This is a genomic window from Chromobacterium sp. ASV23 (assembly GCF_016428945.1).
Taxonomy (GTDB): Bacteria; Pseudomonadota; Gammaproteobacteria; order Burkholderiales; family Chromobacteriaceae; genus Chromobacterium; species Chromobacterium sinusclupearum.
This window is the reverse complement of the sequence record NZ_JAELTR010000030.1, coordinates 1-51210: the sequence shown is the minus strand read 5'-3', so window position 1 is coordinate 51210 and position 51210 is coordinate 1. Positions and strand designations below refer to the sequence as shown.

Annotated in this window: 43 protein-coding genes; 15 read left to right on the top strand and 28 right to left on the bottom strand. The window is 63.3% G+C overall.

What is annotated here, in order from left to right; all coding sequences use genetic code 11:
- The 4 genes from JHD59_RS13295 to JHD59_RS13280 all read right to left on the bottom strand — a co-directional run.
- The coding region (locus JHD59_RS13295) for an ATP-binding cassette domain-containing protein (RefSeq protein ID WP_199154589.1) at nucleotides 1–469 on the bottom strand (469 nt) is incomplete at its 3' end.
- Nucleotides 462–1700 carry a lipoprotein-releasing ABC transporter permease subunit gene (locus JHD59_RS13290; protein WP_199154588.1) on the bottom strand — a complete coding sequence of 413 codons (1239 nt, stop codon included), beginning with the start codon at nucleotides 1698–1700 and terminating at the stop codon, nucleotides 462–464. The genes JHD59_RS13290 and JHD59_RS13295, both read right to left, overlap by 8 nt.
- Before the next feature lie 2 nt (nucleotides 1701–1702).
- The gene (locus tag JHD59_RS13285; RefSeq protein WP_043626106.1) at nucleotides 1703–1933 is read right to left on the bottom strand and encodes a hypothetical protein; all 231 of its coding nucleotides are present in this window, start codon (nucleotides 1931–1933) and stop codon (nucleotides 1703–1705) included.
- A 58-nt stretch (nucleotides 1934–1991) separates the two neighbouring features.
- Nucleotides 1992–2720, bottom strand: a complete 729-nt coding sequence (locus JHD59_RS13280) for a C40 family peptidase (protein WP_103320380.1) — start codon at nucleotides 2718–2720, stop codon at nucleotides 1992–1994.
- A gap of 84 nt (nucleotides 2721–2804) precedes the next feature.
- On the opposite strand from JHD59_RS13280, the gene JHD59_RS13275 reads away from it, so the two are divergent.
- Both JHD59_RS13275 and JHD59_RS13270 read left to right on the top strand, forming a co-directional pair.
- Entirely contained in the window at nucleotides 2805–4463 is a 1659-nt protein-coding gene (locus JHD59_RS13275) for an ABC1 kinase family protein (protein WP_368671585.1), read from the top strand.
- A gap of 108 nt (nucleotides 4464–4571) precedes the next feature.
- The gene (locus tag JHD59_RS13270; protein ID WP_199154587.1) at nucleotides 4572–5543 is read left to right on the top strand and encodes a hypothetical protein; all 972 of its coding nucleotides are present in this window, start codon (nucleotides 4572–4574) and stop codon (nucleotides 5541–5543) included.
- Here the strand turns inward: JHD59_RS13270 and JHD59_RS13265 are convergent.
- Complete coding sequence (locus tag JHD59_RS13265; protein WP_199154586.1) at nucleotides 5534–6325, bottom strand: transporter substrate-binding domain-containing protein; 792 nt, start codon at nucleotides 6323–6325, stop codon at nucleotides 5534–5536. The genes JHD59_RS13270 and JHD59_RS13265 overlap by 10 nt on opposite strands.
- Nucleotides 6326–6488: 163 nt before the next feature.
- Between JHD59_RS13265 and JHD59_RS13260 the strand changes: the two genes are divergently transcribed.
- On the top strand, nucleotides 6489–6839 hold the full coding sequence (locus JHD59_RS13260; protein ID WP_071110474.1) for a DUF2325 domain-containing protein: 351 nt from the start codon (nucleotides 6489–6491) through the stop codon (nucleotides 6837–6839).
- 123 nt (nucleotides 6840–6962) lie between these two features.
- Here JHD59_RS13260 and JHD59_RS13255 read toward each other — a convergent pair whose 3' ends face one another.
- Nucleotides 6963–8585: a methyl-accepting chemotaxis protein gene (locus JHD59_RS13255; RefSeq protein ID WP_199154585.1), complete on the bottom strand. Its 1623-nt coding sequence runs from the start codon at nucleotides 8583–8585 to the stop codon at nucleotides 6963–6965.
- 133 nt (nucleotides 8586–8718) lie between these two features.
- Between JHD59_RS13255 and JHD59_RS13250 the strand changes: the two genes are divergently transcribed.
- The 4 genes from JHD59_RS13250 to JHD59_RS13235 all read left to right on the top strand — a co-directional run bounded on the left by JHD59_RS13250 (nucleotide 8719) and on the right by JHD59_RS13235 (nucleotide 11840).
- The gene (locus JHD59_RS13250; protein WP_199154584.1) at nucleotides 8719–10044 is read left to right on the top strand and encodes a DUF2254 domain-containing protein; all 1326 of its coding nucleotides are present in this window, start codon (nucleotides 8719–8721) and stop codon (nucleotides 10042–10044) included.
- A gap of 75 nt (nucleotides 10045–10119) precedes the next feature.
- Nucleotides 10120–10692: a GNAT family N-acetyltransferase gene (locus tag JHD59_RS13245; protein WP_199154583.1), complete on the top strand. Its 573-nt coding sequence runs from the start codon at nucleotides 10120–10122 to the stop codon at nucleotides 10690–10692.
- Between the two features lie 145 nt (nucleotides 10693–10837).
- Nucleotides 10838–11035: a hypothetical protein gene (locus tag JHD59_RS13240; RefSeq protein WP_103320364.1), complete on the top strand. Its 198-nt coding sequence runs from the start codon at nucleotides 10838–10840 to the stop codon at nucleotides 11033–11035.
- 124 nt (nucleotides 11036–11159) lie between these two features.
- The gene (locus JHD59_RS13235; RefSeq protein ID WP_199154582.1) at nucleotides 11160–11840 is read left to right on the top strand and encodes a DUF3313 domain-containing protein; all 681 of its coding nucleotides are present in this window, start codon (nucleotides 11160–11162) and stop codon (nucleotides 11838–11840) included.
- A 3-nt stretch (nucleotides 11841–11843) separates the two neighbouring features.
- Here JHD59_RS13235 and JHD59_RS22810 read toward each other — a convergent pair whose 3' ends face one another.
- Both JHD59_RS22810 and hflX read right to left on the bottom strand, forming a co-directional pair.
- Complete coding sequence (locus JHD59_RS22810; RefSeq protein WP_233164112.1) at nucleotides 11844–12815, bottom strand: GNAT family N-acetyltransferase; 972 nt, start codon at nucleotides 12813–12815, stop codon at nucleotides 11844–11846.
- Nucleotides 12816–12991: 176 nt separating this feature from the next.
- On the bottom strand, nucleotides 12992–14380 hold the full coding sequence (hflX, locus tag JHD59_RS13225; protein ID WP_199154581.1) for a GTPase HflX: 1389 nt from the start codon (nucleotides 14378–14380) through the stop codon (nucleotides 12992–12994).
- A gap of 160 nt (nucleotides 14381–14540) precedes the next feature.
- On the opposite strand from hflX, the gene JHD59_RS13220 reads away from it, so the two are divergent.
- Entirely contained in the window at nucleotides 14541–15827 is a 1287-nt protein-coding gene (locus JHD59_RS13220; RefSeq protein WP_199154580.1) for a DEAD/DEAH box helicase, read from the top strand.
- Between the two features lie 55 nt (nucleotides 15828–15882).
- On the opposite strand, the gene JHD59_RS13215 is transcribed toward JHD59_RS13220, so the two are convergent.
- The 12 genes from JHD59_RS13215 to JHD59_RS13160 form a co-directional block, all read right to left on the bottom strand.
- Nucleotides 15883–17085 (bottom strand): acetyl-CoA C-acyltransferase, encoded by a 1203-nt coding sequence (locus tag JHD59_RS13215; RefSeq protein WP_103320359.1) that lies wholly within the window; start codon nucleotides 17083–17085, stop codon nucleotides 15883–15885.
- 193 nt (nucleotides 17086–17278) lie between these two features.
- Nucleotides 17279–19654, bottom strand: coding sequence for a 3-hydroxyacyl-CoA dehydrogenase/enoyl-CoA hydratase family protein (locus JHD59_RS13210; RefSeq protein ID WP_199154579.1), 2376 nt, complete (start codon nucleotides 19652–19654; stop codon nucleotides 17279–17281).
- A 446-nt stretch (nucleotides 19655–20100) separates the two neighbouring features.
- Nucleotides 20101–21594, bottom strand: coding sequence for an OmpP1/FadL family transporter (locus tag JHD59_RS13205; protein ID WP_199154578.1), 1494 nt, complete (start codon nucleotides 21592–21594; stop codon nucleotides 20101–20103).
- 185 nt (nucleotides 21595–21779) lie between these two features.
- Nucleotides 21780–22157: an acyl-CoA thioesterase gene (locus tag JHD59_RS13200; RefSeq protein ID WP_071110464.1), complete on the bottom strand. Its 378-nt coding sequence runs from the start codon at nucleotides 22155–22157 to the stop codon at nucleotides 21780–21782.
- Between the two features lie 120 nt (nucleotides 22158–22277).
- Complete coding sequence (locus JHD59_RS13195) at nucleotides 22278–24731, bottom strand: acyl-CoA dehydrogenase (protein WP_199154577.1); 2454 nt, start codon at nucleotides 24729–24731, stop codon at nucleotides 22278–22280.
- A 75-nt stretch (nucleotides 24732–24806) separates the two neighbouring features.
- Nucleotides 24807–25448: a TetR/AcrR family transcriptional regulator gene (locus tag JHD59_RS13190; protein WP_043626145.1), complete on the bottom strand. Its 642-nt coding sequence runs from the start codon at nucleotides 25446–25448 to the stop codon at nucleotides 24807–24809.
- 197 nt (nucleotides 25449–25645) lie between these two features.
- Complete coding sequence (locus JHD59_RS13185; protein WP_199154576.1) at nucleotides 25646–26827, bottom strand: O-succinylhomoserine sulfhydrylase; 1182 nt, start codon at nucleotides 26825–26827, stop codon at nucleotides 25646–25648.
- Between the two features lie 125 nt (nucleotides 26828–26952).
- The gene (locus tag JHD59_RS13180; RefSeq protein WP_103320352.1) at nucleotides 26953–27324 is read right to left on the bottom strand and encodes a DUF488 domain-containing protein; all 372 of its coding nucleotides are present in this window, start codon (nucleotides 27322–27324) and stop codon (nucleotides 26953–26955) included.
- A gap of 119 nt (nucleotides 27325–27443) precedes the next feature.
- Nucleotides 27444–28577, bottom strand: coding sequence for an L-threonine dehydrogenase (yiaY, locus tag JHD59_RS13175; protein WP_103320350.1), 1134 nt, complete (start codon nucleotides 28575–28577; stop codon nucleotides 27444–27446).
- Nucleotides 28578–28695: 118 nt separating this feature from the next.
- Nucleotides 28696–29397 (bottom strand): MarC family protein, encoded by a 702-nt coding sequence (locus JHD59_RS13170; protein ID WP_199154575.1) that lies wholly within the window; start codon nucleotides 29395–29397, stop codon nucleotides 28696–28698.
- A 105-nt stretch (nucleotides 29398–29502) separates the two neighbouring features.
- Entirely contained in the window at nucleotides 29503–31029 is a 1527-nt protein-coding gene (locus JHD59_RS13165; protein WP_103320348.1) for an amino acid permease, read from the bottom strand.
- A 249-nt stretch (nucleotides 31030–31278) separates the two neighbouring features.
- Nucleotides 31279–33219, bottom strand: a complete 1941-nt coding sequence (locus tag JHD59_RS13160; RefSeq protein WP_233164110.1) for a potassium transporter Kup — start codon at nucleotides 33217–33219, stop codon at nucleotides 31279–31281.
- A 400-nt stretch (nucleotides 33220–33619) separates the two neighbouring features.
- Here JHD59_RS13160 and JHD59_RS13155 point away from each other — a divergent pair, with 400 nt between their 5' ends.
- From JHD59_RS13155 to JHD59_RS13140, 4 genes are read left to right on the top strand one after another with little or no spacing between them, the layout of a single operon-like run.
- Nucleotides 33620–34870 carry an MdtA/MuxA family multidrug efflux RND transporter periplasmic adaptor subunit gene (locus JHD59_RS13155; RefSeq protein ID WP_199154574.1) on the top strand — a complete coding sequence of 417 codons (1251 nt, stop codon included), beginning with the start codon at nucleotides 33620–33622 and terminating at the stop codon, nucleotides 34868–34870.
- Nucleotides 34871–34885: 15 nt separating this feature from the next.
- A complete protein-coding gene (locus tag JHD59_RS13150) occupies nucleotides 34886–37987 on the top strand; it encodes an MdtB/MuxB family multidrug efflux RND transporter permease subunit (protein ID WP_199154573.1) in 3102 nt (1033 codons plus the stop codon).
- Nucleotides 37984–41088: a multidrug efflux RND transporter permease subunit gene (locus JHD59_RS13145; RefSeq protein WP_199154572.1), complete on the top strand. Its 3105-nt coding sequence runs from the start codon at nucleotides 37984–37986 to the stop codon at nucleotides 41086–41088. The genes JHD59_RS13150 and JHD59_RS13145 overlap by 4 nt, the downstream gene beginning before the upstream one ends.
- A 5-nt stretch (nucleotides 41089–41093) precedes the next feature.
- Nucleotides 41094–42485 carry an efflux transporter outer membrane subunit gene (locus JHD59_RS13140; RefSeq protein WP_199154571.1) on the top strand — a complete coding sequence of 464 codons (1392 nt, stop codon included), beginning with the start codon at nucleotides 41094–41096 and terminating at the stop codon, nucleotides 42483–42485.
- Nucleotides 42486–42552: 67 nt separating this feature from the next.
- Here the strand turns inward: JHD59_RS13140 and JHD59_RS13135 are convergent, their stop codons facing one another.
- The gene (locus JHD59_RS13135) at nucleotides 42553–43563 is read right to left on the bottom strand and encodes a glycosyl hydrolase family 18 protein (RefSeq protein ID WP_233164108.1); all 1011 of its coding nucleotides are present in this window, start codon (nucleotides 43561–43563) and stop codon (nucleotides 42553–42555) included.
- 134 nt (nucleotides 43564–43697) lie between these two features.
- Nucleotides 43698–44402 carry a glutathione S-transferase N-terminal domain-containing protein gene (locus tag JHD59_RS13130; RefSeq protein WP_199154570.1) on the bottom strand — a complete coding sequence of 235 codons (705 nt, stop codon included), beginning with the start codon at nucleotides 44400–44402 and terminating at the stop codon, nucleotides 43698–43700.
- Nucleotides 44403–44574: 172 nt separating this feature from the next.
- On the opposite strand from JHD59_RS13130, the gene kdsA reads away from it, so the two are divergent.
- Nucleotides 44575–45420 (top strand): 3-deoxy-8-phosphooctulonate synthase, encoded by an 846-nt coding sequence (kdsA, locus tag JHD59_RS13125; RefSeq protein WP_199154590.1) that lies wholly within the window; start codon nucleotides 44575–44577, stop codon nucleotides 45418–45420.
- Between the two features lie 102 nt (nucleotides 45421–45522).
- On the opposite strand, the gene JHD59_RS13120 is transcribed toward kdsA, so the two are convergent.
- From JHD59_RS13120 to JHD59_RS13095, 6 genes are all read right to left on the bottom strand, one after another.
- Complete coding sequence (locus JHD59_RS13120) at nucleotides 45523–46146, bottom strand: PolC-type DNA polymerase III (protein ID WP_199154569.1); 624 nt, start codon at nucleotides 46144–46146, stop codon at nucleotides 45523–45525.
- A complete protein-coding gene (locus tag JHD59_RS13115; protein WP_103321470.1) occupies nucleotides 46143–46346 on the bottom strand; it encodes a hypothetical protein in 204 nt (67 codons plus the stop codon). Before JHD59_RS13115 ends, JHD59_RS13120 begins: the two co-directional genes overlap by 4 nt.
- 78 nt (nucleotides 46347–46424) lie before the next feature.
- Nucleotides 46425–46832 carry an alternative ribosome rescue aminoacyl-tRNA hydrolase ArfB gene (arfB, locus tag JHD59_RS13110; protein ID WP_199154568.1) on the bottom strand — a complete coding sequence of 136 codons (408 nt, stop codon included), beginning with the start codon at nucleotides 46830–46832 and terminating at the stop codon, nucleotides 46425–46427.
- Between the two features lie 93 nt (nucleotides 46833–46925).
- The gene (locus tag JHD59_RS13105; RefSeq protein ID WP_199154567.1) at nucleotides 46926–48452 is read right to left on the bottom strand and encodes a thioredoxin family protein; all 1527 of its coding nucleotides are present in this window, start codon (nucleotides 48450–48452) and stop codon (nucleotides 46926–46928) included.
- Nucleotides 48453–48562: 110 nt separating this feature from the next.
- Nucleotides 48563–48763 carry a hypothetical protein gene (locus JHD59_RS13100; protein ID WP_199154566.1) on the bottom strand — a complete coding sequence of 67 codons (201 nt, stop codon included), beginning with the start codon at nucleotides 48761–48763 and terminating at the stop codon, nucleotides 48563–48565.
- A gap of 61 nt (nucleotides 48764–48824) precedes the next feature.
- Nucleotides 48825–49241: an OsmC family protein gene (locus JHD59_RS13095; protein WP_199154565.1), complete on the bottom strand. Its 417-nt coding sequence runs from the start codon at nucleotides 49239–49241 to the stop codon at nucleotides 48825–48827.
- Between the two features lie 115 nt (nucleotides 49242–49356).
- Between JHD59_RS13095 and tsaD the strand changes: the two genes are divergently transcribed.
- Nucleotides 49357–50382 carry a tRNA (adenosine(37)-N6)-threonylcarbamoyltransferase complex transferase subunit TsaD gene (tsaD, locus tag JHD59_RS13090; protein WP_199154564.1) on the top strand — a complete coding sequence of 342 codons (1026 nt, stop codon included), beginning with the start codon at nucleotides 49357–49359 and terminating at the stop codon, nucleotides 50380–50382.
- Nucleotides 50383–50523: 141 nt separating this feature from the next.
- Nucleotides 50524–51210, top strand: a 687-nt coding sequence (locus tag JHD59_RS13085; RefSeq protein ID WP_199154563.1) for an ABC-F family ATP-binding cassette domain-containing protein, incomplete at its 3' end; no start/stop codon positions are given.

Below are 51210 nucleotides of genomic sequence, written 5' to 3'. Positions count from 1 at the left end.
GGGCGATGGCGGCCCGCTGCCGCTCGCCGCCCGACAGCTCGCCCGGCTTGTGCTCCAGCCGCTTGCCCAGCCCCACCCGCTCCAGCATCTGGGCGGCGCGGCGCGCAGCTTCCGTCTTGTGCATACGACGGATCAACAGCGGCATCATCACGTTTTCCAGCGCGGAAAATTCCGGCAGCAGGTGATGGAATTGATAGACGAAGCCCAGCGACTCATTGCGCAGCCGGCCGCGCTCGTCCTCGGTCAGCTGGGCCAGGTTCTTGCCCAGCACCTCCACCGTGCCGTGGCTGGGCGTATCCAATCCGCCCAGCAGATGCAGCAGCGTGCTCTTGCCGGAGCCGGAAGCGCCGACGATGGCCAGATGCTCGCCCTTGGCCACGTCCAGATCGATGCCGGACAGCACATCCAGCGCCAGCTTGCCTTCCTGGTAGCGTTTCCCCAGCTGGCGGCAGCTCAATACTTTACTCATAGCGCAGCGCCTCCGCCGGTTGGGTGCGCGCCGCGCGCCAGCTGGGGTACAGCGTGGCGAACAGCGCCAGCAGCAAGGAAATGATGGTGATGGTCGAGACATCGCTCCACTGCACGTCGGACGGCAGGTAGTCGATCATGTAGACGTCGCTGGACAGTATCTTGGCGCCGATGATGCGTTCGATCACCGGCACGATCACATCCAGATTCAGCGCGATGACCACGCCGCTGACCGCGCCCGCCAGCGTGCCCAGCACGCCGGCCACCGCACCCTGGATCATGAAAATCTTCATGATGCTGCCCGGCGACGCCCCCAGCGTGCGCAGGATGGCGATGTCGGCCTGCTTGTCGGTCACCACCATCACCAGCGTGGAGACCAGGTTGAAGGCCGCCACCGCGACGATCAGCGTCAGGATGATGGTCATCATCCGCTTCTCGATCTGCACCGCGCGGAAGTAATTGGCATTGGTATCGGTCCAGTCCGTCACCATCAGCTGCGGCAACTGCGGGCGCAGGCTTTCCTTCAATTGCGGCGCCAAGAGCGGGTCGTCCAGCTTCAGCCGCACGCCGCTGACCGTATCGCCCATGCGTTCCAGCACTTGGGCGTCGCGCAGATTGACCATGGCCAGCGAGGAATCGAACTCGAACATGTCCACCTTGAAAAGGCCCACTACGGTGAACTGCTTGGAGCGCGGAATCATGCCGGCCGGCGTGATATTGCCCTGCGGCGTCATCAGCGTGACCTTGTCGCCGACGCCCACGCCCAGCTGGCGCGCCAGCTCCACGCCCAGCGCCATGCCGAAGCTGCCCGGCTGCAGATTGTCCAGCTTGCCGGCCACCATGTGGCGGCCCACATCCACCACCTGGTTTTCCAGCTTGGGTTCGACGCCGCGCACCAGGCCGCCGCGCACATTGCCGTAGGCGACGAACAGGCCCTGGCTGCTGACAAAAGGCGCCGCCGCCACGACATGCGGCTGCTTGACCAGCATGTCGCGCGCGCCCTGCCAGTTGGGCAGCCGGCCATCATAGCCGCTCACTTCCAAATGCGAGGCCACGCTGAGGATGCGGCCGCGGATTTCCTTCTGGAACCCGTTCATCACCGACAGCACAATGATCAGCGCTGCCACCCCGAGGGCGATGCCGACGATGGAAATCAGCGAAATGAAGGAAATAAACCCGTTGCGGCGCTTGGCGCGCAGATAGCGCAGCCCGATAAAGGCTTCAAATGGCATTGTCAGGCGTCTCGCTCGGAACGGTAGGGGTTGTCCAGGCTCTGCATCATCGCCACCAGGAAGTCGCGCACCTGCCGCTCGTCGCACCCCATCAGCACGGCATCCTCGAAAGCGTCCTGCGCCAGCTGGGCGATCTCTTCCAGATTCTCGCGCATCACTTTCAGCTTCTCGACGCAGGCCACCACATTGCCTTCCGGGTCCTTCCAGACCGGTATTTCAATCTTCAAAGTCATTTTCGTTCCTGAAAACAAGATGCCCGCAAGCTGCGGGCATCAGGCTAGACCCTTGGGTTCAGCGCTTGTGCTTCTTCTTGGCGGCATGCGAGGCCTTGGCCGCCTTTTTGCCGCGCGCCGGCTCGGCCGCCTTGCACTTCTTGCCCTTGCGGCATTTGACTTGCGACTCGGCTTTCTTGGCGCCGCCTTTCACGCTGACGTCATCAGACGTATCGGCCGCCTGGTAGGCGGTGCTACGATTGACCCTGCGCGCTCCATTGTAACGCGCGCTCCAGTAACTCTGTGACAGATTGGCCACTTCAATGTTCTTGCCGGTGCGCGGCGCATGGATGAATTTGTTATTGCCCATGTAAATGCCGACATGGGAATAATTGAAGCCTCGGGTGTTGAAGAACACCAGATCCCCTGGCACCAGTTCGCCGCGGCCGACGGACTTGCCCACCTTGGCCATTTCGGCGGCGGTGCGCGGCAGGTTGACGCGCAGCGACTTCTGGAACACGTAACGGATAAAGCCGCTGCAGTCCAGGCCGTCATCCGGCGTGTTGCCGCCGAAGCGGTAGGCCACGCCCAGGAGACTCATCGCTTGCAAAAGCAGATCACCCACCGCATCCTCTTGCGGAGCGGCGTACTTGGAGATGGGATCGTCCGGTTTGTCGGCCGCCGAGCTGTCGGCTGCCGTTTTGCCATCGACCGGGGGCTTGTCCGGCGCGGCCTTGTCTGGCGCAGCCTGGGCGAAAACCATAAAGCCCGCCAGCGCCAGCGCTGATAAGCGGAGTTGCAATTTCATAGGCCGCACTCTATCGGACGGGACCGGTAGTGTAAAGCCAAGCGGAACGGCGAAAAGCACATGATTCGGGAAACCTTGATTGCAATGCGGGACTTACCGCGACTAAGAGAAATCAGCGGAATTTTGATCCGTCATGGCCTGGGAGAGTTCGCGCAGCGGCTGAAACTGCCCCGCGCCATGGAAAAAGCCGGCGAGTGGCTGAATCTGGGCCTGCCGGACGGCGAATCCGGCCAGCCGACGGCGGTGCGGGTGCGGCTGGCCTTTGAGGAGCTTGGCCCCACCTTCATCAAGCTGGGCCAGATCCTGTCCACCCGCGTCGACGTGTTCCCGCCGGACTGGATAGACGAATTCGAGAAACTGCAAAACCGCGTGCCGCCCTTGCCGCCGGCAGCCGTAGAGCGCCTGGTGCGTGACGCGCTGGGAGACTCGCCCGAGGCGCTGTTCGCCGAATTCGACATGCGGCCGATCGGTTCCGCCTCCATCGCCCAGGTGCACCGCGCCAGGCTGCATGACGGCAGCGAGGTGGCGGTCAAGCTGCGCCGCCCCGGCATCGCGGAAAAAGTGGAGGCCGACCTGCGCATCCTGGCCCACCTGGCCCACCTGCTGGAACTGGAATTTCCGGAACTGCGCCGCTACCAGCCGTCCGGCATCGTCGCCCAGTTCTCGCGCTCTCTGCGGCGCGAGCTGGACCTCGCCATTGAAGCGCGCAATATGGAGCGCTTCGGCAAGGACTTCGCCGACGACCCATGGGTGGAAGTGCCGCGGGTGCACTGGCAATACACCAATGCCGCGGTCAATGTGCAAAGCTACGTCGACGGCATCCCCGCCAGCGACCTGACTCGCTTGGAAAGCAGCGGCCTGGACGCGGTGCTGCTGGCGCAACGCGGCGCCGACGCGGTGCTGAAGATGATTCTGGTCAACGGCTTCTTCCATGCCGACCCCCACCCCGGCAATGTGTTCTTCCTGGCCGACCACCGCATCGCTTTCATCGATTTCGGCATGGTGGGCCGCATCAGCCATGTGCGGCGCGACGAAATCGTCGATCTATTGTCCGCAGTGGCCGAACACAACGAGCACGGCATCATCGACGTGCTGATCGAGTGGACCGGCAACACGCCGGTGGACATGCAAAAATTCGCCGATGAAGTCAGCGAATTCATGTTCCAGTACGAGCACGTGCCGCTGAAGGGCCTGAACATCAGCCAGCTGATCGGCGACATCATGACGCTGATCCGCAATCACGGCATCGTGCTGCCGCCGGACATGGCCATGTTGTTCAAAGCGCTGATCACGCTGGAAGGGCTGGGCCGGCAATTGAACCCGGATTTCCAGCTGGTGGCCCACATCACCCCCTTCGTCAAGGAGCTGATCGTCGCGCGCTACCACCCGGCGGCGCTGCTGAAGCGCGGCCGGCAGTCCTTGTCCGAGGGGCTGGAAATGATCACCGGCCTGCCGCGCGACCTGGTGCGGGTGGGCCGAGACATGCGTCACGGCAAGTTCCGCGTCAACCTGGACCTGCAGCGGCTGGACAGCTTCGGCAAGCAGCTGGACCGCAGCAGCAACCGGCTGACCATGGGCATCGTCACCGGCTGCCTGATCATAGGCTCGTCCATCGTGATGACGGTGAACGCCGGGCCCAAGCTGTTCGGCCTGCCGTTCTTCGGCTTCTTCGGCTTCATGCTGGCGCTGCTCAACAGCGTGTGGCTGGTCTGGTCGATCTGGCGCTCCGGCAAGGATTTATAAGCTCGTCAACACCGACTGAGACGGCAGGCAATACGCAATCGCCACAGCATTAAGTTGCGCCGAGCGGCATCGATACAGGGGCATTCCCGCCTTGATCGGACTCGCGCCATGCGTATTGCCTCCGTAGATGCCAAGCTCGGCAGCAGCTTCACGCAAACCCAATCGCTGGACATCCGGCAAAGCGTGACCGTGACGCAGCAAACTGCGCAGCCTGCCCCGCAGGATAACGTCCAGCTGAGCAGCCAGGGCGTGCAGAGCCTCATGGCTTTGGCGCTGCAAAACGACATCAGCGGCTTGCTCAGCCTGATCAAGGCGATTGTCGAAAAAGCGTTCGGCATCCACATTTGGCTCTGGGACAACAAGTCGCAGCCCGCTACCGGCCAAGCGCCGAGCGCGCCTGCCTCGCCGCCGCCGCAAGTCGACGCTGAGCAAAGCGTTGACTACCAGGACAAACAGCAGCTGCAATTCTCCGCCAACGGCCAGGTCACCACGCAGGACAGCAAGCAATTCCAGTTCTCGCTGAACCTGTCGATGCAGAGCCTTTACCAGTACCACAGCAGCGCCGGCAGCCAGAACGGCGGCCAGCCGCACGACCCGCTGATGATCTCGCTGGGCGCCGACGCCGGCCGCTTCAGCGGCGCCACGGCGAGCTTCGACCTGCAGAACAACGGCCAGATGACCCAGCTCCCCTTCCCCACCGATGGCGGCTGGCTGGTACTGGACAAAAATGGCAGCGGCAAGGTAGGCAACGGCAGCGAGCTGTTCGGCCCGCAATCCGGCAATGGCTTCGCCGACCTGGCCAAATATGATGTCAATCACGATGGCGTGATCGATGAGTCCGACCCCGTGTATGCGCAATTGAGAATCTGGACCGGACGCGGCAGCGACGGCAAAGACCAGCTGGAAACCCTGCAACAGGCGCATATCGGCGCCATTTTGCTGCCCAGCGTCCAGGCGCCGTTGACCATGCGCCAGGACAGCGCCAGCATCGCCCCAACCGCACAGATGGAAAGCGCCGGCGTTTATCTGAAGGACGACGGCCAGGCCGGCATGGTCAGCCAAGTGGACGTCTACGGCTGATCCGGCCGGCTGACGATATCAGCCATGAACCACTTGCGCGACAGCGCCAACAAGGCGCCGTCGCGCTGCAGATGTCCGATAGCGCGATTGACCCGCATCAGCAGCTGCGGATTGTCCTTGCGCATCACCACGCAGGCATCCTCCCGCGCCAGCATCCTCCCCGCGGCCACCAAGTCGCCCCGCGTCTTCAGCATCAGATTCAGCGCCGCCAGCCGATTGATCACGATGGCATCCACTTCGCCTCGGCGCAAGCCGTCGTATTTGGTTAAATCGTCGTGGTACAGATGGACATGTGCCTGCGGCACATTGGCGCGCAGCCACTGTTCATAGTTGGTCTCGGCCCCGACGCCGACGTGCGCGCCAGCCAGATCCGCCGCGCTGTGGAAACGCGCCGCGTCGGCCTTGCGCACCACCATCTGCAAACCGCTATAGGTATAGGGGATGGAAAAATCAAAACGGCGTTGACGCTCGGTGGTCGCCACCACCTGGTTTAGCACCACATCCACCCGGCGGGCCGACAGGCTGCTCAGCATATGGGTCCAGGCAATGGTATGGAAATGCGCCTGAACACCGAGTTGCTTCGCCAGCTCGCGGCCGAAATCCACTTCGAAACCCTGCAACTCGGCCCCGGCCGCGGCGCGAAAACTATAAGGCGGAAACGTTCCCTCCAGGCCTATCTCCAGCACGCCTTTGCGTTGAACCTGCGCCAACTGATCCGCCCTTGCGGTCGACAGCAATAGCGGCAGAACCATAGCCAAGATACCCAGCAGCCTAGACTTCATGATGCTCCTTCCCGCCGATCCACCCATCCATGCGTTCAATCTTTACAACATAGGCGCAATGCGTGGCGGCCGCCATCACGCGACGAAACATGCTGAAAGTACAGGTTGACGCTGGAAATGATAATTATTATCATTCTCAAAAATCACTGAAGGAGATCGTGCCATGAACGCCATGCTGGTTGGAGCCGACACGCTGGGCAACATTCCCGACGTGCTGCAGAGCTACGGCATTACCATCAACCGCCACCTGAGCGGCCGCAACAGCTCGCACCAGCGCAAGGTGGACCGGCTGCCCGCCGGCACCGAGCTGCTGATCCTGTTCACCGACTTCCTGGGCCATAATGTGATGCGCCACTTCCGCGAACTGGCCGCTGAGCAACAAATCCGCTTCATCGCCTGTCGCCGTTCGGTCTGCGCGCTGAAACAATCGCTGAGCGGCGCCGGCATGTGCGAAAACCCCTGCGCCGCCTGCCCGCAGCGCGCCAGTGAAAAGGCCGGCAAGCGCAAACGCTAGCCAGCCGGCAGCAGGGCCACCCTCAGGCCCTGAGTGGCACGGCGCGACAAACGGCGGGCATACCGCGGCCCGCCCATGGCGGCCTACGCCATCCGCGCCAAGCATGATGCGCATCAGCAGCCGCTATACCTTGAAGCGCGATACGGTGGCGCGCAGCTCGGCCGCCAGCGCGTTGAGACGCTGCGCCGCAGTCGAGGTCGTGTCCGCCACGTTACTGCCCTCTTCGGAAACCTGCGCGATTCGTTCCAGCTGCTGCGCAATTTCAGTGCTCGCGTCCGCCTGCTCGCCGATCCCAGAGGCGATCTCGCCGACCAAGGCGACAGCCTCGGCGGCGCGCTGGCTGATCTGCGTGATGGTTTCTCCGGCCTGATTAGCCGATTGTTCGCAGCCCCGCACCTCGCCGACCACCTCATTCATATGCCGCACCGCGTTCAACGCCTCCTGCTGCATCGCCTGGATCATGCCATTGATCTCCAGCGTCGCCGCGGCCGTCCGCTCTGCCAGCATGCGCACCTCGTCCGCCACCACCGCGAAGCCACGTCCCATTTCGCCGGCCCGCGCGGCCTCTATCGACGCATTCAGCGCCAAAAGATTGGTTTGTTCCGCTACACCTTTGATGACCTCAGTCACGCTGCCTATCGCCGCAACCTGGTCGCGCAGCTTTTCCACGGTGCCGGCCGCGTCGCTGACGGTTTCAACCGAGGACTGGATCTGCGCCACGGTTTTCAGGATCACTTGCTCGCCGGACGCCGCCAAATGCCCAGAGTCGCTGCTGAGCCGGCGGGCCTCCTGTGCGCGGTCGCGCACATGGGCGATGCTGACCGTCAGTTGCTCCACCGAGGCCGCCATGCTGGAGCAGGCCTGTGACGATGTCGCGGCGCTGACCGCCAGCTCGTCGGCGGTTTCTCGCATGCCGCGCGCCGAGTCCGCCACCCCGCTCACTGCGCCGCCCACTTCGCTGAAACTGCGCTGCAGCGTCTGCAGCAAGGAATCCAGCGCTTGCAGCGCATCCGCGATCTCGTCATGCCCCGCCGGCTCGGTGCGGCGGGTGAAATCGAGTTCGCGCGCCACTTGCGCAAGCGCATCCCGAGCCCCGTTCAAAGGCACGGTGATTGAGCGCTGCAGAACATAGCCTGCGCCCAACAACACCAGCACGCCGACAACGATCACAGCGATCATCTGTCCCCACGCGGCCTTGTAATCTTGCTCCGCCGCCAGCCGCTCTGCCCGCGCGTCTTCGCGGCTGGCTTTGACCATATCTTCCACCAGCGTGCCCATCGAACCGGCCGCGCCATTGATCTTGGGGTTGTAGACCGGAGGGGGATGATCCGGATCGGCCTTGGAGGCGGCCAGCAAGGGAGAGACGGCGTCAATGTATTCGGCCAGCCGGGACTGGAACTGCTCGCCCTTCTGCTGCAATTCGGCCTGCAACGGCAACTGATGATAGGCGGCCAGCAAGCTGTCCAGGTTCTCCCTATGCTTTCGCACCTGCTGCTCCGCCGCCTGCTTGACCGCCGGATCGCGGCTGGCGATATGGCGCACCGTCTCCAGCCTCATGCCTGTCAGCTCTGCGCTGAGGCTGCGCGAGATGTCCACCTCGGCCAGCGACACCTCGTCCAATTTGCGCAATTGCAGCTGCACAGCCTGCAGGCGCGACAGGCTGATCGCGCCCAGCAGCACAAAAGCGACAATGGAAAGAACGATCAACACGGCAATCCGCCGCCCCACCGTCAAACGCAGTGCCATTGCCGGCTCCCAGCGATCATGAATATCAATACAGTGTAGATCAGGCCGAAGCCGCCCAGACCTCAACCATACGCCGGGCAAACCAGATATCATGTGCATCCTGTCCGTCGCGCATCGACTCCACCCAAGCACCATGACCAGACACCTGCCACGCGCCATCCAGCACATCCTGTTCAATCTTCGCGGCGGCTTCCTGGTGCGCCCGCTGATCATTTCGCTGGCGCTGGGCTTTGTCGGCGGCTGCTTGTCCTGGCTGGAAGAAACGCATCCGGCGCTTGGCGCCTGGCTGCCGCAGATTCTGTTCCCGTCGCGCAGCGACCCTCAGGTGGCCCAGGTGATTCTGTCCGCCATCGCCACCTCCATCATGACCGTGGTGTCCATCGTATTCGCCATTCTGCTGATGTCGCTGACGCTGGCTTCCATGCAGTTCTCGCCCAGAATCATCGTCAGCTTCTCCCGCGACAAGGTCACGCAGCGGACGCTGGGCATCTTCCTCGGCACGTTCGCCTACTGCATCGCCGCCTTGCCGGCTGCCCGAATCAAGCCCTACGCTTTCAGCCCGGTGCTGACGGTATTCGGCGCCATGCTGCTGGCGGTGGCTTGCGTGATCGGCCTGCTGTTCTTCATCCATCACATCTCGCGCGCCATCAGCGTCAACTACATCGTCGACCGCATCGCCGCGGAGACCGAACAGGCGATCCAGGAGCAGATGCCGGCGCCGCATGAGGACCGGTTGTGGCCGGCCGGCGCGGCGCCCAACGCCGTCCAGCCGGATGCGCCCATCCTCAACCGGACGGCGGGCTATGTCCGCTTCATTGATACCCGCAAGCTGGTGCAACTGGCCAAGACGCATCAACTGAAACTGCGCGTCACACGCCGCGTCGGCCAATTTGCGCCGGCCGGCATCCCGCTGCTGCTGGCCTCGCGCGAGGAAAGGCTTACCCCCAGGCTGCGCCAGGCCATGCTGGCCGCGATCGACATCGGACCCAGCCGCACCCTGCAACAGGATGTGGAGTTCGGCGTGCTGCAGATCGTCGATATCGCGCTGAAAGCCATCTCTCCAGCGGTCAACGACCCCACCACCGCGATTGCCTGCGTGGATCAGCTCAGCCGCATCCTGTGCCTGTACGCGCAGCGCAATGCTCCGCAACAGCACTATTACGACCCGCCAGGAGTGGTGCGCGTCACCATCCCGGCCATGGATTTCGACGCGCTGCTGGAATCGGCCTTCGAACAGATCCGCCATTACGCGCGCGGCGACATGGCAGTCAGCCTGCGCCTCTTGGCGGCGCTGACCGATATCGCCACCGTCGCCCACAGCGCGGCCTTCCGCCAATCGCTGCGGACGCTGGGCCAGCGCGCCGTCGACAGCTGCCGCGGCCATCTTGACGAGCAGGCCATGAGCCGGATGCGCGGGCGGCTGGATACGCTGCAGACGCTGCAGACGCTGACGACGTGACCAGAGGCGGCATCCCCGCCCCACACTCGCGCCGCGGTCCCAGCCATGCCGTTCACACCCAAACCGGAATACACCATGGAAATCATGTCCCAACCCTATCAGGCCTTGCCGCAGGCACTGCGTCGCGAATGCGCCGTCATGCTGCACCAGGCCTACCAGTGCCCGGGGGAGCCGGACCCCGACGACGCGTTGCACAAGCCGGAATATCACGCGCAAGCATTCTGTCTGCTGCAGCATGGCCATCCCGTCGCTTACGCCGCGGTAGTCGGCTTGACCGTCAGCCATGGCGGGCAGGCTTTTGCCCTGGCCGCCCTCAGTTGCGTCGCGACTCACCCTGGCCATCGGCGGCAAGGCCTGGGCGAGCGCGTTGTCGCAGCGGCCTCCGCCTGGCTGAGAGAATGCGGAAACTATGACATCGCAGCCTTCACCTGCGATGCCGAGCTGGCGCCGTTTTACTCGCGGGCGGCGGGCTGGAGAGCGGTTGACGATGTGGTGCTGCTTGCCCACTCGGGAAACCATGCCTTGCGCAGCGATCGACTTGGCAAGACAGTGATGCTGGAATTGCTGTCAGCACGGGCGCAATCCGCCGCAGCGGCGTTTCGCTCAGCCACGATTAACCTGGGCTTGCCGGAGGGTGAATTCATCTGAGCGGGACGCGGGATGCTGGAGGGCAATCAGGGGGTCGTTGTCCCATGTGGCGGAAAGGGCAACACTGCGGAGCGAGAAGTTGCGGCAATATGCAAAAAGAGTAAAATGCCTGCCTATAAATTTTCGTTTACGCAGGACTTCCATCATGAAAACCGGCAACGCCGACCCCGACGGTCCCAGTTCGAACTCTCTCTTGCAATATTGGCTGCATAAACTGAATCACTCCCGGCTCCGCATGGACGACAAGCTCCATTCCGAGCCGATTCAGGAAGAAATCCTGCTGAATTTGATGGTCATCTGCTGCATCATACTATTGGCCTTGTTCACCTACCTGCATCGCTGAATCTCCGGCCCGCTTCCGCGGGCCTGGTCGTTTCCCGCACACGGCACGCGACAATTTCCTCTGTCCGAATTATGCTGTCGACAGCATGTCTGCATACTTCAATCGACTAACAAAGGAACCGACGATGAAACTGTCCGCACTGACCCTGTGTTGCGCTCTCGGACTGGGCTTGAGCCTGCCCGCCTGGTCCGCCGGCGAAGCAGCGAACTCGGAAAACCTGTTCACCGTTCCGCTCAGCGCCTTCCAGCAGAGCAAAAGCAACCCGGATCAGCGTGTTTATCTGAAGCCGGGCGTCGATCTGAAAGCCTACAACGCCGTTTTGCTGGAGCCATTGCTGTTCATGCGCCAAGCCAAGGATGGCAACTGGGAGCTGCTGCAATCCGGCGATGAGAACGCGATTGCCGCTTATTTCCATCAACGGATGCAGGCCGAGCTGGCATCGGCCGGCGTCGCGATGGCGCAGCAAGCGGCTCCCGGCGTCACCCGCTTGCGCGTGGCGGTCACCGCCGTCTCCCAAGACCGGCCAGGCGTAGATGCCGTGGACTTGCTGCCGATCAAGGCGGTGTTCAACCTGGCGCGGCTCGCCACCGGCAAAGAGCCTTATCTGCTGAAGATAGGCAGCATGGCGCAGCTGGAAGACGCCCAGGACGGCACCCTGCTGGCCGGCACGGTCAACCTGCGGCAGAACAAGAAGAGCAAGACCAAGGAAGAACAGATGACGTTGGATCTGATCAAGCCTCTGATCGACCAATGGTGCAAAGACAGCGCCCGCCAGCTGGCCACGCACCTGGGCAAGGCTTCCTGATAGTCAAAACGCTTTTCGCATGAATACGCTGTACGGGTCCTCGCGGTAGGACCCGAACGGCGGGCAAAAGTCGTAACCGGCACGCTGGTACAAGGCGATGGCCTCGTGCTGGTGGATGCCGGTCTCCAGCGTCATGGCGGCGCAGCCTCGCGCCTGCGCCTGCCGCTCCAGAAAGGCCAGCACGCTGCGCGCGGCGCCGCGCCCCCGGCATTGCGGCCGCACGAACATCCGCTTCAATTCGCCATATTCCGCCGTGCACCAAACTGCGCCGCACCCCACCGCCACGCCGGTTTCGTCGCGCGCCACCGCAAACGCCACTTCCGGCCGCAGCAAGGCTGCCACATCGACGCCGTGATGGCTTTCCACGGGGTATAAGGGCTTCTGATAGGCATCGAGTTCGTCTATCAAAGCCATCACCTCGGGCTGATCCGGCCGCTCCAGCGCGATAGTCAGGTTCTGGCGAGAGGATGGCTCAAGCAAATCCACATACGCCTTGTCCAGCAGGCTGTCATCTCGAATCGACAATTGCTCCATCAAGGCAGCTATCGCCTGGCGCGCGGCCTCTTCCGGCTCATCGTCAGCCAGCTCCGCCTCCAGCTCAACGAAATTTCCGAGGCCGGCCACTCGGTCCAGGTGGATGGCACAGCGCCCGATCCGATACTGGCTGCGCTGCTTGCGCACCCTGCCCTGCGCGCCATAGGCCTGCGTCAACAACTCGCGCAGGCCATCCGGGTCATTGCTCTGGCTAAGCAGGAAAAATGAAGACTTGATCGCCGCGGCATCCTGACGTTGATAAAAAATCAGCTTGCCAGCCCCCGCGCCATCCACTCTCAGCTTCAGCCTGCCATGAGAGCCACAGAAAAAGGTATCGTCCTGCTCAAGTCTGCATGGCTCGTGCCCGGCCAATGCCTGAACTTTTCGCTCCAGCGCATCGATATCCGCCACGCGCGCCTTGATTTCAACATTGCTCGCCATCTTGTCATTTCCTTATGGGTTCCCTTCCCACTCAAACAAGGAATTTGCATTCAATCGCCATGCGCTGGCAAGAGGGAAGATTACCCTGATAAAGAAAAGAGCCCTGACAAGCAGGGCTCTTTATCTTTGTGGCGACGGCATTCTACTTGTAGCCACGCCTCGATGGGATGGTCTTCCTAGACCTCCCAGTATTCCTTTTCCCTGCCCTGCGAGCCGGGATTGAGCTGTTCGCGCAAGACGCGCAGTTTTTCCGGTTCGCCGCGCACGCGGAACCAGCTGCCCTCGTCCTCGGTGCGCTCTTCCAGCACCTGGCAGTGGCTGTAGATTTCGCCGCGCAATTGCTGCGCCGACCACGGCAGCAACAGCTCCTCCTCCACCAGATCCTGCTGGAAGAAGGAGACGATGGCGGCGCGCAGGCTGGCCACTTCTTCCGGCCGGCGGGCGCTCATTACCACGCAGCCTGGGTAGCGCGTCTGCAGCTCCGCCGTCCAGGCGGCCTGCTCGGCCTCATCGCCGACATGGTCTATCTTGTTGAACACGCGGATGCGCGGCACCTCATCGGCGCCGATTTCCTGCAGCACCGCGTCGGTCACTTCCAGCTGGCGCTGGAAGCCGGGGTCGCTGGCGTCGATCACGTGCAAGAGCAGCGACGCGTCCAGCGCCTCCTCCAGCGTGGACTTGAACGAGGCCACCAGGCCGTGCGGCAGGTTCTTGATGAAGCCGACGGTATCGCTGACCAGCACGCGCGGCACGCTTTCCGGGTACAGCGCGCGCACCGTGGTATCCAGCGTGGCGAACAGCTTGTTGGCCACCAACACCTCGCTGCCGGTCAGCGCCCGCATCAAGGTGGATTTGCCGGCATTGGTGTAACCGACCAGCGAGACCCCGCCCAGGCCGATGCCCTGCCGCTCCAGCCGGCGCGCGCGCTGGGTCTTGCGCTCCAGTTCCATGGCGATGATTTCGCGCTGCAGCTCGGCGATGCGGTCGCGCACCTTGCGGCGATCCAGCTCGGTATGGGATTCGCCGGCGCCGCGGCCGCCCATGCCGCTGCGTTGCCGGCCTTGCGGACCGGCCAGCTTGGCCGCTTCGCGCAGCCGCGGCGCCATATAACCGAGACGGGCGATTTCCACTTGTGCGCGCGCAGCGCGCGAGCGGGCGTTGCGATGGAAAATCTCCAGGATGACCATGGTGCGGTCCATCACTTCGCAGCCGACGGCCAACTCAAGATTGCGCGCCTGCGACGGCGAGATTTCGTGGTCCACCAGCAGCACGTCGATCTCGACCGTGCTGGCGTCCCATTCTTGCGCATCGTCTTCCAGCTCGTCCGCGCGGAGGCCGCGCTTGACGAACTGGCTGATCTCTTCCAGCTTGCCCACGCCCATATAGGCGGTGCGATCGAAGCTGCTGCGCTTCTGCACAAAGGTCTGCACCACCTGGAAACCCAGCGTCTTGGCCAGCTCGCTCAATTCGGTGAGCGAGGCTTCGAACTCGACATCGCTGACTTCCGGCAGCTGCACCGAGGCGACAATGGCGTAACGGGGCTTCTCTTTGACTTCTGTTTGCATGGGCAGATGGCTTTATTTAGGTAACGAACCCGGATATTACTCGCAAATGACGCTTCACGCTGACAAGTTGCGCCTCATTGCTTGACCTCGCGGCCGGCGCGGCCGATACTCCTGCCGCTTCGGGCCACAAGCCCCCACTTTTCTATAGTTGTCTTCATTCATGCCATTCACCGCCCTGGGCCTGCAGCCCGATCTGGCCCAGTCCGCGCTCAAGCAAGGCTATGCCCAGCCCACCGCCATCCAAAGCGCCGCCCTCCCCGCCATTTTGCAAGGCCGCGACGTGCTGGCCACCGCGCAGACCGGCTCCGGCAAAACCGCGGCCTTCTGCCTGCCGCTGCTGCAGCAATGGCTGGCCAGCCCGCGCGCCATGCTGCGCCATCCTCGGGCGTTGATTCTGCTGCCGACGCGCGAACTGGCGGCGCAGGTCGGCGGCATTCTGCGCGATCTGGCTCAGGCCCTGCCACGCAGCCTGAAAGTCGCCGTGGTTTACGGCGGCGTGTCCATCAAGCCGCAGATGATGGCCCTGCGCGGCGGCGCCGACATCGTAGTGGCCACGCCCGGCCGCCTGCTGGACCTGCTCGCGCACAACGCGCTGCGGCTGTCCTCCGTCAACACCCTGGTTCTGGACGAAGCGGACCGGCTGCTCGATCTGGGCTTCGCTGACGAGCTGGGCAGCCTGCTGGCCCAGCTGCCGCAGACGCGGCAGAACCTGTTGTTCTCCGCCACCTTCCCGCCCGCCGTGCGCGCCTTGGCGGAACAGCTGCTAAGCCAACCGCTGCGCATTGACATCGAGCAGACGGCCGCCACCGCGCCGGACATCCGCCAGCGCGCCATCGAGGTGGACGCCGCGCGGCGTACCATGTTGCTGCGCCATCTGCTGGCGACGCACGATTGGGACCGCGCGCTGGTTTTCGTGGCCAGCCGCCAGGCGGCGGACAGAGTGGCGGACAAGCTGCAACGCGCCGGCGTGAGGGCCGCTGCCCTGCATGGCGATTGCAGCCAGAGCCAGCGCGGCCAGGTGCTGGCCGATCTCAAGACCGGCCAGCTGCGGGTGCTGATCGCCACCGACGTGGCGGCGCGCGGCATCGACATCGCCCGGCTGCCGCTGGTGGTCAACTACGACCTGCCGCGCTCGCCGGTCGACTACACCCACCGCATCGGCCGCACCGGCCGCGCCGGCGCCAGCGGCGAGGCCATCAGCTTTATCAGCGCCGACTGCGCCGCCCATTTCCGGTTGATAGAAAAGCGCCAGCAACTAAGCTTGCCGCGCGAGCGGATCGCCGGCTTCGAGCCGACCGAGCCCGCGATGCCAGCCGCGTCTCTGACGGACCCGGACGGCAACGGCGGCATCAAGGGCAAACGCAAGAGCAAGAAGGACAAATTGCGGGAGGCCGCAGCCCAGCAAACGTCAACAGCCGCTGGGGGCATCACCGCCGCGAAACCATAAAACAAACCCCGCCGAGAAACCCGGCGGGGTTTTTGTCAGGTCAAGCCGGACAGGTTTACAGCACTTCGATGATGCCGGCGGCGCCCATGCCGGTGCCGATGCACATCGTCACCATGCCGTGGCCCTTCATGCCGGCGTCGCGCATGCCGTGGATCAGGGTGGCGGTGCGGATCGCGCCGGTCGCGCCCAGCGGGTGGCCCAGGGCGATGGCGCCGCCATGCGGGTTCACCTTGGACGTATCCAGGTTCAGATCGCGAATCACCGCCAGCGCCTGCGCGGCGAAGGCTTCGTTCAGCTCGATCCATTTCAGGTCGTCCTGCTTCAGGCCAGCCTGAGCCAGCGCGGCCGGGATGGCTTCCTTCGGACCGATGCCCATGATTTCCGGCGGCACGCCCTTGACCGAGAAGGTCACGTAGCGGGCCAGCGGCACCAGGTTGAATTCCTTCAGCACGCGTTCGGACACCAGGATCACCGCGCCGGCGCCATCGGACATCTGCGAGGAGTTGCCGGCGGTGACGGAGCCCTTGGCGTCGAACACGGTCTTCAGCTTGGCCAGGCCTTCCAGCGTGGTTTCGCGGCGCGGGCCTTCGTCGGTGTCCAGCACGCGCTTCTTGACGATCACTTCGCCGGTTTCCAGATTCGGCGTGCGGTAGGTCACTTCCAGCGGGGTGATTTCGTTCTTGAACTTGCCGCCGTCGATGGCCGCCAGCGCGCGGCGGTGCGATTCCACCGCGAACGCGTCCTGGTCTTCGCGCGACACGCCCCACTGCTGCGCCACTTTTTCAGCGGTCAGGCCCATGCCGTAGGCGATGCCGTAGTTCTCGTCCTTGGCGAAGATTTCCGGGTTCAGCGACACCTTGTTGCCCATCATCGGCACCAGAGACATCGACTCCGAACCGGCTGCGATCACCACGTCGGCTTCGCCCAGGCGGATGCGGTCGGCCGCCATCTGCACGGCGTTGATGCCGGACGAGCAGTAGCGGTTGATGGTGATGCCGCCCACGGTGTTGGGTAGGCCGGCCAGCAGCACGCCGATGCGCGCCATGTTCAGGCCCTGCTCCGCTTCCGGGAAGGCGCAACCGACCACGCAGTCGGAAATCAGTTTCGGGTCCAGGTTCGGCACCTGGGCCAGCGCGCCGGTGATCACATGCGCCAGCATGTCGTCCGGACGCACATTGCGCATCATGCCGCGCGGCGCCTTGCCCACCGGGGTGCGGGTGGCGGCGACGATGTAAGCTTCTTGTACTTGTTTGCTCATTTTCGATTCTCCTGTCGGCCGGCTGATCCAAGCGGTAGAAATCAACCGACCTATCATCTGGCTATTGGCCGTGCTTGCGGGAGGATTCGCAGCGAGCGGGCCGAGGTCAAGGCGAGACGCGCAGCCGTACAAGTGGTACGGCGAGCATCACAGCTTTGAGATCGGCACGCGCAGCAGAATCATCCCCAAGCACTTAGTTGCGCAGCGGCTTGCCGGTGGTCAGCATATTCGCGATGCGATCCTGGGTCTTGGAGTTCTTCAGCAGGGTCATGAAAGCCTTGCGCTCCAGGTCCAGAATCCATTGCTCGTTGACCAGGGTGCCGGCCTCCACATCGCCGCCAGTCATCACATCCGCAATCTGCGAAGCGATGAAGAAGTCGTGCTGGCTGATGAAGTTGCCTTCCAGCATGTTCACCAGCTGGCCCTTGATCGACGCCGCGCCGGAACGGCCAGCCACCGGGAAGCCCTTCACCTTCAGCGGCGGGCGGTAGCCGGATTCGGCCAGCGACAACGCCTGCTGCTTGGCGACGTACAAGAGCTCGTAAGCATTGAACACCACGGCGTCGCCCTTGCGGAAGAAGCCCAGTTCTTGCGCCTCGATGCCGCTGGTGGCGACCTTGGCGGTGGCGATATTCATGAAGTAATCCTTCAACGCGGCCAGCAGATCGCCCTTGGACTCTTGCGAAGCGCGCAGCGCGAATTCCTTGCAACCGCCGCCGCCCGGCAGCAGGCCCACGCCCACTTCCACCAGGCCCACGTACGATTCCAGCGCGGCCACGGTCTTGTCGCAATGCATGGCGAACTCGCAGCCGCCGCCGAACACGTAGCCCTGAGTGGCGGCCACGGTCGGGATCTGGCTGTAGCGCAGGCGCAACGCGGTGGACTGGAAGCGGCCGATCATGGCGTCGATGGCATCCCAGTCGCCCATCATAAAGGCCGGCATCATCGATTGCAGGTCAGCGCCGACAGAGAACGGCTCTTCGGTTTGCCAGATCACCAAGCCCTTGAAGCGGTCTTCGGCGATGTCAATCGCGGTGTTCAAGCCATCCAGCACGGCCGGGCCGATGGCGTGAGCCTTGGACTTGAACGACACCACCAGCACGTCGTCGCCGGTGGTGAAGGCGCGCACGCCTTCGTTCTCGTAGACGGTTTCGCCCAGCTGCTCGGACTTCTCGCCCAGCACCTTGGCCGGCGCCAGCTGACGCGCGTAAACGTCCAGCGCGGAGCGGCCTACCAGTTTCTTGTCGGCGGCATTGTAGGAACCGTCGGCGAAATGCACGCCGGCGCGGTCTCCCTCCAGCACCCAGGCCGGCAGTTCAGCCTTGGCCAGGGACTTGCCGGCGGCGATGTCTTCCTGCAGCCACTTGGCTACTTGCTGCCAACCGGCGGCTTGCCAGGTTTCAAACGGACCGGCGGACCAGCCGAAACCCCAACGGATGGCGAAGTCCACGTCGCGGGCGCAGTTGGCGATATCGGCCAGATGGAAGGAGATGTAGTGGAACACGTCGCGGAAACATGCCCACAGGAACTGCGCCTGCGGATGCTCGCTCTCGCGCAGCTTCTGGAATTTCTCGGCCGGATTGGCGATCTTCAGAATATCCTTGACCGCGTCGTCGCCCTTCTCGCCGGAGCCCACGTACTCGCCCTTGGCCGGGTCCAGCACCAGCATGCGCTTGCCGTCTTTCTTGTAGATGCCGGCCTTGGTCTTGGAACCCAGCGCGCCGGCGGAGATCAGGCCCTGCATCCAGTCCGGCGTCACGAACAGGCTGTGCCACGGGTCTTGCGGCAGGGTGTCCTGCATGGTCTTCACCACGTGGGCGAAGGTGTCCAGGCCCACCACGTCGGCGGTGCGGAAAGTGGCGGACTTCGGGCGGCCCAGGCGCGGACCGGTCAGGTCGTCCACCACGTCGAAGCGGATGCCGTACTTGGCGGCGTTGGCGATGGTGGCCAGCATGGAGAACACGCCGATGCGGTTGGCCACGAAGTTCGGGGTGTCCTTGGCGCGGACTACGCCCTTGCCCAGCGTGGACACCAGGAAGCGCTCCAGGTTGTCCAGGATGTGCGCGTCGGAAGTCACGCAGGGAATGATTTCAACCAGGTGCATGTAGCGCGGCGGGTTGAAGAAGTGCACGCCGCAGAAGCGCGGGCGCACCGCGTCCGGGCAGCCTTCGGCCAGCTTGTTGATGGACAGGCCGGAAGTGTTGGTGGCGAAGATGGTGTGCTCGCCCAGATGCGGGGCCACCTTGTGGTACAGGTCCACCTTCCAGTCCATGCGCTCGGCGATGGCCTCGATCACCAGATCGCAGTCTTTCAGCAGATGCAGGTGGTCATCATAGTTAGCCGGCTGGATGTGGGCGACAACGTCGCTGCCCGCCAGCGGAGAGGGTTTCAGCTTCTTCAGACCGTCGATGGCCTTCAGCGCGATGCCGTTCTTGTCGCCTTCCTTGGCCGGCAAGTCAAACAGAATGGTCGGGACTTTGGCGTTCACCAGGTGGGCGGCAATCTGCGCCCCCATCACGCCAGCGCCGAGCACGGCAACCTTGCGTACATTGAATTTGGTTTGAGACATGGTTTCCTCGATTTGTTGAAACACACATGAGACAGGCCCCTCTCAACCTGTCCTGCTTGCTTCCAAGGACGGGCGTTGAATCGTCCTTGCCCAGAATCCGCGCCGACTGTGACAGGCGCGGCGCCGGGTACTGCTTGATAGTAAGGCCGGACTGAATCGCTATTGTTCCGGCCGCACCCGGAGAATGTTTCCTGGCGCTTCCACCCTCGCCGGCACGGATAAAGCGCTCCTACCGGGGGGTGATCTGCGAGCGCAGATAAAATATCAAACACTCGCTTTTATGTGGGATTAGTCTAACCCATTTTGGGCAAAATCAAAGCAGGTTTTGTAAAAAATCTGCACGCAACATCTCAGCAAGCGCAACAACGGCTTCAGCTGTGCCGAAACGACAACAGGGCAAGCGCTGACGCCTGCCCTGTTGCCGATTTCCGAACGGTGTTAACTGCTTAGAAACGATAGTTGTACTGCACGCCGATCAACTGCAGATAGGTCTTGTAGCTACCCTTGACGGTGCCGCCGTTGCCGGTACATGCAGCGCCAGTCGTCGGGCTTACACCAGCCGGGCTGCAAGCGTCGGTGTAGTTGACGTTAGCGTTCTTGAAATCAATGAAGCTGTAGGCCAGATCAATCGAGCTCTGCTTGTTGATCTTGTAGTTGGCGCCGAACGACAGCCACAGACGGTCGCTATCCGGCAGCGCCGGGTGGCGATCGTTGTCGGATTGCAGCGGAGACTGCTCCCAAGCCACGCCGCCGCGCAGCATCCAGGCGTCGTTCAGCTGGTAATTGGAACCGAACGACACGCGCCAGGTGTCCTTCCAGTTCTGATGCAGCACCAGATCGCCCTGAGCCACGCCGTTCACCGTGGATTGCTTGATGTCCAGCTGTTGCAGCTGCGAGTTGCGCACCCAGGTCACATCGCCCATCAGCGCCACCTTCGGGTTCAACTGATGGAAGAAGTTGGCGGAGACGGTTTCGGGAGTGGTCACGTCGACGGAGGCGGAGGCATTCGGATGAGCAAGTTTCGCAGCCACCGCCGCAGGCAGAGTAATACCACCAACGGTTACATTCCCTTGGACATTATTGAATGTCCAAGTAGACGATCCCTGCAAAGACTGCTTGATGCTGGAACGATAAGCCAGACCAAAACGGGTATTCTCATTAAGCTGATACATATAACCTATGTTCCAGCCAAAGCCCCAGTCATTTCCTTCGACGTGAGCCAATCCATCACCACCGACACCGCCGGCCCGCATAACAGCGGCAATTTGCGAGGGATTCGTCAAGGTTACAGTCGCGCCACCCGGTCCAAAGGGACCCGTGATACCACCCGCATTTGCCGCTTTCAAAGCCAGACCGGAAGTTGCATCCGCCATTTGCTCCAGCGTGGCATCCATATATTGAGCGGAAACACCAAAGCCGAAAGAGTGATGATCATCCAGCTTGAATGCGATAGAGGGATTGATGTTCAACGACTGCAGGTTGACGCTCTTCAAGGCGTAACGGCCGGCCCAGTCGAAGCCGTAGTCCAGCTTCGCGCCATACGGCACGAACATGCCGATGCCGGCGGTGATCTTGTCGTTGATCTTGTGCGACAGATAGAAAGTGGGCGCAGCCACGGCCTTGGGCGCGAAAGTACCGCCGTTGCCGCCGCCGGTAGACTGACCCAGGATATTGGTGGAGCCGTTGTCGGTGTACTTGGAGTCCGGCACCACCAGCGTGGCGCCCAGTACCATTTGCGTGCCATCCAGGCGGCTCAAGCCAGCCGGGTTAGTGAAGATGGTGGAAGGATCGTTGGCTTCGGCGCCGTTGGCGTGGGCGGTGCCCTGGCCGGAAACGCTCTGCGAACCAAACTGATAACCCGAGGCAGCAGCCTGTGTAGACGCCAGGCCGAACGCGGTGCCCATGATCATCACGGACAGGCTAAGATGCTTGAGCTTCATGCTTCCCTCTCTAGTCTTGCTTGAGTAGATATTTTTCATTGATCATGACCCATTCATGTCGTGAGTCATGGTCGATGCTACCAGAGAATTAGAGCAATCCAACCAAACCGTGGAGCTATTATTCCAAACGTTCGTTTTACTGCAACATTTCCACAACAATTGATGAAGACCGAAACAATCTTGCCTCAGCCCGCTTCCAGCAGACGCGATTTGCCGTCGCGATCGATGGCGACATAGGTGGCGATCACCTCGGTGATCCGCACGTGCGAGCCATCCATGCGCTGCGCCTCCACTGAGATTTTCAGCGTGATGGACTTCTGGCCGATGCGCAGCCGCTCCACATACAAATCCACCACGTCGCCCAGCAAGATGGCCGCGGAAAACTGGAAAGCGTTGACGGCCACCGTGGTGACCGGGCCGCGCGACAAACGCTCGGCATCCAGGCTGCCCGCCAAGTCGATCTGGCTCATCAGCCAGCCTGCCTGCACTCGCCCATAGGCATTGGTGCTGGTGGGCAAGGCCCTTACCCGCAACACCGGCACCCTGGCTTCTTGCTGTTCCATCACACACTCTCCCGCCTTTATCACTTTGTCGCGTTCGACAAAGCGGCCGCATGAGACGCGGCCGCTTTGCGGAACGCCGGATACATGCGGTATCCGGCGCATGGTACCACGTTGCCTGGCTTAGAAAATCAGGCGCTGCAGCAATTTGTCATCATGCTGTTCCAGCTTCTTGTCAAAGTCGTCCACCATGATCACATCCCGCTTGAGCTTGCGGGCGCGGGTTACCGCATCGAACTCCTCCTGATTGATCAGGCCCGTTTGCAAGGCCTCGGCCAGGCGCTCGCGCGCGGTGATGGTCTTGAACTTGCCGTCACGCGCCAGCTTGCGCAGCTTCTGCTCCACCGGATCGGTGGCCAGAATCGCATTCAGCGCATGGCCCAGCACGCCGACCGGATCAGTCTCTTCCTTAGGCACGTACATGCCGTGAGTCAGGCGGTCGCGGGTGCCGCCCGGCTCCATCAGGGCGCGCGCCACCTTGGTGCCGGTGCGGTCGGACGCTGGCTTCAGCGTCAAACCCCACGGGAAGATGATGCGGCGCAGCACCCAGGCCAGGCCGCGGCTAGGAAGGTTGGCCAGGAAACCGTCCATCGCCACTTGCACATCGTACAAGGCGTTCTCCACCGCCCAGCTCATCACGGCGATGTCTTCCTTCGGCGCGCCGTCGCGCTCGAAACGCTTCAGCGAGGCGGTGGCGATGTACAGGCCGGACAGCATGTCGCCCAGGCGGGCCGACAGCTTCTCGCGGAACTTCAGCGAGCCGCCCAGGCTGAACATGGCCATGTCGGACAACAGCGCGAAGGCGCTGGAGAAACGGGTGACGCGCTTGTAGTACGCCGCGGTGACGCCGCCCTTCGGGCTCTTCGCGAAGCGGCTGCAGGTCAGGCCCAGCCACAGCGAGCGGACGAAGTTGCTGATGACGAAGTTGATATGACCGGTGATCGCCTTGTCGAACTCGGCGCCGTCGTTGGCCATCGCCGCCTTCATTTCACGCAGCACAAAAGGATGGCAGCGGATCGCGCCCTGGCCGTAGATGATCATCGAACGGGTCAGGATGTTGGCGCCTTCCACGGTGATGCCGATCGGGATGGCCTGATAACCGCGCGCCAGATAGTTCCGCGGCCCCAGCACCACGGTCTTGCCGCCGTGCACGTCCATCGCGTCGTTCAGCGTTTTGCGCATGCGCTCGGTGTTGTGGTACTTCAGGATGGCCGACAGCACCGACGGCTTCTCGCCGTTGTCGAGGGCGGTCAAGGCCAAGTCCTGCGCCGCTTCCATCTGATAGGTGTAGCCGCCGATGCGGGCCATCGCCTCGTCCACGCCTTCGAACTTGCCGATGGGCAGGCCGAATTGGTCGCGGATGCGGGCATAGGCGCCGGTGGTGTAGCTGGTCAGCTTGCCGCAGGCGACGGACATGGCCGGCAGCGAGATGCAGCGGCCCACCGACAGGCATTCCACCAGCATGCGCCAGCCTTGGCCTGCGTATTCGCGGCCGCCGATGATCCACTCCAGCGGAATGAACACGTCCTTGCCCCAGGTCGGGCCGTTCATGAAGGCCGAGCCGCCCGGGAAATGGCGACGGCCGATTTCCACGCCGACATGCTCGGTCGGCACCAGCGCGCAGGTGATGCCGATTTCTTCCTTGTCGCCCAGCAGGTGGTCCGGGTCATACATCTTGAAGGCCAGGCCCAGGATGGTGGCGACCGGGGCCAGCGTAATCCAGCGCTTTTCCCAGCTGACGCGCACGCCCAGCACGTCCTCGAAACGCTCGCCGGTGCGCGGATGGGTATAGGAACCGCGGCACACCACGCCAAAGTCCGGGATGGCGCCGGCGTCGGAACCGGCATACGGGCTGGTCAGCGCGAAGCACGGCACTTCCACGCCCTTGGCCAGACGCGGCAGGTAGTAATCCTTCTGCGCTTCCGTGCCGTAGTGCTGCAACAGTTCGCCCGGGCCGAGCGAGTTCGGCACCATCACCGATACCGCAGCGGTGCCGCCGCGAGTGGCGATCTTGGTCACCACCTTGGCATGGGCATAATTGGAGAATTCCAGGCCGCCGTACTTCTTCTTGACGATCATGCCCAGGAAGCCGTGATCCTTGATGAACTGCCACACTTCCGGCGGCAGATCCTTCAGCTCATGGGTGATCTTCCAGTCGTCTATCATCGCGCACAGCTGTTCTGTCGGGCCGTCGATGAACGCCTGCTCTTCAGGCGTCAGCTTCGGGTCCGGAAAAGACAGCAGACGGTTGTAGTCCGGCTTGCCGGAGAACAGGTCGCGATCCCACCATACCGTGCCGGCATTGATGGCCTCCTGCTCGGTCTGCGACATCGCCGGCGTGATTTTCTTGAACACGCCGAACACCGGACCGGTGAACACCGCGCGGCGCAGCGGCACGATGTTCAGCACGGCGGCGACAACGGCGAACACCGCCCAGACGGCGGCATGAACCTCGCAATGGAAAACGAACTGAAGCGCGGCGAGCCAGGCGGCAAGGCCCACGGTCCAAACCAGCACCGGCGCGGCGCAGTAGGCCAGCGCGACGATCAGCGCGACCAGAATTACGGCAGCAATCATTGTGTTTACCCTCGTGTTGACCCCTCGGTCCCGCGCGCCGCCTTGCTGTTGTAATACTTGGCGAACGACGCGGAATCAGCCCTCGATGGGCGCGACCAAACCGGCTATCACAAACGGCACTAGGTATTTGACGATCATGTCCGGGTCCCGGGCGGTAACGATCTGGCTGCGCGTGAAGATTTTCAGCACATCGTTGCCGGCAAAGGCATTGAACATGACGCTAAAGGCGAGATGCATGCGCCAGGCGAGCTGCTCCGGCTCCAGATGGGGCAGCGCGCGCTGGAACGCTTCCGTGTAGCGCTGCACGAACACGCTGTACTGCTGCGAGATGGTCTCGCGCAACAGACGGTGGTTTTCCACCAGCGTGCGCGACAGCAGGCGCACAAACATGGCGCCGCCGCGGGACGGGTCCTTGGACAACACCAGGCACGGCCGAATGAACGACAGCACCAGTTGCTCCAGCGGCAATTCGCCCGGCTTCGCTTCCAGCAGGTCCAGTTCCGCCAGGCAGTCTTCCAGCAACGGCGCCAGCCTGCGCATGAACACGGACTCGAACAACGCATCCTTGGAGCCGAAGTGATAGTTCACCGCGGCCAGATTCACCTCGGCCTGCTGGGTGATCATGCGCAGCGAAGTCGCCTCGAATCCATGCTCCACAAACAGACGTTCGGCAACGTCCAGGATGCGGGTGGCGGTGTCGGGGCGGTTTGCCTCCATGGTCTCCAGTGCCTTTGTTGTATTGTGTGGTTTAGTCTTGCTCATCTCAGCTTTCGAACAAGCGTTTCAAACTTACGTTTTAACTTGATCAATGTCAAGGCATGCAGGGCGCCTTGCGCATTCACCGCTCAGGGCAAACAAAAAACGGCAGTCTTGATTTTAGACTGCCGTTTGAATGAAACACGCGTTAAAAGGGCTTAGTCAAGGCCCAGCGCCAAATCCCGCTGCAAGTCCAACACATTTTCCAGGCCGACGCTAACGCGCAACAGCCCTTCGACAATGCCGGCCTTCTCGCGCGCTTCGGGCGTCACGCGGGCATGCGTCGTGCTGGCGGGGTGGGTGATGGTGCTTTTCACATCGCCCAGATTCGCCGTGCGCGAAATCACGCGCACGCCGTCCACCACCTTCCATGCCGCCTCGCGGCCGCCCTTCACCACAAAGGACACCACCGCCCCGCCGCTCTTCTGCTGGCGGCGCGCCAGCTCATACTGCGGATGGCTCTCCAGGCCGGGGTAATACACGCGCTCGACATTCGGTTGCGCCTCCAGCCAGCGCGCCAGTTCCAGCGCGTTGGCGCTGTGTTTTTCCATGCGCAGATACAGCGTCTCCAGCCCGGACAGCAGCGTCCAGGCATTGAACGGCGACAGCGACGGCCCGGCGGTGCGCACATGCAGATAGATCTGCTCGATCAATTTGTCGTTGCCCACCACCGCCCCGCCCATCACCCGTCCATGGCCGTCGATGAACTTGGTGGCGGAATGCATGACCAGATCCGCTCCCAGCTTCAATGGCTGCTGCAGCGCCGGCGAACAAAAACTGTTGTCCACCACCAGCAGGGCATCATGGGCGTGGGCGATATCGGCGACGGCGGCAACGTCGGCCACTTCCGTCAGCGGATTGGACGGCGTCTCCAGAAACAGCAGCTTGGTGTTCGGCTGGATCGCGGCGCGCCAGGCTTGCAGATCGCGCGCATCGACAAAAGTCGTGGTCACGCCGAACTTGGCCAGCTGGTTGGCAAACAGATTGATGGTGGAGCCGAACAGGCTTTGCGAGGAAACAATGTGATCGCCGGCCTGCAGCAAAGTCATCATGATGGCCTGGATGGCCGCCATGCCGGTGGCGGTGGCGATGGCGCGCTCGCCGCCCTCCATCTGCGCCAGCCTTTGCTGGAAGGCTGAAACAGTGGGGTTGGTGAAGCGGGAATAGGTATAGCCCTCGATCTCGCCGAGGAACATGGCCGCGGCCTGCGCCGCCGACTCATAGGTGAAACTGGAGGTGAGGAACAGCCCCTGGCTGTGCTCGCCGTATTCGCTGATGGTGCGGCCGGCGCGAATAGCCAGCGTTTCCGGATGCAGATTCTCTTGTTGCGGGCCCGACATGCGCGTCTCTCTTTCTCGTCCCGGCTTGGCGCCGGCAATGCTTACCCGCCTATCTTGCCCGAAAACCGCCCGCTTGCTAAATGCCATCGGGCGCTATGGCTGTTCCGCTTAGGAAATTTGGCCGCTCAGGCCGCCATGCCGTTTTCGTCCAGCCGCCGCAAAAACTGCTCCAGCGCGCGCACCGAGGTGTACTGGCCGTCGCCGCAATCATGCAGCAACACCAGCTCGCCCTCGCGCATCGCGCCAAGCAAGGCCTGCCAGCGCGCTGGATTGGCGCCCAGATCCGCCCAGTAAATGTCGCAGAACGTCGGCCAACGCACGCTATCGCCATGCATCCAGGCCACCAGCTCCTCCGTAGGCAGCACGCGACGCAGCCAGTGGTCCGGCAAGAGGGCCGTGCGCGGCCACTGCCGCGGCCACTTGCTTGACAGTAGAAAGCCCTTGGCGGGGGGAATTTTGCATTGCCCGATGGAAACCAGACGTATAGAGGCGTTCATATAACCCTCCTTGTCCGCGAGGCGCCGGCCACACTGGCCGGCCTCCCGTGGGCGGTGATTCCGCGGCCTGGAACGTTCAGGCCGCGGAGAAGCCCGGCCGCAGGGGCCGGGCGGCGCGGCTAGATGGCCGCGCGGAAGATCGCGCAGATTTCTTCGTGGCTGGCCTTGCGCGGATTGGTCAGGCCACAGGCATCCTTCAAGGCGTTGTCGGCCAGGGTCGGAATATCGGCTTCTTTCACGCCCAGCTCTTTCAAGCCGGCCGGGATGCCGACATCGGCGGCAAGACGCTTGATCGCGGCGATGGCGGCTTCGGCGCTGCGGGTCTTCTCGCCCAAGGCCAGGGCCACATCGCCCAGCCGCTCGCCGGCGACGGCCGCGTTAAAGACTTGCACATGCGGCAGCAGCACCGCGTTGCACACGCCGTGCGGCAGATCGTAGAAGCCGCCCAGCTGGTGCGCCATCGCGTGCACATAGCCCAAGGAAGCGTTGTTGAAGGCCATGCCGGCCAGGAACTGCGCGTAAGCCATCTGCTCGCGCGCTTCCATGTCCTTGCCATCCTTCACCGCGCGGCGCAGGAAGCCGGCGATCAGCTCCACCGCCTTCAAGGCGCAGGCGTCGGTGATGGGGGTGGCGATGGTGGACACATAGGCCTCCACAGCGTGGGTCAGCGCGTCCATGCCGGTGGCCGCGGTCAGCGAGGCTGGCATGCCGGCCATGGTTTCCGGGTCGTTGACCGACAGAATCGGCGTGGTGTGCTTGTCGACGATGGCCATCTTGATGTGGCGGGATTCGTCGGTGATGATGCAGAAGCGGGTCATCTCCGACGCCGTGCCGGCGGTGGTGTTGATTGCCACCAGTGGCAGCTGCGGCTTGGCGGACTTGTCCACGCCCTCGTAGTCCTGGATCTTGCCGCCGTTCACCGCCACCAGCGCAATGGCCTTGGCGCAGTCGTGCGGCGAGCCGCCGCCCAGCGACACCACCACGTCGCACTTCTTCTCTTTCAGCAGGGACAGGCCGGCATTGACGTTGGCGCAGCTTGGATTGGGATGCACGCCGTCAAAGATCACCGGCTCGATATCGGCCTCGCCCAGCATCTGGGCAACCTTGCCGGCCAGGCCGGCCTTGACCAAGCCCTGGTCGGTCACGATCAGTGCGCGCCGGAAACCATGGCCGCGCATGGTTTCAACCGCCTGTTGCAGACAGCCGGCGCCCATCAGATTGAGCGAGGGGATGAAGAAAGCGCTTGTGCTCATTGTCCGTCTCCATGAATGGACTCGAAATGTTGAGCACAGTGTGCGCCGCCCTATACGCCCTCGCCTTGCCTCAAATCAATAAACGCCGGCCATGGCGCAGCCATGCGGCATCAACTGGTCAATGTAACAGGCAGGCATGATCCTGCAGCCATTGACTGGCCAGCTCGCCAAAGCCGTCCCACATGATCTGCACGCCCAGACACAGCAGAATGAAGGCAGACAGCCGCAGGAAGACGATGGAGCCGGTCTGCCCCAGGTAGCGCAGCAGCTTGTCGGCGTGGGCGTAGCACAGGTAGACCAGCACGCTGCTGGCCAGCACGGCGGCCGACCCCGCCAGCGGGGCGATGGCGTAGCGGACGATGCCCTTGCCGCTGCCGGTGAGCGTGGCGCCGATGGTGATGGCGACGGAGATCGAGCCAGGCCCCACCGTCAGGGGGAAAGTCAAGGGATAGAAGGCGCGTTGCTTCAGCTCGGCCGTGTTGTCAGAACGCGCAGGTTCGCTGGATGTCTGGCTGGATTCCGCCGGCGTGTCGTTCAGCATGCGCCAGGCGGCAAAAGTGATCAGCAGGCCGCCGGACATCTGCACCACCGGCAGCGAGACCCCGAAGAACGACAGCACATAACCGCCGACATACATGCTGCCCACCAGCAGCAAGGCGCAATACAAGGCGATCCGCCGCGCCAGGTAGCGGCGCTGTTGCGGCGTATTGCGCGCCGTCATCGAGATGAAAATGGGCACCAGGCCCGGCGGATTCATGATGGGCAGCAGCGCGGCCATCACGAAAAGAAACTTGGTCATGAAGATGGACAGCAACTGCATCGGGGCCGGCTCCGCAAAATATTTCAAATGATATCGAGATTGCGGATGAAACCATAAAAAAAGCCCGCTTGCCAGCGGGCTTCGTCAAATCTTCGCCAGCGTTCCTCAGGCTTGCGCGGAGGCCAGTTTGCCGCCCTTGCCTTCGTCGCGCTGCTCCAGCGCCTTGCGGTGCGCCTCGGCCAGCTCGATCTCCTCCAGCGGCACCAGGCGGGTGCGATGCTTGGAACGGTAGCCCCACCACAAAGCCAGGAACAAGGGAATGCCCAGATAGGTGGCGATCACGCCGTTCCAATCCACCTTGGCCGCGGTGAAGGCGGTGTAGTTCTGGCCCAGCATGATCAGCAGGCACAAGGCGAAGGCGAACATCGGGCCCAGCGGGAACCACTTGGCTTTATACGGCAGGTCGTCCAGGCTGTAGCCCTGCTTCACATAGGCGCGACGGAAGCGGTAGTGGCTGATCGCGACGCCCAGCCAGGCGATGAAGCCCGTCATGCCGGACGAGTTCAGCAGCCACATATACACCGCATTGCTCTCGAACAAAGAGGTCAGGAAGCACAGGCAGGCCACCAGGGTGGTGGCATACAGCGCGTTGCGCGGCACGCCGTTGTCGGACAGCTTGCCGAACAGCTTGGGCGCCATGCCGTTCTTGGCCATCGCGTACAGCATGCGGGTGGAGGCGTACATGCCGGAGTTGCCGGCCGACAGGATGGCGGACAGGATCACCGCGTTCATCAGGCTGGCGGCGAAGGCTAGGCCGGCGCGATTGAACACCAGGGTGAACGGGCTGGCGCCGACGTCCTTCATGTCGTTCTTCAGCAGCGACGGGTCGTTGTGCGGCAGGATCAGGCCGATGATCAGGATGGACAGCATGTAGAACATCAGGATGCGCCAGAAAATCTGGCGCACGGCGCGCGGAATGGTGCGGCCCGGATTGGCCGACTCGCCGGCGGCCACGCCGATCAGCTCGGTGCCCTGAAACGAGAAGCCCACCACCATGGCCACGCCGACAAAGGCGGCCAAACCGCCGATAAAGGCGCCGTCGCCCTGCGTCATCACGGCCAGACCCGGCGCGATGCGGTGCGGATCGGGTTCGGTCATGATGCCCAGAATCATCAAAAAGCCGATGACGATAAAGGCGATGATGGTGGCCACTTTCAGCATGGAGCACCAGAACTCGGCCTCGCCGAAACCCTTCACCGAGAAGTAGTTCAGCACGAAGATGATGACCAGGAAGCCGCCGCTCCACAGCACGCCCGGCACGCCAGGAAACCAGTAATTCATGATGATGGCGGCCGCGGCCAGCTCCACCGCGATGGTGATGGCCCAGTTGTACCAGTAGTTCCACCCCTGAGCGAAACCGAAGGCCGGATCGACGAAGCGCGAGCCGTAAACCTGGAACGAGCCGGACACCGGCATGAAGGCGGCCATTTCCCCCAGACTGGTCATCAGGAAGTACACCATCAGGCCCACCAGCGCATAGGCCAGCAGCGCGCCGCCGGCGCCTGCGCCCGAAATGGTGGCGCCGGAGGCCAGGAACAGGCCGGTGCCGATGGAGCCGCCGATGGCGATCATCGACAGGTGACGCGCCTGCAGCGAACGGCGCAGCTCCTGGGCATCTTGTTTCTTGTCCATATCCAACTCTCTCTGCGTATTTCTCGCCGCGCGGCTCGCGCCGGACGGCCCCTGATCTTAAGGGTCGACTAATAAAGCGGCAAAGAATGACATCGATCGCGGGCATTGACTAGCCTGAATCCGCCATTTCCAGCAAAAAACGAAAATGTCATGTTCGAAAGAGAAATATCGACTCGCCCACACCGCCCGACAGGCAAGAAAAAGCCGGGCTCAGCCCGGCTGCATTGCCTTATCGCGCAAAGTGTTGCATTACAGCTCAATCCGGGCGCCCAACTCCACCACCCGGTTTGGCGGCAAACCGAAATACAGCGTGGCGCTGCGCTCGTTCTGCCGGAGAAAACCAAACACGCCGATCAGCCAGCGCTTGAAACCGCTGCTGCCCATGGCGGGAACCAGCGTCTGCCGCCCAAGATAATAAGTGGTGCAGAGCGGCTCCAGCTCCGGCAGATTCAGCAAGGCGGACGCATGGGCCATCACCTCGGGCACATCGGGTTCTTCCATATAGCCATAGCGCGCCACCACGCGCGCCACGCCCTCGCCCAGCCGCTGCACCGCCACGCGCTCGCCTTTCACCCGCGGCACGTCCTGCATCTGCAGGGTCAGCAGCAATACGGTCTCGTGCAATACCTGGTTGTGCTTCAGATGATGCAGCATCACCAGCGGCGTGCCGTCCGCGCTCTCGGACAGAAACACTCCGACGCCCGGAATGCGCGCCACCGGATTCATTTGCAAACTGGACAGCAAGGCCTCGATAGGCAGCTGTCTGTCCTGCCCTTCCTTCACCTGCAGACGGCGGCCGCCAAACCAGCAGCCCATCAGCATGAACATGAACAGGCCCAATGTCAGCGGCAGCCAGCCGCCATCCATGAACTTCAGCGCGTTGGCCAGCACGAAGGCCAGATCGACCGCGAACAGGCTGCCCGCCACCACGATCACCGCCCACCACGGCCAATGCCAACGGTTGCGCGCCAACACGGCAAACAAGATGGTGGTGATGGCCATGGTGGTGGATACGGCCAGACCGAAGGCGGCGGCGAGCTTGTCCGACTGGCGGAAACCCAGCACCACCGCCACGGTGGCCAGCATCAGCAGCCAGTTCAGCAGCGGCAGATAAATCTGGCCCTTGTGGCTGCGCGAGGTATGCAGCACCAGCACCCGCGGGAAGAAACCGAGCTGCACGGATTGATGGGTGAGGGAGAATACCGCCGTGATCAGCGCCTGCGACGCGACGATGGTGGCCAAGGTCGCCAGCGCCACCATCGGATACAGGCCCCACTCCGGCACCATCGAATAGAACGGCCGGCCAGACAGATGGGGATGGGCCAGCAGCAGCGCGCCCTGCCCCAGATAGCTCAGCAGCAGCGAAGGCAGCGCCAGGCCATACCAGGCCAGGCGGATAGGCCGCGCGCCGAAATGTCCCATGTCGGCGTACAGCGCCTCGGCGCCTGTCAGGCACAACACCACCGCGCCGAGCGAAACAAAGCCGGCAAAGCCGTTGCGCTGAAAATAGCTGATGCCGTGCAAGGGGTTGATCGCTTGCAGAATGGTGGGGTTCTGCCACAACTGGGCGATGCCGAGCGCCGCGATCGCCACGAACCAGGCGGCCAGGATGGGGCCGAACACCACGCCCACCCGGCCGGAGCCAAATGGCTGCACCATGAACAGCAGCACCAGAATCACTACCGTAGCCGGCACCACATAGGCCGCCAGCGCGGGTGTGGCCACCTGCAAGCCTTCCATCGCGCTCAGCACGGAAACTGCCGGCGTAATCACGCCGTCGCCATACAACATGGCTGCGCCGGCCAAGCCGAGCAATACCCAGAAGCAAGTGGAGCGGCCGGCCGTCTCGGCCTTGTCGCCGGCGATTTGCGCCAACAGCGCCAGAATGCCGCCTTCTCCCTTGTTGTCGGCCCGCATCAGCACCAGCACGTACTTGATGCTGACCATCAGAATCAGCGACCACAAGAACAGCGACACCACGCCCACCACATTGTCCGGCGTCGGCCGCACGCCGTGATCGCCGTTGAACGCCTCCTGCAAGGCGTAAAGCGGGCTGGTGCCCAAGTCGCCATACACCACGCCCAGCGCCGCCAGCGCCAGCATCGCCACCGGCGGCTGCCGTTTTCGATCGGAAGCCGCGATGGCCCCGTTGCGCACACCTGCCTGCATCGTCATCTCCTTGTCGCTCATGCCTCCCTGCCGTGCCGCGGGCACGGTGGAAAGCGCATGCTAGACCGTGGCGGATAAATTTCGCGTAAACATTTCATTCCATACGCAAACAATCGGTAAAAATCACAATCCAGCCGTCACAGGACGGCCCCGCGCGCAAACCCATGACTCAAAAGCGTTTCCCGGCCCTACTTGAGGCATGCCTCCGCAATAAGAAAGCAAACAATCGCTTTAATTTAACAAATTCAAACACAAAGCGCGCCCGCGCTCAAACCACGCTCATATTATGCAGGCACGATCTAGCACGGTTTTTATTGGCATAGTCTGCCGCTTTATGCGCCAGTTATGCAGCAAAACGCATGAAAAACTGTCATGCTATGCACGATCAATAACAAATGATACGCCATTCCGGAGCACCTGCATGTCAAGCCCCACGCCCGTCAAATCCCGCCGCCTGCCGCTCATCATCGCCGTCATCGCCGTCCTGGGCGGCGGCTGGTGGTGGCACCAACATAGCCAGAACGCCAAGGAAGCGGCAGCCAGGAACAAGGGGGCGGCGCCGGTGGCCGTGGGCGTGGCCGAAGTCAGAACCATGGATGCTCCGCTGCGCCTGAACGCGCTGGGCACAGTCAACTCCACCTATACCGTGACCGTGCGCAGCCGCGTCGACGGCCAGCTCGACAAGGTGCACTTCACCGAAGGCCAGATGGTCAAGCAAGGGCAGTTGCTGGCCGAACTCGATTCCCGTCCCTACCAGGCCACGCTGACCCAGGCGGAAGGCCAGCTGCAACGCGACCAGGCCCTGCTGGCCAACGCCAGGATAGACCTCGCGCGCTACCAGCAGCTGTCGGGACAGAATTCCATTTCCAAACAGCAGGTCGATACCCAACAGGCCCTGGTGCATCAATACGAGGGCACGGTCAAAGTGGACCAAGGCGCCGTAGCCGCGGCCAAGCTGAATGTCGACTACGCCCGCATTACCGCGCCGGTCAGCGGCCGCGTCGGCCTGCGCCAGGTGGACCCGGGCAATATCGTCCACGCCAGCGACGCCAACGGCCTGGTCACCATCACTCAGACCCAGCCCATCAACGTGGTGTTCGCCATTCCGGAAGTCAGCCTGACCTCGGTGCTGCAAGCCGCCAGGGACAACAAGACGCTGAAGGTGGAGGCCTGGGACCGCGACAACAAGCACAAGCTGGCCGACGGCACGCTGCTGGCGCTGGACAACCAGCTGAACACCGGCACCGGCACCATCAATATCAAGGCCAAATTCGCCAATGAACAGCAAGAGCTGTTCCCTAACCAATTCGTCAACGTCAATCTGGAACTGGGCGTGCGCAAAAACGCCATCGTGGTGCCGACGGTAGCGGTGCAATTGGGCAAAGTAGGCAATTACGTTTACACCGTGGGCGACGATTCCACCGTCAGCCTGGCCAAGGTCAAGACCGGCCCGGCCTCCGGCGACAACACCATCATCGAGGACGGTTTGAAGCCGGGTCAGCGCGTGGTCATAGACGGCGTAGACAAACTGCGCGACGGCGCCCAGGTCAAGGTTGTGGATCGCGCCGCGCAAGCGCGCGAAGCCGCCTCTGCCGCCGCAAGCGCGGGCAAGGGGCATAAAAAACACGGCGCGGGTGCTTGGGGCAAGCATCACGCCTCTGCGGCCAACTAAGCGGCAGGAGCTGACATGAATCCGTCCCGTCCGTTTATTCTGCGGCCGGTGGCCACCACCTTGCTGATGGTGGCCATCCTGCTGACCGGCCTGGTGTCCTGGCGCATGCTGCCGGTTTCGGCGCTGCCCGAGGTCGACTACCCCACCATCCAGGTGGTGACGCTGTATCCCGGCGCCAGCCCCGACGTGATGACCTCGTCGGTCACCGCGCCGCTGGAGCGCCAGTTCGGCCAGATGCCGGGCCTGTCCCAAATGTCTTCTTCCAGCTCCAGCGGCGCCTCGGTCATCACGCTGCAATTCAGCCTGGACCTGACGCTGGATGTCGCCGAACAGGAGGTCCAAGCGGCCATCAACGCCGCCAGCAACCTGCTGCCGTCGGACTTGCCCAGTCCGCCCATCTATAACAAGGTCAACCCAGCCGATACCCCCATCCTGACCATCGCCGTCAGCTCGCCCACCCTGCCGCTGACCAAGCTGGAAGACCTGGTGGACACGCGGTTGGCGCAAAAACTGTCGCAGGTGCCCGGCGTCGGCCTGGTCAGCATCAGCGGCGGCCAGCGGCCGGCCGTGCGCATACAGAGCAATCCCAAGGCGCTGGCGGCGCGCGGCCTGACCTTGGAGGACATCCGCACCGCCATCGGCAGCGCCAACGTCAACCAGGCCAAAGGCAGCTTTGACGGCCCGCTGCAGGCATCCACCGTGGACGGCAACGACCAGCTGCAGTCAGCCGAGGAATACAGAAACGTCATTGTCGCCTACCAGAATGGCGCGCCCGTGTTCATCAAGGATGTGGCCAAGGTGGTGGATTCGGCGGAAAACGTGCGCCTGGCCGCCTGGTCCGGCACCACGCCGTCCATCATCCTCAACGTGCAGCGCCAACCCGGCGCCAACGTGATCCAGGTGACGGACCGCATCAAAGCCCTGCTGCCGCAGTTGCAAGGCACGCTGCCCGGCGCCGTGGACGTCCACGTGCTGAGCGACCGCACGGTGACCATCCGCGCTTCGGTGGAGGACGTGGAGTTCGAGCTGATGCTGGCCATCGCGCTGGTGGTGATGGTGATCTTCGTCTTCCTGCGCAACATTCCCGCCACCATCATCCCCGCCGTGGCGGTGCCGCTGTCACTGGTGGGCACCTTCGGCGTGATGTATTTGACTGGCTTCTCCATCAACAATCTGACGCTGATGGCGCTGACCATCGCCACCGGCTTCGTGGTCGACGACGCCATCGTGATGATCGAAAACATCGCCCGCTACATCGAAGAAGGCGAAAAGCCGATGGCGGCGGCGTTGAAAGGCTCCAAGCAGATCGGCTTCACCATCATCTCGCTGACCATTTCGCTGATCGCGGTGCTGATTCCCTTGCTGTTCATGGGCGACGTGGTGGGCAGGCTGTTCCGCGAATTCGCCATCACCCTGGCAGTGTCCATCCTGATTTCCGCTTTCATCTCGCTGACGCTGACCCCGATGATGTGCGCGCGGCTGCTCAAGCACGTGCCGGAAGAGAAGCAAGGCCGCTTCTACCATGCCAGCGGGCAGTTCTTCGACCGCATCATCGCCCGTTACGGCGTGGCGCTGAACTGGGTGCTGGACCGGCAGAAAACCACGCTGCTGGTGGCAGTCGGCACCCTGGCGCTGACTGCAGCGCTTTACGTGGCCGTGCCCAAGGGCTTCTTCCCGCTGCAGGACACCAGCGCCATCCAGGGCATCAGCGAGGCCTCGCAGTCCATCTCCTTCGGTGCCATGGCCGATCGTCAGGAGGCGCTTGCCGACGCGCTGCTGAAAGACCCGGCGGTGGACAGCCTGTCGTCGTTCATCGGCGTGGACGGCACCAATACCACGCTGAACAGCGGCCGCCTGCTGATCAACCTGAAACCCAAAGACCAGCGCGACAATATCCGCACCGTGTTGGCGCGCCTGCAACAGCGCGCCGCCGACGTGCCCGGCATGTCTCTGTATCTGCAGCCGGTGCAGGACCTGACCATAGACGCCCGCGTCAGCCGCACCCAGTACCAGTTCACGCTGCAGGCCACCAGCCAGGACGACTTGTCCACCTGGGTGCCCAAGCTGGTGCGCCGGCTGCAGCAGGAACCGGCATTGGCCGATGTGGCCAGCGACCTGCAGGACAAGGGACTGCAGGCCTACGTCAACATCAACCGCGACGTAGCCTCCCGGCTCGGCGTCACCACCGCCGCGATCGACAACGCGCTGTATGACGCCTTTGGCCAACGGCTGATCTCCACCATCTTCACCCAGACCAACCAATACCGCGTGGTGCTGGAGGTGGACCCCGCGCATCAACGCGACCTGCTGTCGCTGAAGGGGATCTATGTGCCCACCACCAGCGGCGGACCGGTGCCGCTGGACACCGTGGCCACCATAGAGGAGCGCCCCACTTCGCTGGCGATCAACCATCTGGGCCAGTTTCCGACCGCCACCATCTCCTTCAATTTGAAGCCGGGCGCGTCGCTGGGCGAGGCGGTGGACGGCATCCGCAAGGCCGAGTCCGAGCTGGGCCTGCCGGCCAGCATGGACACCAAGTTCCAGGGCGCGGCCATGGCGTTCCAGGCCTCGCTGTCCAACACGCTGTGGCTGATCCTGGCCGCTATCGTCACCATGTACATCGTGCTGGGCGTGCTGTACGAAAGCTATATCCATCCGATCACGATTCTCTCCACCCTGCCGTCCGCCGGCATCGGCGCGCTGCTGGCGCTGATGGTCACCGGCACCGACCTGTCGGTGATCGCCATCATCGGCATCATCCTGCTGATCGGCATCGTCAAGAAAAACGCGATCATGATGATCGACTTCGCGCTGGAGGCCGAGCGCGAACAAGGCATGAGCCCGCGCGAGGCCATCTACCAGGCCTGCCTGCTGCGTTTCCGTCCGATTCTGATGACCACCATGTCGGCGCTGCTGGGCGCGCTGCCGCTGATGGTCGGCGGCGGCATGGGTTCCGAACTGCGCGAGCCGCTGGGCATCACCATGGTGGGCGGCCTGATGGTCAGCCAGGTGCTGACGCTGTTCACCACCCCGGTGATCTATCTGGCCTTCGACCGCCTGGCGCGCCGCTTTGGCCGCCAAGCCAAGCCGGAACTGAGCGAAGAGGCTGAAGCATGATCCCGTCGGCGCCCTTCATCCGCCGCCCGGCGGCCACCACGCTGCTGACGCTGGCCATCCTGCTGGCCGGCCTGATCGCCTTCAAGCTGCTGCCGGTGTCGCCGTTGCCGCAGGTGGACTTCCCCACCATCTCGGTATCGGCCAAGCTGCCCGGCGCCAGTCCAGAGACCATGGCCGCCACGGTGGCCACGCCGCTGGAACGCGCCCTGGGCCGCATCGCCGGCATCACCGAGATGACGTCCACCAGCTCGCTCGGCTCCACCAACATCACGCTGCAGTTCGATCTGGACCGCGACATCAACGGCGCGGCGCGCGACGTGCAGGCGGCCATCAACGCCGCCCGCTCGCTATTGCCCACCGGCATGCCGTCCAATCCCACCTATCGCAAGGTGAACCCGGCCGACGCGCCCATCATGATCATGGCGCTGACCTCGGACAGCATGACCCGCGGCCAGATGTACGACGCCGCCGACTCCATCCTGGGGCAGAAGCTGGCCCAGGTGGACGGCATCGGCAACGTCATCATCGGCGGCGGCGCGCAGCCGGCGGTGCGGGTGGAAATGAACCCGGCCCAGCTGAACCACTACGGCATCGGCATGGAAACGGTGCGCGCCGCCATCACCAGCACCAACGCCAACCGGCCCAAGGGCTTTCTGGAAAACGAAGACCGCCACTGGCAGGTTCAGGCCAACGACCAGGCCAGCAAGGCCAGCGACTACCTGCCGCTGATCGTCAGCTACAAAAACGGCAGCGCGGTGCGCATCTCGGACGTGGCCGAAGTGCACGACTCCGTGGTCGACCTGCGCAACGCCGGCATGCTGGGCAAGCAGCCGGCGGTGATGCTGATCCTGTTCCGCCAGCCTGGCGCCAACATCATCGAAACCGTCGATCGGGTGAAGGCGCTGTTGCCGCAGCTGCAGGCGTCGATTTCGCCGGCGATCAAGATCAATCAGGTGATGGACCGCACGCCGACCATCCGCGCCTCCCTGTCCGAAGTGGAGCGCTCGCTGGTGATTTCCATCGGCCTGGTCATCATGGTGGTGTTCCTGTTCCTGCGAAGCGGCCGCGCCACCGCCATTCCGGCCATCACCGTGCCGGTGTCGCTGGTAGGCACTTTCGCCGTGATGTATCTGGCCGGCTTCTCCTTGAACAACCTCAGCCTGATGGCGCTGACCATCGCCACCGGATTCGTGGTCGATGACACCATCGTGGTGCTGGAGAACATCTCGCGCCATATCGAAAACGGCATGAAACCGTTCCAGGCCGCGCTGCAGGGCGCACGCGAGGTGGGCTTCACCGTGCTGTCGATGAGCATCTCGCTGATCGCGGTGTTCATCCCCATCCTGCTGATGGGCGGCATCATCGGCCGCCTGTTCCGCGAGTTCGCTGTCACCCTGTCCGTCGCCATCCTGGTTTCGCTGGTGGTCTCGCTGACCACCACGCCCATGCTGTGCGCGCGCTGGCTGAAGGCCCATGACGCGCATAAAGCGCCGGGCAAATTGTTCCGATGGAGCGAACGCGCGTTCGACGCGATGCTAGACGGCTACCGCCGCTCGCTCAGCTGGGCCTTGCGCCACAGCCGCCTGATGATGGTGATGCTGGGCGCCACCATCGCGTTAAACGTGTTCCTGTACACCGTCATCGCCAAAGGCTTTTTCCCGCAGCAGGATACCGGCCGCCTCACCGGCATGATACGCGCCGACCAGAGCATCTCGTTCCAGGCCATGCAGCACAAACTGCAGCGCTTCATCGACGTGGTGGGCGCCGATCCGGCGGTGGACAAGGTGGTGGGCTTCACCGGCGGCGGGCAGCGCAACGGCGCCAATATGTTCGTCAGCCTCAAACCGCTTACGGAACGCAAGGAAAGCGCCGATCAGGTCATCGCCAGGCTGCGCAAGAAGCTATCCAACGAGCCCGGCGCCCAGCTGTTTTTGCAGTCGGTGCAGGATATCCGCATCGGCGGCCGCTCCAGCAATGCGCAATACCAGTACACCTTGCAAGGCGACGACCTCGCCGAGCTGCGCGAGTGGACGCCCAAGGTGCAACAGGCCATGAGCAAGATTTCCTTCCTGGCGGATCTGAACAACGATCAGGAAGTGAAGGGCCTGCAAACCTCGCTGACCTTCAATCGCGCGGCGATGGCGCGGCTGGGCCTGACCCAGGCGCAAGTGGATTCGGTCTTGAACGACGCCTTCGGCCAACGCCAGGTCTCCACCATCTACAACGCCTTGAACCAATACCATGTGGTGCTGGAGGTGGCGCCGCAATACTGGCAGAGTCCGGAAGGCCTGCGCGACATCTATCTGCAAACGCCGGGCGGCCAGCCGACGCCGCTGTCGGCCATCGCCAGCTGGAAACCGACCAATACCTCGCTGTCGGTCAACCACCAGAGCCAGTTTGCCGCCACCACCATCTCCTTCAACCTGCCGCCGGGCAAGTCGCTGTCCGATGCCACGCAGGCGATCGATGCCGCCATCGCCGACATTGGCTTGCCCAGCAGCATTCGGGCCAGCTTCCAGGGCACGGCCAAGTCCTTCCAGGCCTCGCTGGACAGCCAGCCCTATTTGATCCTGGCGGCGCTGGTGGCGGTGTATATCGTGCTGGGCATGCTGTACGAGAGCGTGGTGCATCCGATCACCATTCTCTCCACCCTGCCCTCGGCCGGCGTGGGCGCGCTCTTGGCGCTGATGGCCACCGGCGGCGAGTTCAACATCATCGCGCTGATCGGCATCCTGCTGTTGATAGGGATTGTGAAGAAGAACGCGATCATGATGATCGACTTCGCGCTGACCGCCGAGCGCGAACAGAAGCTGACGCCGGAAGACGCCATCCTGCAGGCCTGCCTGCTGCGCTTCCGCCCCATCATGATGACCACCATGGCCGCGCTGTTCGGCGCCTTGCCGCTGGCGCTGGGCCGCGGCGACGGCGCGGAGCTGCGCACGCCGCTGGGCATCTCCATTGTCGGGGGCTTGCTGCTGAGCCAGCTGCTAACGCTGTACACCACGCCGATTGTCTACCTGTATCTGGACCGCTTCCGCCTATGGTGCCTGAAGTGGCGCGGCAGCCATGGCCACGCGCTGGCCGATGGCAAAGAGGAATGATTGCGATGCATAAAACAACAACACCATTGAAATCCGGCCTGATCGCCGCCGTGGCCGCCCTGGCGCTGGCCGGCTGCGCCGTCGGCCCGGACTATGTCAAACCGAAACTGGACATCCCAGCCAGCTTCAAGGAAGACGGCCGCTGGAAAACCGCGGAGCCGCAGGACGCCATGCCGCGTGGCGACTGGTGGGCCGTATTCCAGGACGCCACGCTGAGCCAGCTGATGGACACGCTGAGCCGGCAAAGCCCGACCATCGCCCAGGCCGAAGCGCAATACCGCGAGGCGCAGGCCGCGCTGCGGCAGGCCCAAGCCGGGCTGTTCCCCTCGCTGTCGGCCAACGCCTCAAAAAGCCATGGCGGGGCCACGCCCGGCGCCGGCGCGACAAGCGGGTACAATCTGGGGCTGTCCGCCAGCTGGGAAGTAGACCTGTGGGGCGCCGTGCGCCGCGAAGTGGAGGCCGGCAAGGCCAAGCAGCAGGCATCGGAGGCGCAATTGGCGGCCATCCGCCTGAGCAGCCAAACCCAGTTGGCCACCGCTTATTTGCAGCTGGTGGTAACCGACATGCAGCTGGCCAATCTGCGCCAGAGCGAAAAACTGCTGGCTGATACCCTGCAGCTGACGCGGAACCAGTACGCGGCCGGCATCGTCGGCGACGACGTCGTGGCCTCGGCCGAAAGCCAGTGGAAAACCGCTCAGGCCGCAGTGGTGGACAAGCGGCTGACGCGCGCCCAGCTGGAGCACGCCATTGCGGCGCAGTTGGGCCAGGCGCCGGCCAGCTTCGCGCTGCCGCCGGCCAGCCAGCCGCCGCATTTGCCGCAGATTCCAGCCGGCCTGCCCTCGACGCTGCTGGAGCGCCGCCCCGACGTCGCCGCCGCCGAACGCAATATGGCCGCCGCCAACGCGCAGATCGGCATCGCCAAAGCCGCCTTCTTCCCGACGCTGACGCTGGGCGCCAGCGGTGGCTACCGCGGCTCCACTTTTGCCGATTGGGTGACGCTGCCCAACCGCATCTGGTCAGTCGGCCCGTCGCTGGCGCTGACGTTGTTCGACGCCGGCCTGCGCAGCGCGCAGACTGACCAAGCCATAGCCGGCTACGATGCCAGCGTGGCCAGCTACCGCCAAACCGTGCTGGCGGCGCTGCAAGGCGTGGAAGACAATCTATCGGCGCAGAGCCTGCTTAAGGAAGAAGCCGACATGCAGCGCGCGGCGGTCGCCGCGGCCAAGCGGGCGGAAACCATCGCTCAGAACCAGTACCAGGCCGGCACGGTGGCGTATCTGAATGTGCTGTCGGCGCAAAATGCCCGCATCGCCGCCGAGAACAATCTGTGGACCGTGATCAACCGCCAGTACACCGGCAGCGTCGCGCTGATCGCCGCGCTGGGCGGCCACTGGTAATCGCGCGCCTTCCAGCAAAAAACCGGGCCCAGGCCCGGTTTTTTGCTGCCCGCCGCGGGAAAGCCCGCTACTGCGACAGCCCGCGCTTGACGGCCGACCAGAACTTGGCATCGTCCATGCCCAGCGCGTAAAGCGAGGTGCCGCCCAGGCCGTAGGCATTGACCAGGCTGGCCTTCAGCGCCACGCTGCGGGCGTTTTCGGTCCATACCGTATGCAGGCTTCCGTCCGCAGCGCCATAGCGAAAGGTCCAGGAGTTGGTGCCTGCGTCGTAGCTCGGTTGGGCGCCGTAACGGTCGATCAGCGCCTGCGTGTCCTTCCAGTGCAGCATGCCGCCCACGCCCTCGCGTTGCCAGTCATAGCCATAGGCCGGGATGCCGTTCAGAATCTTGCCCGCCGGCACCAGCGATACGGCGTAGTCCAGATCGTTTTCCATCCAATCCGAACCGGCGACCGGCCCAGGGCTCCAGTCGGGAATCCGCTCGTCGTAGGTCATGATCTGCAGATAATCCGCTCCGGCCCCCAGCGCCTGCAGATCGTAGCCGTAATTGGCAGGATGGTCGTAATCGGCGCCGGAAAAGGCCGGCACGCTGACGATCAGCTTCAGCCCCTTGGCATGCAGCGCCCTAGCCAGGGTCTGCACAAAATTGCCGAAGTTGTAACGGTCGCCCTGCGCCACGTTCTCGAAATCGACATTGATGCCGGCAAAGCCGTTCTGCTGCGCGAACTTCACCAGATTGGCCACCGCCGGCTGCAAAGCCGAGGTGGATACCGCGTGCGCGATGCCGGCGCTCCAGTTGCCCTTGCCGTCCACATTGGACACACAGCCATAGGCCGCGATCTTCTTGCCGCGCAGGAAGGCAATGGCATCATCCGGCGCATCGTCGCCATTGCCCTTCACCACGCCCTGGGCCGTGATGTTGTAGAAGTCTATGGCGGCCGCGTTGAAATTAGCGGAATACTTGCTTAGCGCGGCGTAATTGCCGGGATAGCCAGAGTAGTAAGCCAGAACCATGGGCGCGGCCTGGACGGCTGCGCCCATCAGGCTGCAGATCAGCGCGGCGGCGATGCGTTTTTTCATTTATCTTGTCCCTGTGTTTGGCCAGCAAGCAGCCTCGGCTCCAAATCCAAACCGGTTTAAAATCGGCCGGCCAATATTAAACCCGCACCCGACAAAACAAATTACAAACTCATGACCTCCGCACGGTAATAATGCTAAGCCCGCGGCGGAATCGCCAGCCCGCGCGCCACTGCCGGCCGCGCAACAAAGGCCGCCAAAACGCGTTGCAGATTCGGGCAGTCGGCAAAGCCCACCAGTTCGCCCGCGCCATAGTAGTCGACCAGATTGCGCACCCACGGCCAGATGGCGATGTCGGCGATGGTGTATTCATCGCCCATCATCCATTGGCGCCCGGCCATCCTCCCCTCCAGCACGCCCAGCAGGCGGCGCGACTCGGCGACATAGCGATCGCGCGGCCGCTTGTCCTCGTAATCCTTGCCGGCGAACTTATGGAAGAAGCCCAATTGGCCGAACATCGGCCCGATGCCGCCCATCTGGAACATCAGCCACTGCAGGGTTTCATAGCGGCGGGCGGGGTCAGCCGGCAGCAGCTTGCCGGTCTTTTCCGCCAGATAGATCAGAATGGCGCCGGACTCGAACAGCGCCAGCGGTTTGCCGCCGGGGCCGTTTGGATCGAGGATGGCCGGAATCTTGTTGTTCGGGTTCAACGACAAAAATTCCGGCGATAGCTGCTCGTTGCGCTCGAAGCTGACGGCATGCGCCTCATAGGGCAGCCCGGTTTCCTCCAGCATGATGGACACCTTGACGCCGTTAGGCGTGGGCAGAGAATACAGCTGCAAGCGGTCCGGGTATTGGGCCGGCCATTTGCCGGTGATCGGAAAGGCGGACAGGTCTGCCATGGGCGAACTTTCTTTTGGGGTGGTCAAACCGACACTATACGCGTACGGCATGTTCGCGTCGCCGCCGCTTGCGCGGGATGGCCCGCGCCGCGCCGTGGGTATATCATGTCGTTTTGCTCAATCCGGCCGCGCCCCTCGCGCGGCCGCGCACGAACACAGGAAGACTCCCTTGATCAACGTTACCCTTTCCCCGTCCGTCACCGTCGGCAACGCAGCCCCGTTCACGCTGTTCGGCGGCGTCAATGTGCTGGAATCACGCGATCTGGCGCTGCGCGCCGCCGAGGAATACGTTCGCGTCACCCAGAAGCTGGGCATTCCCTACGTGTTCAAGGGCAGCTTCGACAAGGCCAACCGCTCGTCCATCCATTCCTACCGCGGGCCGGGCCTGGAAGAAGGCATGAAGATCCTGCAGGCGGTGAAGGATGCCTTCGGCGTGCCGGTGATCACCGACGTGCACGAGCCGTGGCAAGCCGCCCCGGTGGCGGAAGTGGCGGACGTAGTCCAGCTGCCGGCCTTCCTGGCCCGCCAGACCGACCTGGTGGTGGCGCTGGCCAAGACCGGCCGCGCCGTCAACATCAAAAAGCCGCAGTTCATGAGCCCGGCGCAGATCCAGAACGTGGTGGAAAAGTTCGTCGAAGCCGGCAACGAGCAGCTGATCCTGTGCGACCGCGGCACCTGCCTCGGTTACGACAATCTGGTGGTGGACATGCTGGGTTTCGGCGTGATGAAGAAGGTATCCGGCAACCGCCCGGTGATTTTCGACGTGACCCACGCGCTGCAACAGCGCGAATCCGGCGCCGCCGCTTCCGGCGGCCGCCGCGCCCAAGTGGCGGAGCTCGCCCGCGCCGGCATGGCGGTGGGTTTGGCCGGCCTGTTCCTGGAAGCCCACCCGAACCCGGCCGAGGCCAAGTGCGACGGCCCCAGCGCCCTGCCCCTGGCGCTGCTGGAGCCGTTCCTGGCGGAAATCAAGGCCATCGACGACCTGGTCAAGTCCTTCCCGCCGCTGCAGATCAGCTGATTCCGGCTAGCGCCGGATGCCGCGCAGGCTATGACGCCGGGTGAAGCATCGCTCGGCGCGAAACAAAAAGCGGAAGCCACGGCTTCCGCTTTTTCATGCGATTCAGCCTACCTGCCTCGACTGCAAATCCAGCAAATACGGTTTGACTTTGGCCGCCGTCACCTTCTGCAGCTTGCACAACAACGCGTGGTCGATGTCCGGCAGATGGAACTGCCGTTGCAGCGTGTCGCCGAGCAGCAGCAACAGATTCGCCGCCATTTCGGCGTCGGCCAGCGCGCGGTGGGCGCGGCCGGCATCGGGCAGCTTGGCCCAGCGCGTCAGCGTGCCCAGCTTGTGGTCCGGCGCCTGCGGCAACAGGCGACGAGACAACAGCAGCGTGCAGGCGAAATCCTGCCGGCGCGCCAGGCCCAGCAAGGACAGCTCGTGGTCCCAGAACTTGCGGTCGAAGCTGGCGTTATGCGCCGCCAGCGGGGTGTCGCCGACAAAACGCGCCGCCTCGCGCATCACCTCATGCGCCGGCGGCGCGGCGCGCAGCATGGCGTTGCTGATGCCGGTAAGCTGTTCGATCATCGGCGGCACCCACACGCCGGCGTTCATCAGACTCTGGAAGCGGTCGACGACGCGCCCGTCTTCCACTATCGCCACACCGATCTCCGTGGCGCGGCAATCGCGGCCCGGCGTGATGCCGTTGGTTTCAAAGTCGATGACGGCGACGCGCTGCCTCATGCCAGCGCGGCCTTGGCAGCCTCTTCCGGCGTCAGGCCGTCAAAGAACTGGTCGGTATACCACTCGGCCTGCTCTTCGATATGCTCCTGAGCTTCGGCCGCGGTCGCGCCGGCCGCCACCAGATGGGTTTCCACCTCCGCGCACCAGGCCAGCAGCGCCAGCGTTTCCTCATCCAGTTTTTCCTGCGGCTTCTTCGACATCGGGATTTCCTTGCAATTCAGTACATTATCGAGCCGGGCATTGTACCCGGCCTGGCGCGGCGCGCAAGCGAAACCGGCTTAATCGATCACACGGCCGCGCAGCGACTTGATGGCCGCGCGTTGGGATTTGCCGGCCAGCCGGCGCTGCTTGGAGCCATAAGTGGGCTTGGTGGCGCGGCGCGCCTTGGGCGTATGGCTGGCGCCGTCTATCAACACCTGCAGCCGCAGCAAGGCATCCGCGCGGTTCTGCTCCTGGGTGCGGTACTGCTGCGCCTTGATCACCAGCACGCCTTCCTTGCTGATGCGCTGATCGTTCAGGCCCAGCAGCCGCTCGCGCAGCCAGTCCGGCAACGATGAGGCGGCAATGTCAAAACGCAAATGGATGGCAGACGACACTTTATTGACGTTCTGTCCGCCTGCGCCCTGGGCGCGCATCGCGGTGAACGTCACCTCGTCCTCTTTGACTACGTAGCGGGGGGATGACACGGCACAATAAGCTGCAAGCAAAAGCTCATTATACGCCTGAAATGGAAAAGCCCGCCGCGCAGACAGGCGGGCGGGCTTGGGGCATGGGGGCGATCAGGACTTCAGGCTCTTGACCAGCCCGTCGCACACCGGTTTCTGCGCATCGGCGGCCGGCAGCTTTTCGCACACGCTATTCAACTGGCCCGCCAGGCGGCTGATCGCCTCCGCGTGCTTGCCATCCTGGTTCCAGCTTTTCAGCCGGCTGGCGACGCGCTCCAGCGAGCGGCGGCTGCGCTCGTAGAACGCGCTGTCGGACTTGGCCGCGTCGGCAAACACCTCTTGGGCTGCGGTTTCGATCCGGGCGGCATCCTGCGGCGCCAGCTCCACCGCGTTGCCGACATAGCTGGCGCCCCACTGCAGCCGCGTCGCCTGCCCCTCGGCTGCTTGGTAGGCCTTTTGATACCAATCGAGCGCTGCCGCCTTGTCGCCGCGCGCTTTGGCGTTGGAGGCCAGGATCAGCATGTGGTAGTACGGCGCATGCGAGGTCTTCAGCTCGCCTTGCAGCAACTTGTCGGACTCAGCCAGCAGCCCGGCATCGGCCAGCAGCTCGCCGGCAGCCGTGATCACCGCCTGGCGCTGGTACGGGTTGGCGCTGGCCTTGTCCGCCGCCGCCACCTTGCTCTGAATATCCGTCACCAGCTCGACCGGCAGCGGCTGCTTGGGATGCTCAGCCTTGTACAGATCCAGCACGGTGGATTCGGCGCCGAGTCGGTCGCTCCAGGCCAGGGATTCGTCATTGGACAGCCGCTGCAATTGGCCATGGAATGCCGTCCGCAATGGCGCATCGCCCAGCAGCTTCAGCAGGTCCGCCGCCGCGTAAATCACAATATCGGCATTAGCGCGGCTGAGCTTGTCGTCAGCCAACACGTTCAGCAGGCGGGCGCGGGCTTCCGCTTTATCGAACTCAGGCGGCTGCTTTTCACCCGCCAGCGCCGCCAGCGCCTTCAATTGCAAACGGGTGGCGGTGGCGGCCTGCTCCGCCGGCACCTGGCGCGCCAGCTTGACCAACGCAGCCGCCACGTCAGATTCCGGAATGATCTGCCCCTGGTCGACATCCCAGGCGTAATCGGCCAGCAGCTGCCAGTCATCGGCCGCCAGCGGCTTGCCGGCCAGCGCGTCGGCCAGCAGCGTCTTCACCGGCTTCACCGTGGTCAGGCCCAGCTGCAAGGTGCGCAGATAGCGTTGCGGGTCCACCTCGCCCGGCAGGCGGGTGATTTCGGTGCCGTCCGGGCGGAACAGAATCATCGTCGGGTAGCCCCGCACCTTGAACTGCTCGCCCAGCTGCTGGGCATTGTCGCTGTCGCCATCCAGGTAGACCGGCACAAACTGGCGCGCGGCGGCGATGAAGTCCGGCCGGTTGAAAATGGTGGATTTGACCTGATTGCAAGGCGGGCACCACACCGCGCCCCAGTACAGGAATACCGGCTTGTTTTCGCTGCGCGCCTTGGCGAACGCGGCGGACACGTCACCCTGCTGCCAAGCGATGCCCGGCGGCAAGGCGTGGCCGTTGCTGACATCGGCCTGCGCCAGCGGCATCAGGCCGGCCAGCGCCAGGGACAACACCACGAGAGTTCGCTTCATGTCTTGGCCTCTTGTTGTGCGAATATCAATCTCGCCATGCTAAACCAAATATTCCCTAGGCATAAAGATGATATGGCGATTTGCTTAGCAGCCTCCCTGAAATACCACGCCTAGTCTTCCTTTGCTTCCGCCTTCTCAGCCTTGGCGCCAGCAATCGCCCTCTCCAATTGAGTGAGAAGCAAGGCGACCATAAACCCTCCGAGCCAGGAGCGTAGATCCAGAGAGGTGAGACTGATCAACTGACCAAAAACAATCAGCGCAAAACCAAACGACAACAAGCCGATGCGGCCTTTATGCGTTTTGACGAACATGCCCGAATGCTCCTTTCATGACAGACTGTTGAATTTCTATCCTGTTGCGAGGTACCTGTTTTCACCCTTCCCGCAACTCAAAATCATGCGTGATGTCGGCTGTCTTGCCCAGCATGATGGAGGCGGAGCAGTACTTCTCCGCCGACAGCTTGATCGCCCGCTCCACCGCGTCCGGCTTCAAATCCCGTCCCACCACGACAAAATGGAAACGAATCTTGGTGAACACCTTGGGATCGACGTCGGCGCGCGCCGCTTCTATCTCCACCCAACAGTCGCGCACGTCCTGGCGGGACTTTTTGAGAATCGTGATCACGTCGTAGCTGGTGCAGCCTGCGGTGCCGAGCAGCACCAGCTCCATCGGCCGCGGGCCCAGATTGCGGCCGCCGCCTTCCGGCGCGCCATCCATCACCACCGCGTGGCCGCTGCCGGTTTCGCCCATGAAGCACACGCCGTCCACCCATTTCAGTCTCGCCTGCATCGCACTCCTCCCCTTTTTGATCGAAAAACCTCATCAGACTAACATTGCCGATTTGGGCAGACAAAGATTCACCGGTAGAATAGAAAGATTGTCCCGTTATATCCGAGCTGCACCCATGCTGGTACTTGGTATTGAATCTTCCTGCGACGAAACCGGCGTCGCGCTTTACGACACCGAACACGGCCTATTGGCCCATCAGCTGCACACCCAGATGGCGATGCACGCCGAGTACGGCGGCGTGGTACCCGAACTGGCCAGCCGCGACCACATTCGCCGCGCCATCCCGCTGACCGAGGCTTGCCTCGCCGACGCCGGCAAGACCCTAGCCGACCTGGACGCCATCGCCTACACCCAGGGTCCGGGTCTGGGCGGCGCGCTGATGGTGGGCGCCAGCATGGCCAACGCGCTGGCCTTCGGCCTGAACATCCCGGTGATCCCGGTGCATCACCTGGAAGGCCATTTATTGTCGCCGCTGCTGGCCGATCCCAAGCCGGAATTCCCGTTCCTGGCGCTGCTGGTCTCCGGCGGCCACACCCAACTGATGGCGGTGCGTGGCGTGGGCGATTATGAAATCCTGGGCGAAACGGTGGATGACGCCGCCGGCGAGGCCTTCGACAAAACCGCCAAACTCTTGGGCCTGCCCTACCCCGGCGGCCCGCTGCTCTCCAAACTGGCAGAATCCGGCAACCCGGACCGCTTCACCCTGCCTCGCCCCATGCTGCACTCCGGCAATCTGGACATGAGCTTCTCCGGCCTGAAAACCGCCGTATTGACGATGACTAAGCAGGTGGAAGCCGAGCATGGCGAAATCGACGAGCAGACGCGGATGGACATCTGCCGCGCCTTCCAGGAGGCCATCGTCGAGGTGCTGGTGAAAAAATCCCTCGCCGCGATGAAGCAGGCCGGCATGAAGCGGCTGGTGGTGGCCGGCGGCGTCGGCGCCAACAAGCAGCTGCGCGCCGCGCTGAACGATGCCGCCGCCCGCAAACGTTTCGAGGTGTTCTACCCGCCGCTGGCGCTATGCACCGACAACGGCGCGATGATCGCCTTTGCCGGCGCCATGCGCGTGAAGTATGCGGAACAGCCGGGCAGCTTCAGCATCAAGCCGCGCTGGGATTTGTCCAGCCTGCCGGCGGTGTAAACCTAAATATTTTATCAGCCACGAAAACCACGAAAGAACACGCACAACTCCCGAAGCCGGCAGGCCGCCGCTTGATCAGCGGCTTGCTCCGCTAGTTTTATTTTTCGTGTCGTTTCGTGGATTTCATGGCCCAATACCATCATGATCCAACTCAAAAACCTAAGCCTGCGCCGCGGCCTGAAAGAACTGCTGATCGGCGCGAATCTGACGCTCAACCCAGGCTACAAGGCCGGCCTGACCGGCGCCAACGGCGTCGGCAAGTCCAGCCTGTTTTCCATGCTGCTGGGCGAGCTGCACGCCGACGGCGGCGACATGTTGATCCCGCCCAACTGGACCATGGCCCATGTGGCGCAGGAGACGCCGGCGCTGGAGCGCAGCGCGCTCGATTACGTGCTGGACGGCGACAAGGAGCTGCGCGCGCTGGAAGCCCAGCTGGCCGAAGCGGAAGCCAAGCACGACGGCAACGCCATCGGCCATCTGCACGGCGAATTGGCGCATATCGACGCCTATTCCGCCGCGGCCCGCGCCGGCAAGCTGCTGACCGGCCTCGGCTTCGATGAAGCGGCCCAGCAACGTCCGGTGGCCAGCTTCTCCGGCGGCTGGCGCATGCGGCTTAACCTGGCCCAGGCGCTGATGTGCCGTTCCGACCTCTTGCTGCTGGACGAACCCACCAACCACCTGGATCTGGAAACGGTGCTGTGGCTGGAGGATTGGCTGAAGGCCTATCCCGGCACGCTGCTGGTGATTTCGCACGACCGCGACTTCCTGGACGCCATCTGCAGCCATATCGTCGAAGTGGCCAACCAGACGCTGACGCTGTACACCGGC

Bases quoted from the DNA above. Each gene is read 5' to 3' on its own strand.
- yiaY (WP_103320350.1), bottom strand. From the start codon at position 28,577: ATGAGCACAAGCGCTTTCTTCATCCCCTCGCTCAATCTGATGGGCGCC.
- JHD59_RS13260 (WP_071110474.1), top strand. From the start codon at position 6,489: ATGAACGCCATGCTGGTTGGAGCCGACACGCTGGGCAACATTCCCGAC.
- JHD59_RS13180 (WP_103320352.1), bottom strand. From the start codon at position 27,324: ATGAACGCCTCTATACGTCTGGTTTCCATCGGGCAATGCAAAATTCCC.
- JHD59_RS13140 (WP_199154571.1), top strand. From the start codon at position 41,094: ATGCATAAAACAACAACACCATTGAAATCCGGCCTGATCGCCGCCGTG.
- JHD59_RS13265 (WP_199154586.1), bottom strand. From the start codon at position 6,325: ATGAAGTCTAGGCTGCTGGGTATCTTGGCTATGGTTCTGCCGCTATTG.
- JHD59_RS13100 (WP_199154566.1), bottom strand. From the start codon at position 48,763: ATGTTCGTCAAAACGCATAAAGGCCGCATCGGCTTGTTGTCGTTTGGT.
- JHD59_RS13240 (WP_103320364.1), top strand. From the start codon at position 10,838: ATGAAAACCGGCAACGCCGACCCCGACGGTCCCAGTTCGAACTCTCTC.
- JHD59_RS13275 (WP_368671585.1), top strand. From the start codon at position 2,805: ATGCGGGACTTACCGCGACTAAGAGAAATCAGCGGAATTTTGATCCGT.
- JHD59_RS13155 (WP_199154574.1), top strand. From the start codon at position 33,620: ATGTCAAGCCCCACGCCCGTCAAATCCCGCCGCCTGCCGCTCATCATC.
- JHD59_RS13105 (WP_199154567.1), bottom strand. From the start codon at position 48,452: ATGAAGCGAACTCTCGTGGTGTTGTCCCTGGCGCTGGCCGGCCTGATG.
- JHD59_RS13210 (WP_199154579.1), bottom strand. From the start codon at position 19,654: ATGTCTCAAACCAAATTCAATGTACGCAAGGTTGCCGTGCTCGGCGCT.
- JHD59_RS13220 (WP_199154580.1), top strand. From the start codon at position 14,541: ATGCCATTCACCGCCCTGGGCCTGCAGCCCGATCTGGCCCAGTCCGCG.
- JHD59_RS13165 (WP_103320348.1), bottom strand. From the start codon at position 31,029: ATGGACAAGAAACAAGATGCCCAGGAGCTGCGCCGTTCGCTGCAGGCG.
- JHD59_RS13255 (WP_199154585.1), bottom strand. From the start codon at position 8,585: ATGGCACTGCGTTTGACGGTGGGGCGGCGGATTGCCGTGTTGATCGTT.
- JHD59_RS13115 (WP_103321470.1), bottom strand. From the start codon at position 46,346: ATGTCGAAGAAGCCGCAGGAAAAACTGGATGAGGAAACGCTGGCGCTG.
- JHD59_RS13290 (WP_199154588.1), bottom strand. From the start codon at position 1,700: ATGCCATTTGAAGCCTTTATCGGGCTGCGCTATCTGCGCGCCAAGCGC.
- JHD59_RS13245 (WP_199154583.1), top strand. From the start codon at position 10,120: ATGGAAATCATGTCCCAACCCTATCAGGCCTTGCCGCAGGCACTGCGT.
- JHD59_RS13235 (WP_199154582.1), top strand. From the start codon at position 11,160: ATGAAACTGTCCGCACTGACCCTGTGTTGCGCTCTCGGACTGGGCTTG.
- JHD59_RS13215 (WP_103320359.1), bottom strand. From the start codon at position 17,085: ATGAGCAAACAAGTACAAGAAGCTTACATCGTCGCCGCCACCCGCACC.
- JHD59_RS13130 (WP_199154570.1), bottom strand. From the start codon at position 44,402: ATGGCAGACCTGTCCGCCTTTCCGATCACCGGCAAATGGCCGGCCCAA.
- JHD59_RS13120 (WP_199154569.1), bottom strand. From the start codon at position 46,146: ATGAGGCAGCGCGTCGCCGTCATCGACTTTGAAACCAACGGCATCACG.
- JHD59_RS13095 (WP_199154565.1), bottom strand. From the start codon at position 49,241: ATGCAGGCGAGACTGAAATGGGTGGACGGCGTGTGCTTCATGGGCGAA.
- JHD59_RS13190 (WP_043626145.1), bottom strand. From the start codon at position 25,448: ATGGAGGCAAACCGCCCCGACACCGCCACCCGCATCCTGGACGTTGCC.
- hflX (WP_199154581.1), bottom strand. From the start codon at position 14,380: ATGCAAACAGAAGTCAAAGAGAAGCCCCGTTACGCCATTGTCGCCTCG.
- JHD59_RS13195 (WP_199154577.1), bottom strand. From the start codon at position 24,731: ATGATTGCTGCCGTAATTCTGGTCGCGCTGATCGTCGCGCTGGCCTAC.
- JHD59_RS13170 (WP_199154575.1), bottom strand. From the start codon at position 29,397: ATGCAGTTGCTGTCCATCTTCATGACCAAGTTTCTTTTCGTGATGGCC.
- JHD59_RS13160 (WP_233164110.1), bottom strand. From the start codon at position 33,219: ATGAGCGACAAGGAGATGACGATGCAGGCAGGTGTGCGCAACGGGGCC.
- JHD59_RS13185 (WP_199154576.1), bottom strand. From the start codon at position 26,827: ATGTCGGGCCCGCAACAAGAGAATCTGCATCCGGAAACGCTGGCTATT.
- JHD59_RS13270 (WP_199154587.1), top strand. From the start codon at position 4,572: ATGCGTATTGCCTCCGTAGATGCCAAGCTCGGCAGCAGCTTCACGCAA.
- JHD59_RS13145 (WP_199154572.1), top strand. From the start codon at position 37,984: ATGATCCCGTCGGCGCCCTTCATCCGCCGCCCGGCGGCCACCACGCTG.
- JHD59_RS13285 (WP_043626106.1), bottom strand. From the start codon at position 1,933: ATGACTTTGAAGATTGAAATACCGGTCTGGAAGGACCCGGAAGGCAAT.
- JHD59_RS22810 (WP_233164112.1), bottom strand. From the start codon at position 12,815: ATGGCGAGCAATGTTGAAATCAAGGCGCGCGTGGCGGATATCGATGCG.
- JHD59_RS13250 (WP_199154584.1), top strand. From the start codon at position 8,719: ATGACCAGACACCTGCCACGCGCCATCCAGCACATCCTGTTCAATCTT.
- tsaD (WP_199154564.1), top strand. From the start codon at position 49,357: ATGCTGGTACTTGGTATTGAATCTTCCTGCGACGAAACCGGCGTCGCG.
- JHD59_RS13150 (WP_199154573.1), top strand. From the start codon at position 34,886: ATGAATCCGTCCCGTCCGTTTATTCTGCGGCCGGTGGCCACCACCTTG.
- JHD59_RS13135 (WP_233164108.1), bottom strand. From the start codon at position 43,563: ATGAAAAAACGCATCGCCGCCGCGCTGATCTGCAGCCTGATGGGCGCA.
- JHD59_RS13200 (WP_071110464.1), bottom strand. From the start codon at position 22,157: ATGGAACAGCAAGAAGCCAGGGTGCCGGTGTTGCGGGTAAGGGCCTTG.
- JHD59_RS13280 (WP_103320380.1), bottom strand. From the start codon at position 2,720: ATGAAATTGCAACTCCGCTTATCAGCGCTGGCGCTGGCGGGCTTTATG.
- JHD59_RS13205 (WP_199154578.1), bottom strand. From the start codon at position 21,594: ATGAAGCTCAAGCATCTTAGCCTGTCCGTGATGATCATGGGCACCGCG.